Origin of the sequence: Rubritalea spongiae, assembly GCF_042652385.1 — a bacterium.
GTDB classification, from domain to species: domain Bacteria; phylum Verrucomicrobiota; class Verrucomicrobiia; order Verrucomicrobiales; family Akkermansiaceae; genus Rubritalea; species Rubritalea spongiae.
In genome coordinates this window covers 3,336,013-3,393,683 of record NZ_JBHSJM010000001.1, presented here as the reverse complement: position 1 = coordinate 3,393,683, position 57,671 = coordinate 3,336,013, and the positions used below count along the sequence as shown (strand labels likewise).

Here is a 57,671-nt window from a genome sequence, read left to right as displayed (position 1 = left end):
GCTCCATCACAAACCTCCATGATGTTCTTCAGTATCGACTCCATCGCAGCAATATCTTCGATTCCCTTCTGTGGTCCATACACAGCAGTCGCCCCATTTCCCCCTAAGAGAAGGTTACGCACATCCGATGCTACAAGAATGTCAGGCATCTCTATAATCCCCGACCCATCGAATTTTACCGCGCGTGCAAGTTCAGCAGGCACTGGCATCAACACATTACCGGCTGCATCATAGAAATTCGCTCCCAGCTCTACTGCCATCCCAGCACCAGCATCATTGGTGGCACTACCACCGATCCCCATCACGATTCGCTTCACCTTGTGTTGCTCAATAGCGTGACGCATCATAATTCCCGTACCCGCTGTATTCGAACAAAAGGCATCGCGTTCTTCCTTTTCGATCATTTCCAGACCATTCGCTTCAGCCATCTCCATGATCGCTGTGTCTCCAACGACTAGATAACGTGATTCACATGAACGTCCAATCGCATCCAGCGTACTACAAGTAACCCACTCTCCACCAAGCGCATCGCGCACAGCTTGAGTAAAGCCCTCACCACCATCAGCGATAGGAGCCTGATCTACTTCTGTTCCAGGCGCAGCTTCCCACACCCCATTTGCAATCGCCTCACAAGCTTCCGCCGCAGTAAGCGACCCTTTAAATTTATCACATGCAACCAGTACTTTCATTCCTAGACAGTTAGAAAGAAAATGAAAAAAAATGCGACTGTTTACTTGCAAAAAGTCCGACTCTACGCTTTTTTCCCTGCACAGCCAAATTGCACACGGAGGGGTGGCAGAGCGGTTGAATGCACCGGTCTTGAAAACCGGCAAGGTGTTAAAGCCTTCGTGGGTTCGAATCCCACCCCCTCTGCCATTTGGCTATGAAAGAAGCGGACCACAAGGTTCGCTTTTTTTGATCATAGTGACAGCCGCCAACCTTCAATCTAATAAATCGAAAAATGGCCCCTAACTAACTCCCCCAACATAAACCCAAACTCACACATGTCCCCCACCATAGCGGCTCTTTACGAAGTTCACCGTCATCAAATCCTCCTCGATGCGCTACGCCATCCAGATCAGCAGGTTTTACCATCAGCCTATCTCTACGCTCTGGACCGCAGGATCTCTCCTATTTTTCACACAGAATGGACCGACCATGTCGATCCTTTTGAAGAAGCCTATCGACCTAACACCGAACAAGCTCAGTATATCTATCAGTTTATTCGAAACGTCTTTTCACTTCCACCTGAACAACACCAAAGCTTTAACCAACTAGTAAAAAACTTAGGAGGTCAAAGGTATAGCTACCACTTACGCGTCATTCTTCGGTATTGTTTTCAATCGAATAAATTCGATCAGCCATTCTACGACAGAATCCTTACTAAAGGTGAATACCCTGAAGAAGTTTTATCCATTATTCGTCCTTACACAGCAAAAGATATTCAACTCGTCTAAAGACTTCTCAACACTCGCTATTTCCATACACTCTAGCCAGTGACAACATTGAATATCATCGGCTGTGGCAAGCTCGGACAGAGCCTTGGCCGACTATGGAGTGACTCAAAAGAATTTAGAATTGGCTCCATTCTAAATACTTCACTCGACAGCGCTAACCAAGCCGTGAGCCACATCGGTTCAGGAAGCGCCTGTGAAGAAATGGATCAGATGAAAGCCGCGGATGTCTGGCTCATCGCCAGTAATGACGCTTCCATTGCTACCATTTCCTCAAAGCTCTCAAAGTTTAAACATCTCCGCGCGCAAGACATTGTTTTTCACTGCAGCGGTAGCCTTTCTTCGTCCGCACTAATTACATGTAAAGAGAAAGGAGTAGACATCGCCAGCATCCATCCAGTCATGAGTTTTACCGGAACTACCCTCTCTGCTGAAGATTTCATAAATGTCCATTGTAGCTGCGAGGGTGATACCGCGGCTCTCCATCTCCTCACTCAAAAATTCAGCGCCATCGGCGGCAAATGCTTCCAGATTTCTTCCGAGTCTAAAAACATCTACCACACCGCAACTGTCATGTGCTGTAACTATCTCACAGCCCTCACTGAAGCAAGTATTCAGCTCTATCAACAAGCTGGAATTGAACGAGATCAGTCGCTAGCGCTAATGCACCCAATCATGACGGCCACCCTCGCTAACATTTTCCAACATGGAACTACCAAGGCTCTAACTGGCCCTATTGCCCGAGGCGATACCGAAACGGTACAAAACCATCTCAACGCACTGACCGACGACAAGCTGCAATCTATCTACCGCAGCCTCGGAGAAGTCGCCCTCACTTTGTCCGAGCAGCAAGGTCAAGCGAACCAAAGACAACTCGCTGAAATGTCTAAACTGCTATCAAACAGCACCAACTAATACAACTTCGCGATTCAAATGAGACAAATGACAGTGCAATTTGTTTAGAAATCAAGGCTCGAGGAAGAAGCGATGCTAGCATCGTGACTGAAGAGGAACGTAGATTTATCAACAAAGAGCCCACACCTCTTTCCTTCCGCGTAGCTCAATTCTTCAAGCCACCCAAAAAATCATTTATCTCTCTTAGTATGCGATTTGGTATCCGCTAGCGCATTGCTTTTCCCTCAGCTTTTTTCGCTTTTTGGAATTCCACATAGGTAATTCCTGTCTGCTTATTCGATGCTGGGTCGACAGAAGAAACACGCATTGTACGCAAGGTATATTCCTTCCCTAGGCGCATAAGGTCAGTGACCAAAAATTGCTTCAATGGCTTGCCCTGAGCATTGTAACCCACCAGCTTCATCATCGCCCCATACTTTTTATGTACCCACACGTAAACGATGCGATACGCGCCCTCAGTCTTTGACGGATTTTCTAAGCGGATCTTATCACAGAGCTGACCATTAACTTTCTCCTCACCTACCACCGTCGCATTTTTCCAGTATAGAAAACGCATCGAAATGTCTTCGTAGGTCACATCAGTGCCGTTAATTCCCTGCGCGAGCTTCGAGTCCTCAAATTGAGTCGTCTTTCCATCTACAATCTCAAACAAGTCGTAGTGATCCTGCGCTAGACGCATGTGAAACCGTTCTTCTTCCTTCCCGGTTTTATAAAAAAACTGGATATCCTCTTTACGTAAAAACAAACTCAATGGCGTCTTTTCTCCATTTTTAGACATGTAACCGTGAAGATCTTGTTGAGTTTGCAGAGTCACCGAATAGCGAGTATTTGCTAAGATGCGCTCAGCCGCTTCATCGGCCATCGCCTGATAACTACAAAATACCGCAAGACAGAGTGTGACAAAAAATGGTGCTTTCATGCTTTGCTTAGAACAATCCATATCTCCTATGACGGCAAGACCAATCCACTTATTCAAATAATTTTGAGCATCATTGTTAGAACCTGTACTACTTTTTAAAAACTTCATCACTCTAGGCTTGAAGATTTTACATTTTTCACCGCATCTTTCGTATACGGAATCGCCCGAACCCATCACCTATGAGCCTGCGCAATCAATTAAACGACGTTCTACCTGACATCCTCCCAGCTAACCCGAAAGAGGCAATCAAAGGAACTGAATTAATCAGACTAGTACGCATGCGTCTCGATGGTAATTACTCCGACGCGTCACTGCGTTACCACTTTTCGATCATGTCCTGTGATCCAGGCTCCTCGATTGCTAAAGTAGAAAAAGGCCAAGGCTACTATCGCCGCACAGCAGAAGTTCCAGCCCTAGCAAGTGCGCAAGAACTGATCTCCATGACCCAAGGCCGTTTGGATGATTTCGGCTCAGACCAAGAAGCCATGGACCTCGTCCTGCTACGCGTAAAAAAGTTTCGCGCCATCGTCAAACGCTGGAGTGAGGTCAATGGCCGCTATCCATTTGTTTTCCGCGATCCATTTCAAGCTAGCTCCCCGATGGGCAATCTCTGGAAATTCCCAGAACTCATGCTCGTCGACTGGGAAGGCGCCGGTGAAGAAGGCAACAGCGTGCTCCAGCTAAAGCAGACTCTGAATCTTCCACCCTTCCGACTCTACGCAGCACGACTACGCATTCACCCCACTATTCACACCTTCCGAGAAGACTTCTTCCAAGCACTAAGCTCCTCAGTATGGGCAAATGGTGGAGAGCTTTTCTATGCATGCGCTATCGAAGACGAAGCTCTAACTGACGCATTTAGGAAACTCAACGAGGTTTTCGGCGTCGGAGTCACCTCATTCGGTCTCTCACTCGAACAACTCGATGACCTTCCTCGCCCAGCACACATCCTCAATGCTCATCCGCGAGAAACTGAAGCGCTCATGGAACGCCTCGAAATCAACCGAGTCGCAGCAGCGCACACCCGGCCACACCTCGACTGGGCAGCACTCGATGCGATACGCAACGATACAGAGGAAATCAATCAACTCTTTGACTGGCTTACCACATCTCTCAAACAAGGAGAGCCAAGTCCCCACATCGAGAATTAATAAGGATAGAGCAGTCAGACTACTCCAAAGGCGCACCGACTATCTCAACTCTTTCCATCTTCAATAGAACTGGAATGGCTTAAGCTCTACGCCAATGCCTCTCTAAAGCTGTCTATCAGTGTCACCGTATCTTCAATACCTACCGAAACTCGAATAAGATTTCTCGGAACACCACAACCTTCAGCCCACTCGAGTTCATCATAGTGTGCTAACAAGGTATACGGACAAACTAGACTAAACTCTGTCCCCAGACTAGGCCCTTTTGAAATCTGCAAGGCATCGTACACTTTTGCTGACTTTTTCTCATTTTTAAGGGTGAAGGATATTAAGCCACCGTAACCGCCATTCTCACGTTTAATTGCCTCGTAATTCTCCTTTGCACAAAGTGATGGATACCAAATTTTATCCACAGCTGGATGCTCCAACAACATTTCAACAAGGGCTAATGCATTTGTATTGACTGGCTTCATACGCTCAAGAAAGCCCATCGAGTTCTCATCGAGAACAGCAGCATCTGCAGCATACAAACGAGATCCTCCCTCGCAATCGTCATCGAAAAATCCACGCAAATCATCGTAGAATGGAGAACGCTCAACCAGCTGCACACATCCCGCTAGCACATCACCTTTGCCTGAAACCCATTTCGACAATGAACTCGTAACCACATCAGCGTACTCAGTCACACCGACATTGTATACCGACGCCACTGTGTCATCGACAATCAACGGCACGCCTCCTTCACGACAAGCTAGGTGCACTTTTTTAAGGTCGAGCGTGCGCAACAAAGGATTGCTTGGAACTTCACAGAACACAGCTGCAAATTCGCCCTGGCGTATACGCTTCAGCGCCTCGTCAAGTGACTCACCAAAACTATCATTGAGCATCACAGCTCCAGAGCCAAAATGATTCTGAATCTTTAGCGCATCAACGTAGGGAAAATCGATCTGTAGAGTCTTCTTGCCCGAGAACATTCCTGTCACCGCACGGTGCACAGCATAGATTCCAGACATGCCACTTTCATAAAGAAACACATCCTCAGTCTTGTAATCGCCAAATCCTGCGATGCGTTCACGCAAGGCACTCACATCAAATTTCCACAGCCCGTCTCCCTCGATAACATCATGCGCCTGACGGCTCGAAACGATCTCTCCTGTGTAGCGCCAGTATTCCATCGCCACCGCAAACACAGCCTCAGGAACGATCAATGCCTGAAGACCATCGTAACTCACAATCCGAGCCGCTGCACCTGTGCGCTTCTCTACAAAACGTAGTGCCCTCTGGGCAGCTGCACGATGCGGAAACACTACCACGCGTTCAGATTCTACTGCTAGTTGCTGCGCTGCCTCGGTAAATAATCGCTCCACCAACGGGTGCTTAAAGAAACGCGGATAACCACAGCGCAAACGCCGCATCACCTTGTCGCGGTTCTCTTCATAGCCAATCACAGAATCCCACGTCGGCAGGCACATAGAAATAGCATGTCGTGTGTCAGGAAGTGGAGCTCCGAGATCGTCGTCAGTCCAAGCTGGGTCTGTAATGAGGTTTCTCAACGCGGATGATGTCTACTGAAATGCACAAGATTTGCAAGCTAGTTATCAACACGTGACAATAGCTTTTACTTGGCATCTACCTCACTATACTCATACTCAACTGGCCATGACAAAATCCGCAGTCATCATCACCAGCTTGCTCACAAGCTGCTACACTCTATTTGCTCAACCATCACAACCGTACGATCAACAGACGCAAAAATCCCGACAAATCGCGCTCTTTAAAAAGTTCGACACGAACCAAAACGGCCAACTCACCGAGCAAGAATTTGTCAATGCCATTGCCTCTGACCTCTTTAAAAAATTTGATCAAGATCAAGATGGCAAGGTTAGTGAAACTGAATACCACAAATTCGCCAGAGATAAACAACGCGCAAAACAGGAATACCCCAAAATTGATACGACTCAAAAAGGTTACATCCAACTCAGCGATGTGATGCACTACACCCCTCTAATCAACGAACTGCGCCAAGCATTTCGCAAAGTAGACACCAAAAACAAAGGCTCCGTTTCCTTACAAGAGCTCAGCGAACTCAACCCAAACTCCTAGTTTACCTTTAATTTCCAACCATGAAGTTCCACTCATATAGCTCTGTCCTCGCCCTCGCGATCATTCTCTCAAATTCCTGCTCCACCCCCGAACAAACTAGCCGCGCCGTGACTGGTGGAGTGGTCGGCGCTGGTGTTGGAGGCCTCATGGGAGGCTGGTCAGGAGCCGCTGCTGGAGCTGCCGTCACCGGTCTACTCGGTGCAGCCACAGCCACTGGCGATCCACGCTACGGCTCCTATAATGGAGTCACTCCCGCTAGAGCTACCAGTGGAAATACCAAGTCACTATCTACAGGTTCCATGGGCTACCAGTTCTAGCGAACAAACAGCAACAGCGCATGAGGCTCGACCGCTTTCTTTCTCACCAGACCCGTCTCGGCAAAAAAACGGTGCGTCAAAAAATCGATGCCGGTATCGTCAAAGTCGACGGCTCAGTCGAAACTTTTCACCGCACCGAAATCTCTCAGTTTACCACTGTCGAACTCGAAGGCGAAATCCTGCAACAACGTGAAGCCATTTACCTCATGCTCCACAAGCCAGCAGGCTACCTCAGCGCCACGACTGATCCGCAACACCCGACCGTCATTGACTTAATTAAGGAACCTTACGCCTCTGAACTCCACATTGCTGGTCGACTCGATCGCGCCTCTACCGGACTCCTTCTACTCACAAATGATGGCCGCTGGTCCCGCGCTTTAACCGAGCCAGAAAAAAAGATCCCAAAAGTCTACTCAGTCACACTCCGCGACCCAGTCAGAGAAGACGCATCTGAGTTTTTCGCACAAGGCATTTACTTTGCCTTCGAAGACCTCACCACCGCACCAGTTGAATTAGAAATCGTCGGTGAAAAACAGGTCAATATCACCCTCTTCGAAGGACGCTATCATCAGATCAAGCGAATGTTCCACGCGATTGGCAACAAGGTCACCAGCCTTCACCGAGAGCGCATTGGCGAGCTTACATTAAACCAGCTACCTGAAGGGCAATACACCCGCATCAGCAAAGACTTCAAAGTACTCTGCTAAGCCTGACGCTGCATTCTGAGTCCGACGAAGTCAGTATCTGGAAGGATAAACTTCTCTAGCTCTAACACGACCTCTGTCACAGCAAACTCAGCTAAAACCATCGAACAAATCTCTTCGCCCAAGGTTTCGATCAACTTCCGCGGTCTCACAGCAGCCAACTGCTTTACCCGTTCTCCAACCTCATAGTAATTGACAGTGTTCTCAATAGAGTCCTCGAGACCTGAAAACCCCTTCCTAGGAACTAACTCGAGATGAAGCTTCAAAATTTGAGTATTCGCTCTCTCTTCATCCGGCACCCCGATGTGAAGCGGCACTTCAAGCCCTCTAATGATAATAGTGTCTTTCATCTATTGCTATCCTATTACGTCATGCCAATCTTCAGCCTCATCGAGCATTGCTTTAAATTCAGCCAAATCTTCTAGCAGAAGTGTTGGCTTCACCGACTCAAGAACTTCTCGATGGTTATAACCAGTCAATACGCCTGCTGAATAAATACCTCCGTGGTGCGCAGTTTCAACATCATGCGTCATATCACCCACAAAAATGGTTCTCGCAGGATCCAGCCCATGCTTTGAAATAATCTCCCCAATGCGTTCGCGTTTGTCTAACACACCAGCATAAGTTTCTTCAAAATAGTGACCCAGCTCGAGCTCCTTAACCTGCTCACCAAAAGCCTTTTCACACATGCTGCTCAGCACAAACATTCGGCTCTTCTGGCTGTCTAAAAATGCAAGAAAATCCGCCGCGTGCGGTAAAACCGGTACCGTTTCTTTCGAGATAGCAAAGCCATGACGAAAATGCCCTTCAAGCTCGTCTAAATCCACTTCTGGTAAATGCTCTCTATAAAAATCATCGTAGGGAAGCCGAAAGCTACGACGGAAGCTCTCGCGCTCCCACTCCGACCGTTCATAAATGCGCATCACATGATTCGTTGCACAAATCACCAAGGCCAAATCATCCACTAGCGTACCCGACCAATCAAAAATCCAATTCCAATCCTTCCCTCGCATGCTTATTATATTCCTAAAAATTCTCTTATCAAATCAGCGCTTATCCCACTTTGAAACGCACTTGTTTCACCACACCTTCACCAAGTTCATCGCGCAAATTTTTGAGCAACTTCCCCTTCATCTGTTCCAAGTGAAAGCGCATGGACGGCTGAACTACTACTAACACAAGCACCCCTTTTTTTAGAGACTCTGGCTCAGCATGCTTTGCGACAAAGTCACCAGCCACCTTGCTCCAGGCCTTGCGCAGCCTTTCCTCATCCATCCCCCCTTGGATGCCTAGATCTTTCAGCAGACCTTCAAGATGCTCAGAGGCATCGTGAATATTCCGGTTCGGATCCGGGACAGGATCCCCGTAGCGCCATTGACGCAATGTCAACTCCCGCATCCACTTCATCGTGTGCGGGAGCTTCCTTTGAGATGGATTATTCTTTGCCATCTTCACCGATTGCCTCTACCGGGCAACCTTCCATAGCCTCGACGCATTGCTCACGCTCTTCCTCATTCTCAGGCTGCTTGTAAACAAAGGAATAGCCTTCGTCTTCTTCGCGTGTGAAGTTATTTGGAGCAGTTTCACGACAAAGGTCGCAATCGATGCACTGGCTATCGACATAAAATTCACCGCCTACGTTTTCTGGATTCTTATCTTCCTTGTCTGCCATAATAAAAGTTTCTGTGTTGACCCACTGCTAATTGCACTAGGGCGAATAGGCAACTATTTTTGCGAAGTTTCGAAAATGGTACATTGAGCACAGCCATTTACAAATGAATACTAGCGAGTCCTTGTTCTATTTCCCCCACATTCAATAGCGTGATTTCAGTATAATCAGAGTTTAGCTTTACAGGGTTTTCCTCATCCTGCACCACTAGAACTACCAGTGAAATTCCAAAAGAACTCAAGCTCTGGAGAAAGTTCTCTCGCTCATCATCCCAATCTCCAAATACCAAAAAGCACGTTGTCAGATCATCCGCATGCTTGAGCACTGCATTTTTTAGCGCAGCCCAGTCAGCCACTGGGTCAATCTCCACACTCGCTAATAACTCAAGCATCGCCTCCACTCGCTCCACATTTTTCCCCACAGTCTGAACCTTCGCTCCTTGCTGGATAAACATCACATCAATCAGACTTTGGTCAGTATCCATCTCACTCGTTAAGGTCGCAGCCACTGAAACAAGCTCTTCAAACACCTCTTCTTGCTCCGCCCTAACCGCCGTATCTAATACCAAGCCATAACGCGGAAAGAACATCTCCTCGTACTCCTTCAAAATCGGTTTCCCAGTCCTTCCCCAGCTCGGCCAGTGAATGTGCTTAGGCGGATCACCCGGTCGATATTCCCGCAACGACACAAACTCTCCACTCTGCCCCTGAGTCGATGTACTGCTATCTCCCCCCACCTGACTCCTTGCTTGACCAGCAAAATCGAAACTATCCATCCGGTAGCGCTTCGGCAGTACAATCAGAATGTCCTCCTCTTGATCCACCCTTTTAACTCGTTGAAATAAACCTAAAGCATCAGGCAGCACGACTCGCATGTTTTGCAAATGAATCACACCACGTCTCAAGGGTAACAGCTCCACCCTCACTTTTCCACACTTCTCACCGCCCACAGAATTCGCCAAAAACAACTTCGACTTCATCAGTAAAAAACGCGATTTCAGCCAATTCCATCGGTACGCCAAAAAGAATCGGTCAAATGCATTCCTTTTCTCCTCACCCGGCTCAGTAGCATGCAAAAACACATCCATCGATGGTGTTGGATCCGGAGCCAAATCCAACATATAAAAATTATTAAGTCCCCTCTTCGCTAAATTCGTATACTCAACAGTGTACTCCAGCGGCCTCCCCACTGAAGCGTGTCTTGGCAACAACCTCCGAACTTTGAGCTGAGCTTTTCGCAATAACACCGAAACAAACGCCGCAATACATACCGCACTGACCACCCCTAACAATTGAAAGAAAGTGTCCCGAGGATACATCGACGCCATAAAAGCACACAATGGCAAGCCGCAAACCACAATCCACCCAAGCGATGAAATACGATTCCGCAGCCCAAAACTAGAGCGCGAACTCGAACTATACAACTTATAGAGTCGTCGCTGGATAGTTTGATTCATCCCTGCATTTAAACTGGAACAGCAACTTCAGCTAAAATCGACTCGACCACACTCCGCCCGGTTTTCCCTGAGTATTTTGCCTCGTTGCTCAAAACCAATCGGTGAGCAATCACATCAGTTGCTACATCTTGAATAATTTCAGGTGTCACAAACTCAAACCCAGCCATAACACTGCGCGCCTGAGACACCTTCATCAAAGCCAAAGAAGCTCGCGGACTCGCTGGCAATTTAATATCCGAATGCTGGCGTGTCATTGCACAAAGCTGCACCATGTAATGCTTCAACTCGTCACTCACCCGAACCTGAGAAATTAAGCGCTGCCACGCTAACACATCGTCTCTAGTGACCACCGCTTCCACCCGCTCCACTGGATGCTTTACCCCTTGTTGATCAGTCAGTATTTGCACCTCTTCCTCCATTCCCACATACCCCAGCGAACACTGCATCATGAATCGATCCATCTGAGCTTCCGGCAAAGGATAGGTCCCTCTAAACTCCACAGGGTTTTGAGTCGCTATCACAAAAAATAAGCCATCGAGACTATGTCTCACACCCTCAATCGTCGCTTGTTTCTCAGCCATCACCTCTAACAAAGCACTCTGAGTTCTCGGCGATGCTCGGTTAATTTCATCTCCTAACAAAATATTAGAAAATATTGGCCCCTTGTGAAATTTGAACTCAGCCGTTTGTGGATTAATCACAGAAACGCCTAAGATATCGGAAGGTAACAGGTCTGGCGTGAACTGAATCCGCTGAAATTGAGAGCCACTAATTGTTCCAGCTAAAGCCTTAGATAGAGTTGTTTTCCCAGTCCCTGGAAAATCTTCTAACAACACATGACCACCAGCCCCTAGGCAGCAAACTAGTCGTTCTACGAGTTCTTCCTGCCCTCGTATGATTTCTCCGACCGCCTTAACGATTTTATTTCCGACCTCAGCTATTTCACTCATTTGACTTCTCTTTTAAAAGCATACGCTCGACCTCAGTATTAGCGAGTTCAATAGCTTTAAAATATTCTTTTTCCAAACCCTCGAGCTTCGCTTTCTCGAATAACCTCATGGTCTTCTTATTTTCAAGAGCCTGACCACGACCATGCTCATAATAATACAATAACGAAGGAAGCAGCCGCACCCGATCTTCAACACAGACAAATGGATAAAATAAATACTCCGTCGAAGAGTCTTCTCCATAATCTAAGCTCACGATACCTAGAGCGATCTCGCCACTACAGACAGCCTTCACCCATCTGAAACTACTATCATCACGCTGACGTCCACGCGCATCCGCTCCGATCGCACGTAGAGCTGACAACTCACCATCTTCAGTGATTGCTACATATTTGGAAAGTTGCTCCACAGCTCCACTGCCCAAACCGCGTCCGTAGTCTCTAAACAACTCACGCAGAACTCCAATCTCCTTCACTGCTTGCAGAGCATCTTGATCAAGTACCACAGCATCAGGCAGCAACGACTTCAAAACGTGTTGATCACTAGCCTCAGTAAAAGCACTATACCGCTCTAACCGTTCCTTCTCTAGCAATTTCTCAAGATCCTTTTCCGTATATTTCTCCGGGTCTATGCTCCAGAACTCATTCTCTTTTTTAAACCTCACAGGCACTAATGAAAATCTCTCGGGCCTAGGCCAGTTCTCAACAAGGTAAATCACATAGGTATCCCGCTCACCAATATCTTCATACACGCGGCTAACCTTCTGATTATTTTCGTCAGTGAACTTCGTCCACAGTGAAAGCTCAAAATGCTCTCCTCGAGCTTGTTCATCGATAAGCTTCAAATACCCTTTTACATCTTGCTGCCTCACTGCGAGTTCGAACTTATCGATAAGCTCATTCGCATGTTTGATCTGGTCCATGGGTATCTCTTCAATAATACGCTGTTTGACTTCTAATAAGCGTACTTGATTCGCACTATGTAAATTGGAGGCTCTGAATACATTCAATGAAAAACTACCTGTGTCACTCATTTCCAATAAATGGGGCAGTTTCAAATACCAAGCACCACCTTCCTGCTTGAACTCAAATTCTAGAATCTGCTGCGGATGCCTTTTCTCATATGGTAAATAAAGCCCTAGACTCACTATTGGACTCTCCTCAATCTGCGGAAGAACCGTATACAAAAATTGCTCATCTAACAAAGTTTTCCACATCCCTGACTGCTCAGCACTATTAAATGCGCTCACTAGTGTCCGCCGAACAATGTCGTCAGCTCCCCCATAGTCAACACACGCTAAAGCTCTAATAATATCTCTCGATTTACATGCCTCTATAAAATACCGCAGAACATCATCTCTATCAGCTTCTAACAAGCCGTCAGCGTCTTCACGCATCTCAGAAAGTTGGGACTCATACTGATCAAAACGACGCTTTTGGCGGTCTCTTAGATACGCATCCCTCACCACTACAGCCCTCTTTTCTAGATCAGCAAGATTCTCAATCAAATCACTTTGATAGCCACCGTAACCGGTAAATGTAAACACTCCAGGAATAGGCGCCGCTTTCCACTCATCATTAACACAGCAAAATGCGATCAGAAAAACGTCTTCATAAAATGGATCGAATGGACGAGTCTTCGCAACCACCGCCACCCTAGCACCATCGTTACCTATTGACTCTAACAACTCATATTCAGCATCTTTAGAATAATAGAGTGACCTTTTTCTCTCTAAACGCTTTATTAACCATTCCTTGCGACTTTTTTGCAAATTCGCAGCGATCAAATATTCATCAATTTCCACCTCCTGCTCAGCGGCTCTCTCTTCAATGAAATCTAACACTATGTCATCATCCCAATGACCAATCACCACTTCTGCGATCACGCGGCTAGCCAACACACTCAAGATAGTCACTATTCTCAGAAGCTTCATCAGTCTTCTATCAACTCATTAAACACTTCGTCTGCTGACTTCTTTTGCTCAAGCTGCTGCTCGTCTATAGTTTCTTGCTGGTTTTCCTCCATTAACTCAGCCCTAGAATACACCTTAGAAGCGAAGTCATCAGACAATTCTCCAACTTTTCCAGATAAGCTGACTTTTTCCCATAGATAACCATCTTTGCGTCTACTAAACACACCCGTTCTCACTGACTCCTCAACAATCTGCTTATGCTCAATGGGAACTCCCACATCGAGTTCACCAGTAACGACACCCTCAGCCGACACCTTAATCCCGCCCATGAAAAGCAACCGATCTTGTTGTACCAGCCGAATATTAGTAAACTCCATCCCACTGGTATTTTTGACCAAATGAAAACTTGCTTCATCCGCAAACAAAGGGCGTCGATACCATTGCTTTCTTAGTATCGTTGAAAGCTCTGCTAAAAATGGAAACCCGTAAAACTGAAGCTCATCGAAACTCAACTCAGCATCGAGACTCTCAACACTTTGTTGTTCTACATGATACACAAGCTCAGAAGATTCACAACTAGCCTCGCCACCTAAAATCTCTGCCAGATTTTCGCCAATAAGCAATTGCGACGGAACTCCCTCTATGCCTAAATTGAAAACCAGTAACGGCTCTGAACTATAACTAATATCACCCTTGATCGATAAAGCTGATCGAAGCTCTTTGTTATCAAAACGAACAGCGCATTCCAACCTATCATCTAACACGCGAACCAGACCTTGATCCACTTCAAAGCTTTCAAGCAGCGGTTCATGAATAACTCCTCCATCTATCAAGAAGTCTAATGAGCTTTTGCGCTTTCGCATTGTCACCCCTACTCCCTCAGCCCACTTTCCGTCATCATTAGCCAATTGAACATCGAGCGAATGACAACGTAAGGAATCTATCCCAAACCTTTCATTTTCAGAATTTTGAATCAACGGAGAGTTCTCTCCGTCTGAGTGGATAACTAACAGCCCTCTGGAAGCATTCACCCGATCAATCTTCCAAGTCGAACTAAGTAGCCCTCCTAACATGTATTTCGACTTAAGCTCATACAGCTTCAACGATTGAAGGAACTTTGTCCCCTCAGGCCACTCCACCTCAAGTGATTGAGCCCTCGCTTGGGTATAGTCTGCTTTGAAATGATTTAACTCAATCTCGCTTCCTGATTGCTTCTCAATCACCTCAACCAGTTGATTCTGGAATTTGCTGCTATTGTGAAACGCAATCGAGAATGAAAAGCCTAATACAACGATGAAGCAGAGAATAAACACGCTGATCAAAAAGATCAGATTGCGCTTCCTCCGCTTCAGCTGAGCCTCCTTATGCGCTTGATGACTACGGCGCTTCTTAGAACGCTTACGGATAACGACCGAGCCATCCTCACGAACTACTTTTTCCCCCTCACTGCTAGACCTACGCTTGCGTACTCGTCTCCGCCTGGTCTCACCATGTTGCGTCTTATCCAAATCAAAAAGTCACTACACTCAGAATAACGGATAGTCTTATCTATCGCGCCATGGCTTACCTGTAGGATCTTGAATCTCTACATTTACAAAGATCAAGAGAGCTCTATCCACGCGACGCGTCCCAGAACTCTGGAAAAACCTTCCCACTAAAGGAATATCGCCTAACAAAGGAACTTTGTCTTCTACATCTTCAATATCACTCTGCTGAAGTGAGCCGATCACCACGTTAGCACCATCTTGAACCGTCACTGCTGTTCCTGGATAAATCTTTCTAAACACAGGCATCAAGATCGCATTGTCACTCAGCGTTACTGTCGACGGAAAACCAGTGATCGGATCCGACAACGAAGTCTGAATCGGCGAACCATAATTCACAAACCCATCAAAATCGACCTTCTCCACATCCATCTGCACATCGACATAATTCCTGTCCTCATGCACAGCGAGTTCCACTTCCATATTTAAACCTACCAGTCGGGTTTCAAATGCTGTCGGATGCGACGGAGTCACAGGGTAAGCTCCTTCTGAACTATTGCGGCTTAGCGTATTTGGAAGTTCCGGTGGTTCATATTCCGTTGGGTAAATAAATTCCTTACCACTGAAGAGTGTGGCTCGCTCTCCTGGTCGGGCAATCACCGAAGGAGCGTCTAACATCTCAATGCTCTTCTTCTGCGCAAGACCACGCATGATCATTTGCACATCTTGGGTCGAAAGCACAAGAGCCGATGGCGCACTGTCTTGACTATCAGTAGCTCCACTACTGACCAATGGCCCATTACCAAAGGCTGATGAGTTATTAAACATGTATTCACCTGAGCGATTCCCCGATGTCACAGGAGATAAAGCTGATGAAACAGCTCCTACACTATCTATCGGGCGACCACTCCCAGTCGTACCTCCTCCTAGGCCAAAGCCACTATCCCCGTCATTGGTATTCCCTACCAACCAGTCAAATCCAAGTTCTTCTAAGTCGCCCATCGCCACATCCATGAAAGTCATTTTCATAACCACTTGAATGCTTTCGGTACGCGAAAACTTATGAATATATTCCTCAATCATGTTGAGGTTTGATAAGGTGTTCGCAACCATCAAAGAGCCTGAACCTGGAATATACTTAGCCGATGCTCCATCGGGAAATGTCACACCGAGCTGTGATAGGAACTCTTGCGCCGACACTCTTGGACTGAGTACGGAGTTTGATTCCGGAGTATCTGCAAATGGATCATCGTTCTGTGCTGTACTACTTGGGCTAGCCTGACGCATAAACCCAGGAGGTACTCGAAAAGTTCTTCGGCGGATCTCTCCATCAGCGGACCCCAGCGGAGTGATAATCACTGCGTGATCATCCATCATCCACTGCGTTCCTGTCGCATGACTCACGTAATCTAACACCTTCTCAAGTGGCACATTGCGCACATTCAGAGTCACAAGTTTATTGGAGATTTGCTGGTAAGTCTCGGAATCTTGGTCACCTAGATTGAGCACAAAGTTCACCCCTTTCTGCTCAGCACTCATCGCCTGATGATCAAACTCTCGTGACCATTCGCGGATGACATCATACACCTCTCGGATCGATGCATTTTGAAAATCAACGACAGGTATCATTATCTGACGTAATTTCGCACCACGCACCTGTTGAATACGGTCGTGCTTCTCATTGAGCAATACTGACTCGTGCACAAAGTTGAGCTCACGCGGCACGGGCATCTCCCACGCTCCATCCACTCGGCTTAACAATTCCGCACGGCTTTGATCATAAGCACTTTTCTGATAATTTCTAACATACTGAGTCACTCGTTCCATGCCGCGGCGAGCCGCTACATTGTACCGATCAATTCGTAAAACCTCCTCGTATGCCAATAGAGCTTCATCAAATTGACCTAAATTAGTGTAGCCTTCAGCCTTATAAAGCCACTTCTTCACTTCCTCAGTATCTCTACTATGCTCGGCAGTTAAGGCTGGATTGTAGCGAATCGGGTCATCGAGCTTCGCTAACATCGTTTTTGCTCCCAAGTGATCTGGAGCCACACCCTTCTGCAAGACTGTCTCCATTAAATCTTTCGCCTCATCGTATTGACCAAAACGGGCGAGCTGCTTGGCATACTCGACAGAAGATTGCGCATAACGCTCAGCGGTCACAATGTACTGTTCCTCCGCTAAACCTGCTTTCGGCACCATTGACAATGCCTGCTTATACTGCTTTACCGCCTCTTCATAGTCACCCTGCTCATACGCCTTGTCTCCAAGACTGAGCATTTCTCTAGCTAACAACACATTCTCAGATCGACGCGCAGCTTCCTTGCTCGCTATGCTTTGCGAATAACCATCCGCAATAGCATAAGGCACAGAAGTTAGCACAAAACCGCATAGAAAGCTCCCTTTTAATAAAGCGCTCCCAAGCCGAGGCCCTACACCACGGTGTTTTATAGATGATCTGATCATAGGTTGAGGGGGCTTATACACAGAGATCCTACAGACAGTAAGCTCAAAATTAGGAAAATTTTAGCTTTCCTTAGAATACTGCAGCCCTCTGACAATTTCGACCTACGCAATAGCCACTCACAACACTCAGCTAGCTTCCAATAATTGAACCCTCATCTTTTCGTAAACTTCCGATGCACATTGGCATCAACCTCAAATTCTCGTACCATTCCAAAAGTAAACTCTAACTGTTCGAAACGAGAACTCGATTTACTCTCTTTTTTCAGATCAGAAAGAATCTGCATTGCCTGTTCGATTGTTGATTCTAACGCACTTTTTAATATGTTCATAAACACATGTATTCAAAATAACATACCAGTAGTCAATTGATATATTTCAAAAAAATAGGATGGAATGCATTTTTTTCGTGCCATCTCACATGAGACTGTTTCTTTAGGGGCTCCAAAAATACCTAAACCTACATTCCTAATGTCAGATTACCATGTTTACCCACACGTCGATACCTACCTAAGTCTCGGTGTAGAGTATGATTGTTCAGATATTCACCTCGCTACCGCAAGCCCACCATGTTGGAGACGCTTTGGAAAACTCCAAGCTATCTGGGACGAAGCTCCACCACTAACATCAGAAGACACCGAAACCTTAGTTAAATCATTCCTCACAGAAGAAATGTGGGAATTGCTCAATACCAGAGGTGATGCGGACTTTGCGTACCAAAACGAATTTGGCCGTTTCAGGGCATCCGTAGTCAGGCAGCGCCTAGGTTACGATATGGTCTTCCGTGTCATCAATACCCACATTCGTACCATTGATGAACTCAAGCTCCCTAAGGAACACATCGTCCCTCTCACACGCTACCACAACGGCCTCATACTAGTCACCGGCTCAGTCGGCTCTGGTAAGTCTACCACCATGGCCGCCTTGATCGATTTCATTAACCAAGACCGTGAAGACCACATCCTCACTCTCGAAGACCCTATCGAGTACGTTTTTGAATCAAAAGGATGTCACGTCAACCAGCGCGAAGTCCACTCGCACACCGAGTCATTTCCTCGAGCTCTTCGCGGTGCCCTCCGTGAAGACCCCGACATCATCGTCGTTGGTGAAATGAGAAACCTCGAGACCATCTCTCTCGCTCTCACAGCCGCTGAAACTGGTCACTTGGTGATCGCCACTCTCCACACAGGAAATGCGCCACGTACCCTCGACCGTATTCTCGATGTTTTCCCAACAGACCAACGCGATCAAATCCGTATTATGGTTGCCGAATCCCTCCGAGGTGTCATTTCACAGCAGCTCATCCCCAACGCCAATGGCGACGGACGTGAACTAGCACTCGAGCTCTTGGTCAATACCGCTGCCGTCGCAGCCTGTATTCGCGATGGCAAAACCTTCATGCTCCCAGGTATTATGCAGACAGGTAAAAATGTCGGCATGATCACCATGGATGAATCCATCAGAGACCTCTACACCAAAGGTAGAATCACCCAAGAAGAAGCCTACTTCAGATCTGAAGATAAAGCTCTAATGCAATCCTATTTCCAATCCTAACAAGCCACTAAAAAGAACCAACCTGTCCCATGGCTATTATTGATAAATATTTTAAACTCCTCGTCGAATCTGGCGGCTCTGACTTACACCTCAGCGAAGGCCAACCACCAAAACTCCGAGTTCACGGTGGTGTCCGCCCGATCGAAGGTGAACCAATCCTCGAAGGTGAAAGCTTCAAGCAAATGCTCGCTGAAATCTGTAACCCCAATTCCTTCGAAAACTACCTTAAAGAAGGCGACCTCGACTTCGCCTACGAAATGGATGAACAATCCCGCTTCCGTTGCAACTACCTCAAACAACGTCAAGGACTCGGCGCAGTTTTCCGTCTCATTCCAACAAAAATTGCTACTCTCGAACAACTCGGCATCCCAGAAGTAGTCAAGCGATTCGCAGATATCCGCTCAGGCCTAATCCTCGTCACTGGCCCCACCGGCTCAGGTAAATCAACCACCCTTGCGGCATTGTTAGACTTCATCAATACCAATCACCGCAAGCACATCATCACCGTTGAGGAACCTATCGAGTTCGTCCATGCTAACAAACAGTGCATTATCACCCAGCGTGAAGTACCGCACCAGTGCCCAACATTCGCCGACGGACTCCGAGCCTCCCTACGTGAAGATGCTGAAATCGTTCTCGTGGGTGAAATGCGAGACCTCGAAACGATCTCCCTAGCACTCACCGCTGCAGAAACCGGTATGCTCGTCTTCGGCACCTTGCACACTAACAACGCGCGTAAGACCGTCGACCGTATTATCGATGTATTCCCAGCTGACCAGCAATCGCAGGTTCGTACCATGCTCGCGGCGTCACTGCGCGGCGTACTGGCTCAGCTTCTGATGAAACGTTGTGACAATGGCGGTCGAGTCGCAGTAAACGAAATCATGTTCACCACCCCAGCGGTAGCCTCCATCATTCGTGAAGGTAAGACCCAGAAACTCTACGACGTCATCACCCAAGGTAAAGCCGAAGGGATGCAGTTCATGGATGAAGCTATCTGGGACAAGCTCCGCGAAGGCATCGTTACCCCTGAGGAAGCCTACATGAAAGCCATCGATAAAACGCGCTTCAAAAACTTTCTTCCACCAGAGAGCCAAGGCCTTGCTGAAGCTTCAGGTGAAAGCCCAATGGAACATTAATCTGACTCCATTCACAACTCACTAAGAAGGCCTAACGCATCAAAGTGTTAGGCCTTTTTCATTGCTACCATATTTCCCTAATCGTAATCAGAAGCTCTGGCTTCGCTTTAGTCACTCTCTTTACTTTAACCTTTTCCTCCTCCTTACGTTCTTCTTCTCTAGCTACCTGCATATTCTCCAAATGCATCGCCGCCACATGCTTTTGCACAGTCTCATCCTTCCACTCACCGAGCATTCCTCCTTTATAAACCACCCAGCGTTTGTCTTTCGCCCTCCCCACCTTAAATGGTGAATAAGCGACCATCCTATACCTATTTCCCCCCCTAATCTCCGCAGGCCCAGCCCCCACATAGATCCACGCTACTTTGGCTCCCGTTTCAGGATCGACTGCGAAACACGTTGCCCGCTCCGCAGCACAGAATTCGATCTTCCCTGGATCCTTCTTATGCTCTCTCACATACGCCGTATATCCTTTTCCGATCAATCGTAACCTTTCCTTCGAACGCTCCTCACGCTCTTCTAATACTACCTTCAGTCTCTCATCTAACAGAACCCCCAACACGTAAAATTCCTCTGCACTCAAGCTCCTCTCAGACGCTTTCATGAACAAGTACCGAGATAGATCATCATCCAAGTTTGCCAGCTCAAAACGCTTGATCAAATCCTGCCACACATAACCATCATAATCACGTGTCCTCCGCTTTAGCTCATTGAGTTCCTGCAAATCTATTTCACCAGCATCAGTACTTTGCCAGCGCTTCACCAGCTCCGCTCTGTATTCCGACTGAGCTTGATTCCCTCTCAACTTAGGGAAACCTCTAACAGCTTCACCTGCTAACTTATCTAAGGTCTCCTCTAAGCTCACCGGAGCTCCAGCAGCTATCCCTCCATACAAAAAGAAAGCACCTAGCAATAGCCAAACACAAAAACACGACATAGGTCATGTCATACCCTAACATCTTGCTCGATGGCAAGCAGATCTCGCCAACTCCTTAGCGAGTCGCCTCAGGTAATTTCAAAAACTCTTTGCGACCTGGTGACGACATATAGCCACCGTGGCGCCAGACTTCATACTGCTTCCACCCTTGGCCGATCAATGCCTTACTAAACCCTTCAGCGTTTGAACTACCTAACACAACGACTACCAACTGCACCGGAGTCACCCTTTGAGTACCATCCGGCAACGTCTCAATATAAGAATCATGATTCGCCATCACACTAGAACACTGACCAGCGATCTGACTGAGACCAACTTTCAATCCCTCCACCTTCAACGAAGAATTTAAAAGCTTATTAGTATTAAGAACCGTCACTTGAGACTCCCTACCATCTGTACGTATAACTTTCAGAGTCCGCTGCTTCTGCTTTGCATAAAATGTATAAGCACTATGCGTCGTTAAAGTCACAGAAAGCTTGGCTATATCAGACGCTGTCGAAAATGTATTATTCTTCCAAACATCCGCACCAGATGGCGAATAATAACGTGTTCTGTCCATCCCCAATGATCGAGACAAGTGATTCATCTCAGCAATGAACACATCCATTGGACTCCCAGACTGCGGACGACGACGTAATAAATCCATGCCAACATGTTGCGCTAAAGTCAATGGTGAGACCGCGTCCTCTGTAAGGATCGTCGCATAAAGTGCATCGCGTAAACTAATCCTATCTCCCGCCTGTAAACCGAGTGGATTCAGATCATTTGAGTAAAAAGTATGCGCCGGCACCGTCAAAAGAGTCGAATTACTCACACCAGCCATTCCCGCCCAGTCCAGCACCACCTTCGCAGTCGCCATATGCGCCAAGCCTGCCACCGGTCGCTTCGTCTCCGTTCCAGACGCTAAAAGCACCCTTTTCGAATAACGCTCAACCACAATATAGCTCTCTTGCGCATTGCACATCGCAGCCAAGCTTAAAAAGATACCAAACAGGAAAACTAAAATACGCATAATGAAATAATTCGGAGTGCTGAAGGATAATCCCCTTCCACTCAGAAGCAACCCCGAATCTTCTTAGCAAAGATGAAACCACTTGCCTTTTACACCAACCCGTGCTCATCGTTTCCCAGCTCGACCTACCTGTGCTCCTTCCATAGAGACTCGTAGAATGCCAAATGCAGCGCTGAGCGGGTTCTAGATAACGCTACGCTATCGAGCCATTCCCACACTGCCGATGAAGAAAAGCACTCTGTGCCAGCATCGGGTGAGAACAGAACCAACCATGCATTTGGCATCCACACGCCAGCGCTAGGACCAAGAAATAGATCCGACAACATGTCTGAAACACAGAAACCAAACCAAGGTAATCGCGAAGGTGGCAACCGCCGCCCGCGTCGTAACAACAACAATAATAACAACCGCAATCGCAACCGTAACAGGAACCGCAATCGCGACAACCGTCCCCCGAAACCACTCGAACTCACCTTCTGGCAAAAAGTCCTTAAAGCTATCGGCCTTTTCGATGAAGAAAAAGCACGCAAGCAGCAGCGCGAGCAACAACGCTCGAAAAAGCCTCAGCAAGATAAAAACAACGCTGCAGCTCCTAAAAGCAACGTCCGCAACGCCAAATCTGGTGATGGCAAAAAGCAACGCCGCAAGCCACAACCAGTACCAGTCGAATCCGCTCGTCTCTACGTAGGAAATCTCTCCTACGATGCGACCGAGTACGACCTTGAAGAACTCTTCAAAGGCGTTGGTACTGTCAAAAAAGTCGAAATCATCTACAACCGCAACACCCACAAATCAAAGGGTTACGGATTCATCCAAATGCTCAATACTGATGAAGCCAAACGCGCTGTAGAAGTACTCCACGACCAACCATTCATGGGACGTCAACTCGTCGTCAACGGCTCCAAGTCACGTAAAGAAGGCGACAAAACTGGCGAAGAAAGCCAAACTGAAGAGTAACTTCATCCATCACTTCCTAAAAAACCTCAGGTGCTCACCAGAGCCCTGAGGTTTTTTTATTTCCCTCAAAACATCTAAATCCTAGATTTTAAACACCCCGCACCTTCTCACTTCTCACTTCTCACTTCTCACTTCTCACTTCTCACTTCTCACTTCTCACTTCTCACTTCTCACTTCTCACTTCTCACTTCTCACTTCTCACTTCTCACTTCTCACTTCTCACTTCTCACTTCTCACTTCTCACTTCTCACTTCTCACTTCTCACTTCTCACTTCTCACTTCTAATGCATCGCCCCATCTACATCTGCGGCCCCACCGCCTCTGGAAAATCCTCACTCGCCATAGAACTCGCACAGCAGATCAACGGTGAAATCATCAATGGCGATGCCTACCAAGTATACCGCGGCATCGAAACCCTCTCCGCCGCACCCTCCGCAGCAGAACTCTCCCAAGCCCCCCACCACCTCTTCTCCGTCCTCGACACCACTGAAGAATTCGATGCTCAGCGCTACCGCGAACTCGCCTTGCCCGTCATCGCAGATATCCAATCACGCGGCAAAACTCCCATCATCGTCGGAGGCTCTGGTATGTACCTCAAATTCCTCACCCACGGCCCCTCCCCAGTACCATCCAGCGATCCCAAACTGCGCGCCGAACTAGAAACCCGGGACGACACCTCACTCGTCGCCGAGCTCACCTCACTCGACCCCGATGGAGCCGCTATGACCAATCTCCAAAACCGCCGCTACGTCATCCGCGCCCTCGAAATCTGCCTCCTATCAGGACAAAAAATGTCCGTTATAAAAAACGACTGGAAGCAAACCTCAGACGCCATCGACAAAAACCTCCGCGGCGCCCTCATCCAGTGGGAAGCTGAGCCCCTCAGAAAGCGCATCAGCCAGCGCACCAAGCTCATGCTCGAAAGCGGAGCCATCGAGGAAATCAAAAACGCATCAAGCCTTTCCATCACCTGCGAAAAAGCCATCGGCGTCCCTCAAATCCGCGCCTACCTCGCCGGCGAAATCGACCTCGCCACCTGCCAAGAAAAAATCTTCTTCGCCACCTGCCAATACGCCAAACGCCAACGCACCTGGTTCAAAAAAGAAACCTGGCTCACCCCCATCCCCTACACCTCCCAAACCACCACAAAATCCGCAGTGAAATTCCTCATCCCGACTTCCTAATTCACTCGCCCCCCTCCAAAAGTGAAAACCTAGATAACATAGGACAACTCCTTAGAAAAACAACACTCCCTAAAACAAGCCCTAAAAGAGCGAACCAATACCCCCTGCCTCAACCACTCACCACCAACTAGATCCAGCACCAAAAACCGTGCCCTCCCTAATTACCGACGAAATCCGCCCCCCTCCACGCCTACATAGCCACCATTCTTAACAACCTCAAATCTCCGCCCCTCATCATCAATTCTATCGAAGACCACATCCACATCCTCTTCAAACTCGCCAAAACTGTCCCCCTATCCAAAGCCAACGAAGACATGAAACACAACTCTCGGAATTTTCAGATGTCGGACATGAGAAAATAAGCAGCATCGAATCATTGGATGAATTCGATCAATTCATCTTAGGCTACTTTTATGATGGAATACAATCATCCTAATCACCATCAGCACCGGAGCATCAATAGAGTATTTTGAGCAATCAGATCAGGTTTGTAACTTTGATTTTTTACCCAGCATTTCCTATCTACGAATCTTTGAGTAATCTGAGTTTATCCCCCCTTCAATGACCCCATCTCTCGCCTAATACGCAAAACTCTGCTTTGCCCCCCACACTGGGGTAACCGACAACTATGAGCAACCGCACAAACCTCGGGGCTCATAAAAAAATTCTCACCCTCAACTGGTAGAATAGTATCAAATCGCACCTTCATTCTCAACAATGACTGGTGGATCTGGCGGTGTACCAGAAGAAGCCTCTTCTTGCATATAGGCCAAAGCACACACAATTGCAGAAGTTGCTACTAGTACACCACCAATCAAGCTTTTTAATGGGAGTTTTGCCTTCATTACGATGCTAAGAGATCTAAGCAGAGAAACACATCAACATCCCTGATACAACTGAAAGCACCAGATCCTCTATAGCTCTCCCTAACAGCCGAAACAAAACTGACTAACAAATACCCAACATCGCCCACAAAACAAAGAGATGCACTCCCTCTTCTATCAGCTCTCACCCATCATGCTCTCACTAATTTCTAGCAATCGATAAATTACAGCATTGTGAACAACTTTGTAATCCACTCAATATCAGAAAAATAAACAACCTACCCCTCAAAACAGTACTTCCCTCTCTCCCACTCCCAAGCATCTCTATCAAAGAAACTGAAATGCTCTCTCGGCATCTAAGCAATGCTATGCTTCTACAGACACAAGATCTCTGCATTAGACTTGAAAGTTGCGGGCGGCTCATTATTACTCCGGTCATGTCCGCTATCCCTAATGTCTTAGCCGAGCGTTACGCCTCACAAGCTATCCGTAATATCTGGTCTGCAGAAGGCCGAATCGTACTAGAACGCGAATTCTGGATCGCCGTCATGAAGGCGCAAAAAGAACTTGGTCTCGACATACCTCAGGAAGCCATCGATGCCTACGAATCCGTAAAAGATCAAGTCAACCTCCAGTCCATCATGGACCGCGAACGCGTCACTCGTCACGACGTCAAAGCGCGTATCGAAGAATTCTGTGACCTCGCCGGCCATCAGCACATTCATAAAGGAATGACCTCGCGTGACCTCACTGAAAACGTTGAGCAACTTCAAGTCTATCGTTCCCTTCTCATTCTCCGTGACAAAACCATCGCAACCCTAGCCAAGCTCGATGCTCGCGCTCAGCAATGGCAAGGTCTTCTAATCACCGCACGCACCCACAACGTCGCAGCTCAGCCAACCACATTTGGCAAACGCATCGCGATGTTCGGCGAGGAACTCCTCGGCGCTCTCGGTTCGCTCAACTACCTCACTGAATCATACACCGTCCGCGGCCTCAAAGGCGCAGTCGGCACTCAGATGGATCAAATTTCGCTGTTCGAAGGTGACCTTGATAAAGTCAACGCACTCGAAAACAGTATCTGCAAGCACCTCGGCATCCCAGAAGTCTACGACAACGTCGGCCAAGTTTACCCACGTTCACTCGATCTCCGCACCGTGTCTGTCCTTACGGACCTCGCGTCTGGACCATCTTCCTTCTCACGCACTCTACGCCTCATGGCTGGTCACGAGACAGCAAGCGAAGGCTTCGCCAAAGGTCAAACCGGCTCATCCGCAATGCCGCACAAAATGAACTCGCGTTCCTGCGAGCGCGTCAATGGCTTCCAAACCATCCTCAAAGGCTACCTCACCATGGCAACTGGCCTCGCTGGTGATCAATGGAACGAAGGTGACGTATCCTGCTCTGTAGTCCGCCGCGTGATGCTGCCTGACGCATTCTACGCCTGCGACGGAATGTTCGAAACCTTCCTCACCATTCTCAACCAAATGGACGCCTACCCAGCCGTCATCGAAGCTGAAAACGAACACTACCTTCCATTCCTCATGACTACCACCATTATGATGGAAGCTGTCAAAGCTGGCGTCGGCCGTGAAGCAGCGCATAAAGTCATCAAGGAGCACGCAGTCGCTACCGTCAACGACCTCCGCGCTCGCGAAATCAACAAAAACGACCTCCTAGGCCGCCTCGCTGAAGATGATCGCATTCCGCTCAACCTCGAGCAACTCAACGCGCTATTAGAAGAAGGTCGCGAAAATGCCGGATCTGCCCGATCCCAAGTAGACGCCTTTAGCAAGAAGGTTGCCGACTGGACAAGCCGCTTCCCAGATGCTCAGAATTACGAGCCAGGCTCTATTCTTTAAGTAATCTACTGACATAGTAAACTCACTGCATGGCCTAGCAACTGCTAGGCCATTTCTACAATAGGGCGGAATCCCTCATTCAATATTCTAAACCATTCTCTGATGCACCCAATTTCTGAATCCATCACCCAATACGCGGAAGAAACTCTCATTCCAGGACTGAGAAATGCGAATGAACAAAGCGCCCGAGCTGATCTCATTAAAGACTACATAAAGGTCCAAGACGCACGGATTCGTGAAATCCACGACTTGGGAGCAGGCGGTCTAGAAGTAGCTGGCGCACGCGCATTGATGGTAGACAACTTAATCAGCGCGGCATTCCTCACCGCTCAAGAGCGCCTGTCACCTAAATCCCCTATCAGTATCGCGGTCACCGCTGTTGGTGGATATGGCAGGAGCACACTTAATCCAGGCTCAGACATCGACATCCTTTTCCTCCTTCCCGTCAATTCGACAAAGATCTCAAAGCTCACTTCCCAGCTCGTTCAAGAAGTCCTCTACCTCCTCTGGGACACTGGATTCAAAGTCGGTCACGCATCGCGCTCGATTACCGAATGCCTCACCGAAGCGAAACAAGAACAGCAATCCAAAACCGCCCTAATGGACACCCGCCTCGTCGCCGGTGACCAAACCCTTGTCGACGACTTCATCCGTCGCTTCCAGCGCGATTGTATCCAGAAAAATTCCGAAGCCTTCTTTGAGCTCCGCCGCCAAGACCTGCGTTCGCGTCACAATAAATACTCACACACCGTCTTCCTCCAAGAACCCCATGTAAAAGAAAGCTGCGGAGGCCTCAGAGACTTCCATAATATCATCTGGGTCGAACAAGTAGAACGCGGCACCAACGACCTCGAAGCCCTAGTCCGTGAACGCATTCTCACCAAAAGAGCCTACAAAGAAATCATCGAGGCATACGACTTCGTACACCGCGTTCGAAACGAACTCCACTACCACACTGGACGCTCCACAGATATTCTCACATTGAGGCTACAGGGCATTGTCGCTACTAATTTCCAATACCCAGAAAAAAGCATTCTACGTCGCTGTGAATCCTTCATGCGCGACTACTATCGCCATACCCGCCACCTCTATAACCACACCACCTCATTGATGGAGATTTTCCAGATCGAAATCAATGAAAACGATGAAGCCAAAGGTTGGTTAAAATTCCTCCCCAAACCTAAAAAGAAACGCATCGAGCTAGACGGTTTCATCGTACGCGATGGCCGTATTTACCCGAAAAACTCAGAAATTTTCCGAGATGAACCACATCGGCTAATGCGCGTGTTCCAAGAATGCCAACGTCGCAATCTTACCCTCGGTCCCCAAATGCGCAAGCTGATCAAAGAAAACTGGGACCTCATCGATGACACCTTCCGCTACAACAAGGCTAACCGAGAAACATTCCGAGCCATGCTTGAGCGAAAGGGCCAAGTAGCCGACACCCTGCGCCGCATGCACCGTGTTGGTGTCCTCGGTAGATGGATGCCTGAGTTCGGCCAGCTCGATTGCCTCGTCCAACACGAATTCTTCCACCGCTACACCGCAGACGAACATACACTGCGCTGTATCGAGCAATTAGACGCACTGATCGAGGACGACCGACGTGAACGTGAAGTCTATCGTAAAATCCTCACCGACCTCGAAGATCCCTACGCCATCTACCTAGCCCTCATCCTCCACGACACTGGCCGTGCTGAAAATGTCCGTGAGCACACGGATGGCTCAGCGATGCTAGCGGCGAAAGTCTGCTCTCGCCTCAAGATACGCGGCGAACGTCGTTCACTTCTCACTTTCCTCGTCGACCATCACCTCACTTTTTGGCGCTACGCTACCAATAAGAATCTCGACGACCCTGAAGTCATCGAAGAATTCGCAGCAGTCATGCGCGAACCAGAACGCCTCAAGGCACTCCTCGTATTCACCTACGCCGACTCTAACGGAACAAACGAAGATGCTTGGTCTCCTTGGAAAGAGACTCTCATGCTCCAGCTCTACCACGCCACACTCGCATTCCTCAAATCGGGAAAAGAGCGCTACCGCGATGATCTCGACGCCAAAATTCAAAAACTCAAAAAGCGCACGCAAAACTGCCTCAAAGATAAATACCATGAGCAATTAGAAATGCACTTTGAGCGCATGCCAAAAGGCTACTTCCGCTACCGCGCACCAGAATCCATCGCCATCCACGTACGAGCTGTTCGCCGCTTCCTCATCAAAGAAGAAAAAGCAGAAGAAAACTCCATCGCCTCTGACCTACGCTGGATCGCTCATGAAGACCGAGGTTACACCGAACTCGTCGTGACGGTAAGAAACTGCTCATTACTCATTGAAAAAGTTGCCTGCGCCCTCGCTGCTTCACAAATCAACATCATCGCCGCTGACATATACACCCGTACTGATGGCGTCACCTGCGATGTTTTCCACGTCTGTACAGAAGACCAAGAAGCTGTGACAAATGCGACCACCAAGAAAAAAGTCGAAACCACCTTCTCTGAACTCATCCAACAAGAAGCTTACGACTCTAGCAAATACCTCAAAAAGACCCGTAACTTCCTCCAAAAAGATCCCAACGAAGGTGGCCTGCCATTCCCTGTGAGAGCATTCGTTAACAACCACGCCAGCCAGCAATACACCGCGATCGAAGTTCAAGCTCTCGACCGTATCGGACTCCTCCACGACCTCTTCCTCGAAATTGGTAAATGCGGACTCGCCACCGTCCACGCCCGCATCTGTACCGAAAAAGGTGCCGCCATGGACACCATTTACGTCAGTCAGTTAGATGGCACCAAAGTCACCGACTCCGCCAAACTCGAAGAACTCGAAAGCTCTATCCAGAAGCTCGTAGGCTTCGAACACGCTGATAAATAATTATCAAAAAAATCCCTAGAGCATCTCACTCTGGGGATTTTAAATTTTCTCTAATACCATTTGAGTGGATAGATTGTCGGAATGGCGGTGTTAATTTGGCCTTCATCTCAAGGCATGACGAAGGATTGTAGCAGGCTACATGACTGAGGAAAAACGCAGAAATGAAGCCGAAGTAATGCCGCTCTTTATTGTAATCAGCTCCGCTGACTAGCGTTCATATCAAAATCATCCATTCCGACAATATAGCCGGGAGAATGGTATAAGATCTCTTGAAATTACTTAAGAGCGTTTCGCGAGCCCAAACTTCTGCGGTTCAAGAATCGGCGGTGCCACTGGTTTGAGCAGGCCATCATTGAGATCGTAAACCATCGCGTAAACATGCAGTTCTTGGCCTCTTTCCCATGCGTCTAACACTGGTGGAGATTGAGAGACATTAACAGCTTGCTCGATCGCGTTCAGCTCACAGAGACGCTTAAACTTAGCATCTTCATCGAGTTCAGCCAGCTCTTCCTCATAGACACTCATCACATCATCCACGTGGCGAATCCAGTTGTCGACGAGACCAAAGCGATTTCCTGACATCGCAGCCTGAACCCCACCACAGCCGTAGTGGCCACAAACGATAATGTACTTCACTTTCAAATACTCCACCGCGTAGTGAATCACAGCAAGGCTATTAAAGTCAGCGTGCAGCACGAGATTAGCCACATTGCGGTGCACAAACACTTCACCTGGCTTCAAGCCTAACAATTCATTCGCAGGAACACGCGAATCCGCGCAACCAATCCACAAATATTCTGGTGACTGCCCCTTGGCTAATTCCTCAAAATACTGAGCATCTTTCTCGGTGATTCCCTCAGCCCACTGCTTGTTATTTCTTAAGATTTTTTCAATGCCTTCCATAGCACTGACTTTTATGATTTTTGCCATTTCTGCAAGCATTTCTGAAAAGATTCGAACTCGCCGACTTCCTCCATTGCCAGCCCATAGAATTTCGTTTCAACTACCTCCCACATGGATTCACTTTTCCCAGATGATCCGCGCCCACAGGACGCCGCAGATCAAGAGCACCCTATGCACGACCAGCCTCTTGCTGCACGGATGCGCCCGCGCACTCTCGAAGAAGTCGCAGGCCAACAGCATATCCTTGGAAAAGGGAACTTACTCAGGCGCGCGATTGAAGCAGACCTCTTCAGCTCACTCATTTTTTACGGCCCTCCGGGAACTGGAAAGACTAGCCTCGCTACCGTCATTGCCAAGACCACCAATTCCCGTTTTGAAATGCTCAACGGCGTGGAAAGTAATGTCTCCGAAATTCGCGACAAAATAGCCCAAGCACGCACCTGGAAAAAACTGCGCGGTGAAACAACCATTCTATTCATCGACGAAATCCACCGCTTCAATAAAGCCCAACAAGACGTGCTCCTCCCTCACATCGAACGCGGCACAGTACGCTTCATCGGTGCCACCACCCATAACCCTTATTACTACGTCAACTCCCCCCTAACCTCTCGTTCACAGATCTTCCAGTTAGAATCACTCGCAACTGATGAAGTCATCGAGGTTCTCAATCGAGCACTTAGCGATGCAGAACGTGGACTCGGCAAACTTAAGATTAAAGCTCACAAAGAAGCGCTCCATCACATCGCTGAAAAATCTGACGGCGATGTCCGCAAGGCTCTCACCGCCCTCGACCTCGCAGCTCTCACCACTCCAGCTTGTGAAAATAACACGGTCGAAATCACTCTCGAAATCGCCGAAGAATCAATCCAGCAAAAAGCGATTGTATACGATGCCTCTGGAGATGCGCATTATGATACCATTTCTGCGTTCATAAAATCAATCCGTGGATCAGATCCAGATGCCGCACTTTATTGGCTCGCCAAGATGCTCCACGCAGGAGAAGACCCTCGTTTCATCGCTCGGCGATTAGTCATTTCAGCAAGCGAAGACATCGGTCTAGCAGACTCTAACGCCCTCCGTGTCGCGATGGATGCACAGCAAGCATTTGAGTTCATTGGTATGCCTGAAGGCCGTATCCCGCTTGCTCACGCCACCGTCTACCTCGCTACAGCACCTAAATCTAACAGCGCGTATGCAGCTCTCGGAGAAGCCATGGCTGATGTCCAAACTGGCCGCACGCTCTCAGTCCCAGCACACCTCCGCACACCGACCAGAAAGAAACTCGCATCCAGTTCCGGCACGAGCGATGACGCTCTCGAATATTTTTATTCTCATTCTTTTGAAGGGAATTATGTTCCGCAGTCGTATCTCCCAGAAGGCAGACACTATTATACGCCTACTGAAAATGGTCTTGAGAAGCGCATCAAGGAGCGCCTCGACTATTGGAAATCAATTCATCAACAATCTCACAAATGATCCGCTGGTTCGCAAAAAATCACGTAGCAGCTAACATTCTCATGTTAGCTATTCTTTTATTTGGAGGCTACACAGCCTACTTCAACCTCCCAGTAGAAATTGAACCATCTATCGAGTACCCTCAGGTGCACGTACGCGTTCCTCTGCGCGGAGGCAGCCCAAAAGACGTAGAGCAGAAAATCGTCCTGCCTGTCGAGAGTGCCATGGCTGATATCTCTGAAATCGATGAAATTTTCTCAGAGGCCGACCGCAATAATGCGAGCTTCCGAATGCAAATCGATCGCTCCGCCGACATCGATAAAGTCAAAAACGAAATTAGTGCACGCATCGAACGGATCAGCACTTTTCCCTCAGAATCTGAAAAACCAACTATCTTCGTTCCCAATTCCGCCAATTGGCTCGAGGTCATTTCAGTAGCTGTCTATGGAGATCTCTCCAATTCCGATCTGCTCTCTGCCGCAAAAAAAGTCCGTGACGATCTCACCTCCATCGACGGAATTTCAAAAGTAGAAATCAAGGGACAACGCAGTAAGAAAATACTAATCGAAGCCAAACCTGAAATCCTCAATTCATACAACCTTTCCCTGACCACGCTCACCCAAAAAATCCGCGAAGCCTCCATTGACCTCTCTGCAGGTTCAGTGAACAACAACGGGGAACGCATTCTCATTCGCTCCAGCTCACAAGCATATGAAGCGGAACAATTCAGCGAGCTCGTTATCTCTCGTGAAAATGGTTCCGAGCTTCGTCTGAAAGACGTCGCCACTGTCCGCGACTCCTTGGCTGAGGACGAAAAAGTCCTTCGCTACAATGGTCAAAATGCCATTCTGATAGAAATCCTCCGACTCGATGGCGAGAACTCGCTAAAAATTGCCAACTCTGTGCACGACTATGTAGCACAAGCCAAAGAACGTTTCCCAGAAGGTGTAAATCTCGCCACATGGGATGATGACTCGATCAGTCTGAAAGGTCGCCTCAACACCCTCATGGTCAACTTGCTCCAAGGCGGTATTCTGGTGCTCATTTTCCTAGGCCTTTTCCTTCGCCCACAGATTGCATTCTGGGTCGTCGCCGGCATTCCTATCAGTTTTGCTGGCGGCATCATAGCCATGCACTACCTCGGAGTCTCCGCGAATAACATGAGCCTCTTCGGCTTCATTCTCGTACTAGGTATTGTGGTCGATGATGCCATTGTCACAGGTGAAAATATCTATTCACGGATTCGAGACGGCAAGCTCTCCTCACTAGATGCTGCCGTGATTGGCACTCAAGAAGTAGCCACTCCCGTCACCTTTGGCATGATCACCACCATTGCCGCTTTTGTTCCACTGATGTTCATCGAAGGCCACCTCGGTGAAATGGCTCGCCAGATCCCACTCGTTGTCATCCCCGTCCTGCTCTTCTCACTAGTAGAATCCAAGTTCATTCTCCCAGCCCACCTCAAACACCTCAAAACCAACCGTAAAAATGCCGGCTGGTTGGTTCGCACCCAGCGCTACATTGCCGACGGTCTAGAGAAATTCATCCAGCGAGTCTACAAACCCATTCTTGATTTCTCTCTCCGTCATCGCTACTCCACAATTTCACTCTTTGTAGCCTCTCTCCTCCTCACCATAGGATGGTATGTAAAAACGGATAACTTCAACCCCGCTCCATCCACTGATCGCTACTTTATCTTTGCAACGCTAGACACTGTCGCTGGCACCTCATTTGAAGAAACCGACAGACGCGTGCAGCAAGTAGTCGATGGTTTAGACTCGATTCGCAATGACTTTACCGACAGCGGCACCGGCGAGTCTCTCATCGGAAATGTCGTCACCTCGTCAGGAGGAAAGCCTTGGCACGACCGCGCAGACCCGACAGAAGGATATGTGCTCGCAGAAATTGTCCCTCCAGGACAGCGCACCACCCCTGGTCCCAAAAATGCTGAGATCGCCGAAGCCTGGCAGGACGCAGTCGGGGAAATGCCTGGCGTGCGCAACTTCTACATTCGCGGTGAACAAAATAATTCCCGAGGCCAGCAATCTGACCCAATCAGAGTCACTGTACGTTCCAACAATGACGAAGAACGCGTCGGCTTCGAAACTGAACTGAAAGAATGGCTTAGAAGCCAAGAAAACATTCGCAGTGCTTGGTCAGACCGCCAGCGAGAACAACGCGAACTCGACATTCAGCTCAACGGAGCAGGACGTGAAGCGGGCCTCACTCAAGGCGACCTCGCCCAGCAAGTACGCAATGCCTTCTATGGCACCCAAGTTCAGAAATTCCAAACTGCTGACGAAGAACTCGAAGTCATGCTGACATTACCGGAGGAACAACGCGAATCCCTCCACACTCTTGATACTTTACGCGTCTCCCTACCGAACGGGCAACTTGCTAGCATCTCGCAGCTTGCAACTGTCAGTGAAGGAGTCTCTCCACGCCGCATCAAACGCAAGGAAGGTGCACGCTTCACCGAAGTCGCAGCCGTTGCTAAAACTGATTACAAGATTACTAAGTTAGAACCTGAACTCACCGCCTACCTCAACAAGCTCGCTCTCGACTACCCGAGTGTCCACTGGAATTACGAAGGTGAGCTCGCCGAATATAAAAAGGGTAACAAGCGCATCATTGCTCTCGCGGTAATTCTCACTTTCACCCTCTATTCACTACTCGCCATCCCATTCAAATCCTTCCTCCAGCCCTTCTTCGTCATGCTCGCTGTTCCTTTCGGTGTGATTGGCGCATACTGGGGACATATCATACTAGACATCGATGTTTCTTATCTTTCCTTCTTCGGCATGCTTGCCCTCGCTGGAGTTGTTGTGAACGACTCCCTCGTAATCGTAGATTTCATCAACAAGAAAGTAGAAGAAGGCATGCCACTCAAACAAGCGATCGCTGAATCTGGCATCCGCCGCTTCCGCCCGATCATGCTCACCTCACTCACAACCTTCGCCGGTCTTATGCCAATCATCTTTGAAAGCTCGATCCAAGCGCAGTTCCTCATCCCCATGGCTGTCTCGCTTGGCTTTGGTATTTTATTTGCCACCGTGATTACCCTCTTCCTTATCCCCTGTGCTTATGCTGTTAGCTCTGACTTCTCCTCGGTCTTCAAACGGAAAAGCACAAAAACAGACTCGTGACCTCCACTTCCATCCGCAAACTGGGTTTCTACACCCTGCTAGCTCTCATCGCCTTTGCTGGCAACTCGGTGCTCGGTAGAATTGCGCTCAGTGAAAATGCGGTAGACCCCACTAGCTTCACTGTGATCCGCCTCTATGCTGGAGCTCTTGTTCTCTGGATACTCCACAAATGCACACTGAAGGGCAACCCTCCCCGAAGTAAAGGAAGCTGGCGTGCTGCCTGCATGCTATTTCTCTATGCTGTAACTTTCTCTTACGCTTATAGATCTTTAGAAACAGGAACTGGTGCCCTCGTGCTTTTTGGAGCTGTCCAAATAACCACACTGGTCGACAGCTTACTCAAAGGAAACTCTATCAAACCCGCTGTCTTCCTCGGTATGGCCGTCGCCTTGCTCGGTTTTATCTACCTTGTAAAACCGAGTCTATCCACACCCTCACTCACTGGGTTTCTGCTGATGCTTGTCGCTGGCATCGCTTGGACCTATTACACCCTCTTCGGTTCAGGCTCTCTCAATCCCCTCAGAGACACAGCACATAATTTCGTACGCACCATCCCACTCACTATCCCACTGATTCTCTTCAGTTTTCCACACATCGCTATCACTCCGAAAGGCTCTCTACTAGCACTCAGCTCCGGGGCACTCACTTCAGGTCTAGGTTACGCCATTTGGTACCGAGTCCTCAAAGACCTCAAACCGATCTCTGCCGCAGTAATCCAACTCACCGCACCCGTCCTCGCTACCGCTGGAGGGATCTTCTTCGCTGCAGAACCTCTCACCACACATTTCATCATTGCCTCATTCGCTATCCTCACTGGAGCTCTCATCGTCATCCTCTCTAACAGAGGATACAAAAAAGCCTGTGAGCAATCTTAACTCACAGGCTTCCCTCTAGATAGAGGTCGTAAATAAAAATGTTTGCTGCCGCGCGCTTACGCAATTCCATTGGCAAACTTCGCAGCCTGCACAGTATTCTGCATCAACATCGCAATCGTCATCGGCCCAACGCCACCAGGCACAGGCGTAATCGCTTTACACTTCGGTGCGACTTCATCGTAAGCTACATCGCCCACTAGTCTATAACCACTCTTCTTCGAAGCATCTTCTACACGATTGATCCCAACATCGATCACTGTCGCCCCTTCTTTGACCATGTTTGCAGTCACGAATTCAGGTTTACCAATCGCAGCAACAATAATGTCAGCCCGACCACAAACTTCAGCCAAATCTTTAGTCCGCGAATGCGCAACAGTCACAGTGGCATTCCCTTCACGTCCCATCAAAAGTAAAGCCATCGGCTTACCTACGATCATCGAACGCCCAATCACCACTGCTTCTGCCCCAGAAGTTTCCACCCCCGCATCTTTCAGCAAGCGCATGCAACCAGCCGGAGTACACGGAACGTAACCACTAGGGTCTTCCAAAGCGAGCTTCGCAACATTCTCCGGATGGAAACCATCAACATCTTTCGCTGGATTAATAGCTCGAACGATCGCCTCTTCATCAATGTGTGCCGGAGGTGGCGATTGCACAAGAATACCATGAATAGCTGGGTCGTTGTTCAACTCCTCTACTACAGCCATTACTTCCTCTTGCGTCGAATCCGCAGCCATCTCGATCTTTCGCGAATAAATTCCAAGCTCTTCACATTTGCGAGCTTTCGAACCGACGTAAACTTTGGAAGCGGGATCTTCTCCAATCAACACTACTGCTAGTCCAGGTGTAATTCCCTTATCTTGGAGCTCTGCAATCTGCTCTTTGCACTCAGAGAGAACCCTCTCCGCAACTAGTTTTCCGTCGATTTTTTGCATGGATCAGAACTAGCCAGAGAGGCTCGTCTGCGCAATAAAAAACAACTTCAACAAGAAGTGTAACCTTCTAATAGCAACACAGACTTGACTTCCCAAGTCTACATCAATACGTCATTGGGTGTCGAGATAGTCACTTCAAATCTCATCTCCCCAACAATATGAACACACACACATTCCTCCCCGTAATAGTTGCCGTTGCATTTGTAAGCAATGTTTCTGCAACTACCCTCCTCGATTTCGGCTCTAATAAACTCGATTTCGGTAACAGCACCTTCTCCAGCACAGGCATGGCGAACGGTAATACAGCATCTGATGGTGGCCAGTTCCGCTGGGCCAATATTATTTCTGTTGACGGCCGCACACTCGACCTCATTGCTGAAGTCTCTGGTGGTCAATACAAATTTGCCAACGCTAATAACAACGGTCTCAATGGTGAATTTGGTCAAATTAACGTAAATCACAGCACCAACGTAGAGTTCACTTTTACCATCGTAGACACCGGCACTAACAATGCAGTCGCTGCTAGTGCCTGGGATTTTGCTCTCTTTGACCTCGACACTGGTAACAAAGGTTCCAACATTGAGTCTCTCTCTCTTGTCAACAATGGGGCTTTCCAGAGTTATACTGTTACAAATGATTCAGAACTTCTCATTGGAGGCACTTATAGCGAACCAAACTTCACAGCTACAACTCAAGGTTATGGATCTGATAATCCATCCGATCCTGCTACGTTAACAGCGCTACAAGAAAACCGCGCTGTTCTCTTCAGCCTTACTGATACCGCTTCCTTCACAATGGTGTACAACACTACAAGTGGACGTTCTGGAAGAAACTTTCTCTTCGCAGGCGAAGCTGAATTCAATGGTAGCACAATAACCTTACCAATTCCTCCAACACCACCAGTAGCAGTTCCTGAACCATCCAGTTCCATGCTCCTTCTCGGTGCTGGGCTCGGATTCATCATCCGTCGTAAGCGCAAGCAAGAAGCTTAATAAGAGATCACAACTTACCTCACACGGGCAAGTAGAGTTACTCTACTTGCCCTTTTTCGTACGGTACATCATCAAGCCCTTGCTGCATACATCTCTCCACAGCCAAGCGCTTCTCTTCGAAAAGCTCCACAGAAAGCCCCTGCTCAATTTCCATTGGTTTTTCTAAAATCACTTCCACCTGCGAGAAAGGCTTGGGAATGCGAAAACTATCCCAAGTTTTCAAGCGCCAACAACTAGAGTAGTTCACTCGGATTGGAACCAATGGCGCCCCCGTAGCTTCTGCCATTTTGATAATCCCAGCCTGAAGTCGGTACTTAGGTCCCCTTGGTCCATCTGGGGTAATACACACGTCTAGTCCTTCTTTAATCGCTTTTCTTAAAGCTATAAGAGCCGCCACCGCACGCCGCGAGCTGGAACCGCGCACCGCACCGATGTCACAGACTTTAACAGCACTCTCTAACACCGCGCCATCCTTACTCGCACTGGTCAGCACCACCACCTTGCGATGCCTAAAAAATTTCAAGCGCACATACGGCATCACAAACACCGTATTATGCCAAAACGCCCAGAGCACAGGTTTTGCATAATCCCCACTCAAACCAGAGTTATCTGTGACCTTGATCCGTAAAGTCGAGCCGACTAGTCGCAAGCCCCATCCTGCAACACTACCAATAATACGTTGCTTCCCAGTCCCTCGAATTTCAGTCGTCTTAGCCATTTCCTGTACACACCATCATAGAACACCCTTCATCTTACAAGTGCCAGCTAGCAAAAATCAACAATCTTCACTTGCCAGAACCCCAAACTAAAGGGATGTTCCCTGCATGAGCGACTTCGAGGACAAGGTACGTGAAACACTAGCCAATCCACAAAACCAAGGGGAAATGCAAGACGCTGACTCCGTCGGCACTGTCGGCTCACCAGATTGCGGTGACATGCTCCGTATGTGGCTCAAATTTACCGAAAAAGATGGCAAAAAGGTGATCGATAAAGCGTCCTTCCAGTCATTCGGCTGCCAGACAGCCATTGCCGTCGCCTCTATGGCAACTGAAATGCTCAAAGGCAAAACTCTCGACGAAGCCTCCAAACTCAATGCACAAGAGCTCAGCGGTGACCTCGGAGCTCTCCCTCCGATGAAAATTCACTGCGGCCAACTAGTTGAAGGAGCTCTCAAAAATGCTCTCGATTCAAATCCTTCAAACAGCGCGAACGACTCAGCTAGTACCACTAACACCCTCGCTAACAACATTAATGACAAGCCAAAAGGCTCCATTCGAATCGTCCCCCTCGAAGACTAATTTCTAAATAGGAAATCTCTATCGAATGAAGCGCAAATATCTCAGAATGGTTCGTCGAACCTATCGATACTTGCGCCACCCACGCATTCGTAAAATCAAATGGCTCACGCCATTTACCCAGGCAGTTTTCCACAAGCGCTACTGGAGCCCCTGCCGCTCAACTGTTGCAAATGGTCTCTCTATCGGACTTTTCTGCGCCATGCTCCCCATTCCCATGCAGATGCTTGTGGCGGCACTTGGCTGTCTCCGAGCACGAGGAAATGTGCCTGTAGCAATCGCCGCTTGCTGGGTAACCAACCCCATCACCCAAGCTCCGATTATGATGACTCAGCATAAATACGGATGCTGGCTCCACAACACTCTCAACCTTCCTCGCCCCCCTTTCATTTCAAAAGTTGAGAAAACTTTTTCGCATCCAGATATCGATTTCTTAGGCTTCCAACTCTTAGCCGAAGGTTCAAACACGATCAATATGGGTGACTTCGTACTCGGATTTCTCGCTTCTGGCATCACGCTCAGTCTCATCGCCTACCCCCTCGTCTGGATAGTCAGCATGTTCCTCCCTAATCGCGGCAAAGCTGAAGACCCTTGGGATCCACCTGTATAAGTTTCTGATTATAAGGTGTAACTTTGCGAAACAATTTTCGTATACTAGGTAGAAGTCATCTTCTATCTTATGATCACTGCACGCCCGATTCTTATCCTTCTAGCGATAACTTCTACTTCTATCGCAAAGAAGCAACCCCTTGCCGTTATCACCAATGCGGCGGCAGAAATTGACTACCTCATTGAGGAAGCGAATACCCAAAATAACATCGCTCCCAACTCCATCCTAGAAGATTCTATCTTCCTGCGTCGCGCCTATCTCAACATCACCGGCCGCATTCCCACTTACGAGGAATCCAAAAACTTTCTCGATAGTTCTGCCAAAGACAAGCGAGCAAAACTCATCGAACAACTCACCTACTCACCCGGATTCAATTCCCATCTGTTCAATTTTTACGCCAACCTCCTACGCCTCAAAACCAACCAAGAACAATTCGGTCTAGGCTGGCACGTCTGGTTGCGCGACGCCGTCAAAACCAACCAAGGCTACGACACCATCGTCAATAAAATGCTGTCCGCCACCGGCCACTGCTCCACTAATCCAGCAGTTGGTTACTACCTCAGAGATCGCGGCATGTTGCTCGACAACATCTCTAACACTTCAAAAGTCTTCCTCGGCACCCAAATCGGCTGCGCCCAGTGCCACGATGACCCGTTCGAAGATTGGACCCAAAAACAATACTATCAACTCGCAGCCTTTGGTTCAGAAATTTCCTACAACAGTGAGATCGTCCGTAAAAAGGTCAAAGAAGTCGTCGAATATAAAGTAAGAAAAGACGGAGGTAAACCAACTCGACAACTTACAAAAAACGAACTCAAGGAGCGTATCAAGCTAAGTAAAAATGAAGCACGAGACCTCAACTCGATCTTTCGCAACTTCAACAGGAACTCTATCAATCTCCAATCTGGCAAAAAACTCACCCTACCTGCCGATTACAAATACAACGATGCCAAACCCAAAGACGTCGTCACCCCAAATGTGCTATTTGGCTCCATGCCAACTTCCGCCGCCGACTCCGACAAACACCAACAAATGGCAGATTGGATCACTTCCCCCTCCAACCCAATGTTTAGCAAAGTCATCGTTAATCGTCTCTGGAAACATGCCCTTGGCTACGGCTTAGTTGAACCTGTAGACAACTGGACAGACCGCTCCAACATCGCCCACGAAGAAGTCATCGATATCCTCGTCCAAATCCTCCACACCTCAGACTTCGATGTTCGTGAAACCCTCCGCGTCATCTATCACACCAAGCTCTTCCAGCGCGAAGCTTGCGATTTTGAAATCACCGACGGTCGCATCCACGACTTCCGCGGCCCACTACTCCGCCGCATGAGTTCCGAAGAACTCTACGACTCACTCATCACTCTCGCCAAAGGCAACATCGATAATCTCATCAATGAAGACCAACTCAAAAAATGGGCAAACTTCCAAAGCAGCATCCAGCAGCTCGTCAGCGCCTCACCTCAGGAAATTATCAAACTCGATAACCAAGCAGACATCGTAGAAGACGCCCTGCGCGAGCCTCAGAATGAAGCAAAAAAACTGCGCGCAGAAAAGGATAAAGCCATTCAAGAAGGCGACACCCAACGCGAAAAGCAACTATCCTCCAAGCTCAAGCGCCTCTACGAGAAAATGAACGACATCAAAAAAGCAAAGCAGTCTGAGCAAATGGAAGAGATGAGCATGGTCATGCAGTACAACCTGCGCACCAAAGACAACATCCTCCTACGCGCCTCAGAAATGCCCCAACCCTTCAAACCTGGTTCGCTCCCTCGCGATTTTGGCGGATCCGACCGCGAAACAACCAATGCTCAGCACACTCACGCCTCCATCCCCCAGGCCCTCACCATGCTCAACGGCAAACAGATTGATAACCTCATCACCCAACAAAGCCGCATCGGCAAAATGCTCAAAAGCTTCCATCGCGAAAACGACCGCCTCAACGTCCTTTTCCTCTCGATCTACAATAGCTACCCGACTTCTGAAGAAGAAATCATGCTGAAGCAATACAGTCGCAGCAAACAGGAAATCTACATCCTCGCCAAAGCCATGCTGAACTCAAAACGCTTCCTCTTCGTCCAATAATCCAGCCATCCTCTCCAACCTCAACTCTCAGAAAAATGTCTGAACTCAATCGCCGCACCTTTCTCGCCAGAACCGCTCAAACCTGTTTCGGTGTCTCCGTGGGATCCTCCATGGCCACCCTATTTAACTCCCAAGCATTCGCTGCCTCACCTTCCGTCAAAAAAGCTGGTGGCGGCAAAGCTAAACACGTCATTTACCTCTTCATGTCTGGCGGCATGACCCACATCGACACCTTCGATCCCAAGACCTCTGCTGGCTCTTCAATCATGGGCGACACCAAAGCCATTGGAACCAATGTCGATGGCATCCAACTCGGGCATTGGCTCCCAGAACTCTCTAAACAAGCCGACAAAATCGCCATCATTCGCTCGATGAACTCGACCCAGGGCGCTCACGGCCCCGGCCGCTACTTCATGCGTACCGGCTACACCCAGCGTGCCTCCATCGTCCACCCAACTGCTGGTGGTTGGGTCAATAAACTCAGCACACCTCTCAATGAAACTCTACCCTCGTTCGTCACCGTCTCCTGCGGCAATGACCACCCAGGAGCTGGCTTCATGGAACCCAACCTTCAACCACTACCCATCGGCAACCCGAATGAAGGATTAAAAAATTCCTCACGCCCAAAACGCGCCACCGAACAAGACTTCCAGCGCCAACTCGAAGTCCGCAAAATGCTCGACGCCCAATTCGATGCCAAATACCACAAAGGCCACAAGTCCGTGCGCGCTTACAATGAAGTCTACAACTCCGCTGTCAAATTGATGAAAAGCGAGGACCTCACCGCTTTCGATCTATCTAACGAATCAGAAGCCACCCACAAGCTCTACGGAGCCGCCAACTTTTCCAAAGGCTGCCTACTCGCGCGCCGACTCGTTGAACGCGGTGTCCGCTCAGTCGAAGTAGAACTCGGTGGTTTCGATTGGCACAACGACAACTTCCAACAAGCCGCAAATAAACTCCCCATCGTTGACCAAGCTGTCTCAGCACTACTCATCGATCTCAAAGCTAAAGGCCTACTCGATTCCACCTTAGTGGTCCTCGCTACCGAATTCGGTCGCACTCCAAAAGTCACACCAGAAGGTGGCCGCGACCATTTTCCGAAAGCCTTTTCCACCATGATGGCTGGCGGCGGCATCAAAGGCGGCTTCGTCTACGGTGAAACCGATGAAACCGGCATGAACGTCACCAGCGAAAAAGTCACCGCTTCCGACTTCAATGCAACCATCGGCCACGCCATGGGCATCAACTACGATCAGACAATTTACAGCGCCTCCAAGCGTCCATTCAAAATGGCTGGCCGCAAAGGGCAAGTCATCACCGAACTCTTCGGATAGTTGGTCGCTAGCGCCTGCCTTGCAACGCACGCATCAAAGTTAACTCGTCAGCATGCTCCAGCCCACCACCGGCGGGCAACCCCTGCGCGATGCGTGTCACCCTGCAGTTTTTCTCAGCGAGCACCTCAGAAAGGTAATTCGCTGTCGCCTCTCCCTCTACATCCGAACTGAGAGCCAAAATCACTTCCACACCATCGAGAGCTTCCACCCGATTCACTAATTGGCCAATTTTTAAATCTGTAGGCGTCACATTATCGAGCGGAGAAAGTTTCCCGCCCAAACAATGATAGTAACCACGAAACGCTCCACTACGCTCCATCGGTAACACATCGGTTGGCTGTTCTACAACACAGACCAACTTCTCATCCCGCGTGTGATCATCACACACTGAACAGCCATCTTGAGTCGAAAAAAAGCCACAAGCGGGACACAGCGTCACATTCCTTTCCGCATTCGCCAGCGCCTGTGCCAGCTCTAATGGGTTGCGCTTCTTATGCTGAATCATCCATACAGCCATGCGCTCCGCGCTCCGCGGCCCCACGCCAGGTAACTTTTTCAGCTCAGCAATCAGTTCTCTGACTGGTTCTGGATAATCCGCTCTCGCCATAACTAGTTCACCCTCTCTTTGGCAGGAAATGGAATGGTCTCCACCTTAAGCTCCACACTCTTTGTTCTAACCTCAGCAAGCTTGTCACAGGGCATGCGATGCTGAGAGGCATACACTAGCGCACAACACCAAGTCCACATCAAGGCCAGTAAAGGAACCATCGCCATCCACTCCACATCCCACAAAACCAAACAAGGAACCGCCCCAATCAATAGCACCAAAGAGATCGCCCCAATCAATAAACGTCGCCATAAATTGGCCGAGTCTAACACTACTAAGGCAACTAACCAACTCACCACAAAAGCAATCCCCCAGTTCACATAGTTCATCACCACAACCGGCTCAGAAATTAAAAAGGGCTCTCCTAACCAAATCTTATGCAACAATGTCTCGATCGGTCTAAAAAAGCCCATCAACTCCATGCCCACAGCAAGCACGCTCCCAGTAAGGGCGCATAGCGTAGCTGGTACAACCACAGTACCATTTGGTTTCGGAGCATCAGAGTGCATAGGCGTGCGGGGACTATAGAACTAGCCTATTTGATCCTTCAAGTACCAAAGCCAGAAAGCCTGCGATCATACCCAAAGATTCCTCTTTATGCTATCCATCTCGTCCACAACACATTGCGTATGAAAAGAAAAAGCGCAAGGACCCGAGCCCTTGCGCTTTTTGTAAATTGGATAATCTCGGTGAGATTAACGTGAGTAAAGTTCAACAACGAGCTGAACGTTTACGCCGTGATCGAAATCATCAGGCTCAGGAAGACGAGCGATTGTGCCGGCCATCTTCTCACGATCAATTGTGAGCCAGTCCTTAAGTGGAACTGCCTGTGTAAGGTCTAAAGCGCGGAGACCGAGCTGCTGAGAAGAAGCCTTCTCAGATACTGCGATAACGTCACCTGGCTTACACTGATATGAAGCGATGTCTGTCTTCACACCGTTCACTGTTACGTGACCGTGGTTAACGAATTGACGTGCTGCTGAACGTGTGTTGCCGAAACCAAGACGGTAGCAAACATTGTCGAGACGTGTTTCAAGAAGACGAACGAGAGTGTCACCTGTAATACCACGTTGGCGTGATGCCTCTGCGTAGTATGCGCGGAATTGCTTCTCAAGAACACCAAACTGGAAACGAAGCTTCTGTTTCTCACCAAGAGCTACTGAGTAGTCAGACTTCTTACGACGACCTGCACGAAGACCGTGCTGACCTGGTGGGAAGTTACGACGCTCAAGTGCCTTAGAAGGTCCGAAGAGAGCTACACCGAAACGGCGGCTGATTTTATCTTTAGGGCCAATATAACGTGCCATAATAAAAAAGTAGTTAAAAAGTTAGGTTAAATTATACGCGACGTGCTTTCTTAGGACGGCAGCCGTTGTGTGGAACTGGTGTCACATCTTTGATTGCAGAGATTTCAAGACCAAGGCCTTGAGCAGCACGTACAGCGGATTCACGACCAGCACCTGGGCCTTTAACGCGAACTTCTACAGTCTTGAGACCGTGGGACATTGCCTGACGGCATGCGTCCTGAGAAACAACCTGTGCAGCATATGCAGTAGACTTACGGGAACCCTTGAAGCCCATCTTACCAGCGGATGACCAGCCGATAGCGTTACCATTGGCATCAGTAACGTTAACAAGAGTGTTGTTGAAAGTAGCAGTCACGTGAACGATACCAGTAGTAATGTTCTTAGACTTCTTCGCCTTGTGAATCTTGAGCTCTTCTTCACCGCCAGCGAGTTCAGCGAAAATGTCACGCTTCTTCTCTTCTTTTTTCGGTGCTTCTTCAGCAGCCGGAGTTTCGGTTGCAGCTGGCGTTTCAGTTGCTGGAGCTTCAGCTGTAGGAGTCTCTACAGGAGCTTCTGATGTTGGAGCCACTTCCTCAGTAGCTTCAGTTTCTTTAATTTCTTCAGACATTGTATTTACAGGTCAAAGTTTACTTAGCTACACCCATTGTGCGCTTCTTACCCTTACGAGTACGTGCATTTGTCTTCGTACGCTGACCGCGAACAGGAAGACCACGCTTGTGGCACTGGCCACGGTGACAGTTGATAGAAGTCAAGCGCTTGAGTGCTGCTTGCTTCTCACGACGAAGGTCACCTTCAATAAGAATCGCCTCGGAAGTGATTACCGTGGCAATCTTTACGAGTTGTTCTTCAGTGAGTTGACCTGTGCGGATATCGGCGTCTACTCCAGCCTGCTCAAGAATCTTCTTAGCAGTAGTAGGGCCAACACCATAGATGTATGGGAGAGAAGCTTCGATGCGCTTCTCATTTGGAATTTCGGTTCCGAAAATTCTTGCCATGGTAATCGGTATTTTAGTGTTAGTATTGTTGCTCCGCAGAATATTTATGCGCGTTGATGCGCAAAGCGGGACGGCTCGTTTACCAGAGATATCCTATCTGGCAAGCGGGAAATGACCATTTCGACACCTTTTCCTCTTATTTTACCCAACTCCATGGATTCTGAACTTAAACTTAAAAAAAATGCCCTCCGCCAACAAATGCGCGAAAAACTTCTCCAGCTCTCACACTCTGAAAAAATAAAGCAATCTCAAACCATTAATAAAAAGATTGTGCAATACACAGAAGACAATCCGCAACTCACCACAGTCGCTAGCTTTGCTGCACTCCCAACCGAACCGAACCTACAAAGTCTACATTCCCAAAATCTCGCACTCGTCTATCCTCTTTCTCACCAAGACGGCCTGATGCAGTTTTACCGCGTGGACGAAACCAGCAGCCTAGTCAAAGGCCGCTTCGCAATACCCGAACCCAACCCATCGATTCATCCAGCTGTAGCAATCGAACAAATCGACCTCTTCCTAGTACCAGCCTTCGCCTATACTCCCGATGGTAAAAGATTAGGAAAAGGCGGTGGCTACTACGATCGCTTATTAGTCAACCGCTCACCTCAGAGTAAACTCATCGGAGTCTGTTTCTCTTGCCAAGTACTCAAGACATTACCAACGGAACCACACGACATCTCTGTCGACCATCTCATTTCAGGTTCATAAACACTACATTTTCCAAAAAAACCATGAGCCAATCTTATATTTTTCTATCGTAAAAAACACAGGCCTCGACGTAAGATTTTCTCCCGTTCCCTTGTATAGCTTTGATATATCACCAGTGTGTCTGGAGTAAATACTCCGCACTACACTAAATACACGACATATGAACCACTTCAAAAAAGTAATCCTCTCTGTCTGCGCGGCTGTTCCAGCTTTCGCACAAGCAGCTTCTGAGAAAGCGCCTAACATTGTCTACATTCTCGCCGATGATCTCGGTTACGGTGATGTCCAATGCCTCAACCCAGAGCGCGGTAAGATTCCGACTCCACACATGGACAAAGTCGCGGCCGAAGGAATGACTTTCACAGACGCACACACAAGCTCATCCGTTTGCACGCCCACACGTTACAGCATCATGACAGGTCGCTATAACTGGCGCAGCAAACTTCAGCGCAGCGTGCTCGATGGCTATGGTGAGCCTCTCATTCCTACCGACCGCCTGACAGTCCCGAGCTTCTTAAGAGAAAATGGCTACACTACTGCTATGATCGGAAAGTGGCACATCGGTCTCGACATCGCTACCACTGATGGCAAAAAAGCCAGACCTAAGAGTGGTTTAAGACAGAAAAGAGGCAAAGGATCATTCTCACCAGCTGAACTCTCCAACATCGATTGGAAGGGCGAAATCAAAGGCGGCCCAGTCGATCTAGGCTTTGATACTTGGTACGGCATCTCCGCTTCTCTCGATTTTCCACCCTACGTCTGGATCCGTAACCGCAACTGGGTGGGCGAAGGCACCCACGCGAAAGCCTTCCACCGTGACGGCCCAGCCAGCGAAGACTTCGAAGCTATCGACGTGCTTGATAAACTCGCTGCCGAATCTGTAAAATTCATCTCAGAATACGATAGCGACAAGCCATTCTTTACTTATATTCCACTGCCCTCACCTCACACCCCCATCGTCCCTTCTAAAAAGTGGCAGGGAAAAAGTGGTCTCGGAGACTACGGAGATTTCGTGATGCAGACCGATGACTTTGTTGGCCAAATCGTCAAAGCTCTCGATGACAAAGGCATCTCAGAAAACACCCTTCTCATCGTCACCAGTGACAATGGCACATCGAAGCGTGCCGACTTCAAACACCTTGAAAGCCAAGGCCACTTCGCCAGTGCACAGTTCCGCGGCTCAAAGGCTGACATTTGGGAAGGTGGCCACCGTGTACCATTTCTCGTAAAATGGCCAAAAGTCATCCCCGCTGGTAGCAAATCAGATATTCTCACCTGCCAAATCGATCTACTCGGCACTTGTGCTGAGCTCCTCGGTAAAGAACTCCCAACGAACGCAGGCGAAGACAGCGAAAGCATTCTCCCCGTACTCAAAGGAGAAAAACCCGAGTTCACCCGCGAAGGCATCATCCACCACAGCGTAAGCGGCCACTTCGCCTACCGCCAGGGTCAACACAAACTTATCCTCGCCTACGGCTCAGGTGGCTGGACCGCCCCCAATGAACCAACTGCAAAAAAACAAGGAGCGCCAAAAGCACAACTCTACGACCTCTCTGCTGATCCGGGCGAGCAAAACAACCTCTATGAGTCAAAGCCCGAACTCGCAGAGAAACTCCTCTCTCAGCTCACCGAATATGTTGGGTCTGGTTCCTCCGTCAAAGGCAAGAAATCCCATAACGATGTCGAAAGCATCAGACTTTGGAAGAGTATCGGCAATTAACCAATCCATCCCTATACCCGCAGCTGACGACGCAGGTCTAGCGTGTACTTAAACTCAGGTGCCAACTTCGCCTTGATCACTTCGGGTTGATTGCCGATCAAATCCTCAGCCACGATCCAGCGTTCCTCCCTGCGCTTCGCCGCCTGTTTCACTGTGCGTGGTCGTCCATCGTAAACCGTCGATTTTGGATTCCAAAAATGGTAACGCGCGGCCTGCGTAGTCTTACCTGACTTGCGATCAACCCACTCAATCCACAATGGTGATTGAATCGGCACATGAGGATGCAGCGCTGGATACGCACTCGCACTTTTATAGCGTAGTCCACATATCATCTCGCCATCTACCTCACTAAACGGCACTTCCACACCATTCACTAACAGCATGTTCTCTTCTAACAATTTAGATTGAGACAAAGTGAGCTGTAAACGGTCGCTCGAATTATCCACCACCCGCACCGTAGAACTACCTTGAGCTTCCTCAGCCATCAACGGCCAAGACTCGAACGCCTGCCGCACATCGATCGAGCCACCAGGTACTTCTAAGCTACCAACTCTAGGACAGCGAAATTCGAATACTGGACGGAGCCATTCTGGGTCAAAATCAAAGCCATGCTTTTGTAAGTCAGCACAGATCATTTGTACATCTTCCCACAAAAATGCAGGTAAGAAGTAGCGATCGTGTAACTGCGGACCGAAGCGTTTTAGTCTGCGCTTAAACGGAGCCTTAAACAAACGCGCTAAAATCGTACGCACAAACAACGCCACCACCGACATGGTATCAGCATCTTGGTACGTTTCAAATGCACGGAACTCAACAATTCCCAAACAACCATTCGGCGCAGCTAGGTTATGGAATTTATCAAAACACAGCTCCGCACGGTGTGTATTACCAGATGAATCTGTCAGTAGATTTTTGAAAAACTGATCGATCAATGGACCATCTACCAGCCCCTGCATGTTTTCCAACCCTTCACACGCCACCTCGAGCTCGTATAAGCCGTGCTTTGGCCCTTCGTCGACTCGCGGAGCCTGACTCCCAGGTCCCACATGTTGGCCAGTAAAGAAATACGATAAGGCTGGATGATGTTCCCAATAGCGCAACAAGGAAGCAATACGCTTGGGCTCTACCAAAAATGGATTGCGCTCGGAGTCTGGCCCGCCAAAGGCCAAATGTGAACCGCCACCCGTACCATACACAGCTCCATTCAACTGAAATTTGGTCAATTGTAATTTCACTTTCGCGGCCGCTTTTGCACATTGCTTCAGCACATTGTCATACTCGGTCCACGTCGCTGAAGGTGGTAAATTTACTTCTAACACACCTGGATCAGCAGCTAAACCAAGACTCGTAAGAGCCCCATCAGTATCACTCGGCCCATAGCCGCAGATCACTAGATCATGCAGATCCATTTCACTCACAACTGAGCGCAGGATGCATACAAATTCACGGAAACTTCCCCATTCCATAGGTGGGATAAATACTTCAACAGCGCCTTCGCGCACCTCAACCGTCAACGCACTTCGACAACACCCAACAGGCAAATTGTCTAAGGGTAAACGCAGCCCCACGGGGCTATCACCACCAAAAATTTCAATAGGCTGATCCTTTCCATAAGGCCACTCCACAGCACCCCACTGACCTCCGCTACAGTCCACAGGAAGAACCCACCCCGCTTTTGAACCATCGATTTCCACCGCTGGGAGAATAAATTTCTTAAGCCCTAACTTCTTCGCCAATGCCCGAATCAAAGCCTTTGCCGTCTTCCTGCTATTCTCTCCTTGAACGTCATCCAACAATAAGCGCTCCGTCTCTGGCCACAATGGTTCCTGTGGGTGGTGCAGAGTCATGAAATTCCATCTCGGCAAAGGCTCACCAGGATACCATTTGCCAAAGACCTGCATCGCCAGCGCTCCAGGATACACCTTGGATAGTAACTGAGCTGTCATTCGCCGGGCATACCCTAACTTTTCAGGACCCATCGCCGCCACATTCCACTCAAGACTATCCGGCTGCGCGACAATAAAAGTAGGCTCTCCTCCCATTGTGAGAACAATGTCGTTCGACTCCAGATAAGCTTCCACGCTTTCTGCACACTCTTCGATTTCCTTACGCATCTCTGACTTCATTGATTTCTTCCATTTCTAACTCCACCTCCATAGTCGAGCTTACTGATTGCTGTGCAAAATATTTCCCTTGAATCGGGTCTACCGCTGAAGGTTCATGCGACACAGCCGAAGGTATAAAATACGCATTCGCTAAAATCCCATTCGTCGGATCAAAGCCCTTCCAACCAGCTCCAGGTAAGTACACCTCCGCCCAAGCATGCATCGATCCCACAGCACGGTTAAAAGCATGTTCACCAGCATCTCCCACTTCAGGATCAAACAAATACCCACTCACAAAACGCGCTGCAAAACCTAACTTCCGCACTGCGGAAATGTATAGAACCGCCATATCCCGACACGAACCACTTCTCAATGTCAACGTAGTATCAGGAGTTTGAATCCCCTCTTCATCTCTCCTAACATACGCGATATCTCTGCGCACATATCCATTGAGGTCCGACAAAAACTGCACCACATTTTCGTGCACCGAAGGAATCTTAAGCTCATAGTTCAACCAATCGAGCACTCGGAGCGCACCACGTGTCGCTCCGCTTCCCCCCATATACGGCAACAATGCCCGTGCATCAGGTTCCTGATAACTAAAAGGATACGACGTCGCGTAAGATTCTAGAATAAAGTCGAATGGATTATCATCTAATAAACTCACCTCGATGTGCGTCACAAATTCTAACAGGCGAGACTCGGTTAGCCCAAAATTACAAACTAACTCGACATTTCCATAAGCATCTCTCACCCAGCGCTGAGTCGATGCTGGTACAGTTTCGACCTCAAAGTGATCCACATGTCTGCGATGGTTATCTAATGGTCGCAGTAACAGAACGTGCTCACCGAAATTTACTTCTCCAGCATACTGATAGCTCGTCCGGTGCTTGATTTTAACTTTCATTCCTGTGCCCCCGCTAGTGGATTGCGTTTGAGGGAAACCATCACATTAAGCTTTTGGTCATTTGCCCCCATGTACGTCCCTCGCATTGGAGCCACGTCATTGTAATCGCGCCCTACAGCGACCACCACATGCCTTTCACCCGCCGATTGATTGTTCGTAGGGTCCAGTCCCCACCAAGTACCACCAGGCAAACAAACTTCTACCCATGCATGACTGGCAGCAGCTCCTACCATCTCAGGCTCACCCAGCGTAGGGTCATAGGCTTCGATGTAACCGCTGACATAGCGAGCCGGAATACCATTGCTTCGTAAAATAGCTAACATCAAATGCGCGAAATCCTGGCAAACACCACGTCGCTCTTTTACAATGGTTGAAATCGGCGTGCTCACATCAGTAACTCCCGATTTGTACTCAAACTTCTTATAAATCCAGCTATTCAATGCGAGTATAGCCTTCCCGATCTCTTCTCCTTGCTGAAAGAATTTTTTACGAATCGAATAATGCTGATTCAGCGGAACTAAACCACAGGGCTTCAAAAATTCATAATGCTGATAGAGCGAGCTGTTATAAATTTGTCGCGCTTCACCAATCGTCACTTCTAAGACCCTCTCAGAGGGCTCCACCACAAAAGTCTCTACCTCAGCCACAGAAGTCACCGTCAGTTTCGTATGCCGATGAGGAATAGAAAAAAATTCCACCATATTGCCGAAATAATCGACATAACTATCAATCAACGTTTCAGGGTCGGTAATCAAACAACGCTCAATCACCTTCTGAGATTCATTCGATTGTGGCCACACGCGCAACTCTGCAAACGACTCCGATGCCGGCTGTTTGTATAAGTACTCGGTGGTATGAGATACCCGAAAACGCATAATCCTAAATAGAGATAGCAACTCTCACGCCAATGTCCCGTTTATTTCCATCGAAAGATGTGACGGTCTTGCCCCGCTTACTCCAAATCAAACAACATCGGGTCTTGGGCAAAGACATTTTGGTGATTAAAGAAAACATCCTCAATTTGTTTATGAAATCCCTCTATCTCTTTAGTCAGCTCAGCCATCTCCACAGCAATCTTCTGCGCGTCGACTTCTAACGGCTCCAAACCACTTTCCTCAATATCTAAGAAATCAGCATGTGTCCGTTCCACTTTGATCAGCGTGAATCCTTTCAGCTCCTCCATCAACTGATCCAATGATTTCTGCAGCTGATGCCCTAACTCACGATCACCGTTGATCGATAAAGTTCCAATTGCATAATGTAGATTGTGCAAACAAAACATCACCGAGCTCGGATTGGTATCTCCTAAAACAATCAAACGCGATACCCTATCGAGATACGCTCTAGAACGAAACTCCCTACGGTACGCATCCAGTGAACCTAACAAGCGCAGTAAGGCGGTGAGCTCCGCACTCTCCGAGTCGTGCTCCCGATACGTTTTCATAATCCGTGGCAAGGCCACTTCGAGTACAGACATCGTTCCTACCGCACGTTCATAAAAGCGACCAATCCGTAAAAAATGCCAAGCATCATCATGTGATAGCGTCCGCTCAGCGGTCCCATTAAAACGTGCGACCTCACTCACTATTCGCTCGCTGATCTGGCGCAAGCGCGCACGCGTCACAGGCTTCTTCGCCTCTTGCCGTAAGTAAACCATCATCTCCTCGATCACCTCTAACACCTCGGGACTAATCGATTCCCTAACATTTTCTAAGCCATTGCGAGCAGAACCTAAACAGGCCGTCACAGAAGCCCCTTTACTAGAATCTAACAACAGCGTACTCGAGAGCTCCAAGGTATCACTCGGAGGTTTCTTTAACTTCGCCACCGCTTGTTGACCAGTCGCCGCTGCCACAGCTTGTAGCAAAGGCCAGTAAGACCGCTGTTCGGTGTGCGCCAGCTGATCCCAACGCAGCTTTTCCAAAATATTAAACTGCCGAGCCGTATTCTCAGCACGCTCAATATAGCGACCCACCCAGTATAAAGATTCAGCTACACGACTACCGATCGAAAACCTTGAACCACTCGCTGTCGCCCGTCTCTTTGGAGCCAATTTCTCCACCAAGTCGTCTTTCACCAAGACATCTTTCAAGCCACTGGAAACTATCGACAAACGCCGAGTTCGATGCGTTGCCGATGTCTGCCTTGCCATTCCACCAGGTAGAACAATCGGCTCAGCACCTAAGATATAATACGCGCGAAGCTGCATTCCGCGATTCACGAAATGTCCGTTCTTTAAATAAGGAACCTCTGACGACTTTTGAAACTTCTGTGCGACAAAATACTCAGGATATTTACGAGCAAACTGTCTCATCGACGCACTTGTTCCCGAAGGTCGCTTGCCGCCTAACTGTTGCCACAAGATATCGTGATCCTGCACTGGCTTTATCACCATCTCCTCAGAATGTTCCCAGACATGCGTACGTTGGTCGACATCATCCAAGTGATACGTCTCGACCGTTTCTAAGATCGGCTTTTCCTTGAGGTAATGTTTGATCAAGCGATCTGAGTAACGCAACAAAGCGCGATTATCCGCAACTCCCACCCCTGGAGCATTCACGATTGCCACGTTCCCTTTCCGAACCACGTTGATAAGCCCAGGCACCCCTCGCGCCCAACGATTCGGCATGGCGATCGGATCCAACGCTGAACTCTCAATCCTCCGATAAATCACATCCACCGGTTCGAGACCTCGAATAGTTCTCAAGAACACACGGCTCTCGCGGACTAGTAAATCCTTCGGTTGCGCAATCGAAATACCCATGTGACGTGCAATAAAAGACTCTTCGAAATACGCCTGACCGGTATTTTCATTCGTCAATAACAACACATGCGGATTCTTACGCGGCGATTGCGCCCGCAGCATTTCTAGCAGATGCGTGCTGAAACTAGCCACAGGAGCCACGTCAATTTCTTCATACAGCTCAGGAAAGACAGCAGAGAGTACTCGCCGATTCTGCAGAACGTGAGAAATACCAAACGGCGTCCCCATGTGGTTCTCACTCACCTTCCAATTCCCACCACCCACGTCCACCAAGTCAAACGCACCAAACTGAGAATATTCGCCATGCGGCACTTCGATACCATTTAGCTGTCGCAGCAATGCAGGATCTCGCAAGGCCAACTCGTGGGGAATCACTCGCTGGCGCAATACTTGCTGATCGCCATACATATCTGCCACATAGGCATTAAACGCCAATGCCCTCTGCACAATCCCAGCCGAGATGCGCTTCCATTCATCCTTCGGCAACACCACAGGAAATAGATCCAAACGCCAAGGATTGGTCGACTTTTTCAACTTCGACGCATCAGAAAATTGTAAACTTAACTCATCCACCTCGTGGTTCAGCCTCTTCTGACGTTGACCCAGCTGTTTCCGAGAAAAGCTCTGAAACACATCAACCACAGGCTGATAATGCGCTCGTGGAGCCCCCTCCCCACTAATCACAGCATTGCCTTCACCTCCTGGACATCCCGAGAAATGATTCACAGACGCATCGTTGGATGGAGTCAGCATACAGATAGGATCAATGCCTTTCTTCGCTCAGCAAGCAAAGCATTTTTCAAAGAAACTCATTCATCTTAAAAATAATGGAATGACAAAAGAGCAACAATCTCGCCCATCTGTAAATGCAGACTTGCCGACACACTAACACGCGGTATCACTATAGGCAGAACATTCTGTTCTATCCTCATCCAATAATTTCCTGTCATGTGGCTCCACGCAACTAGCTCTCTCGAATTCTCTATTTCTCAAGAAACTCCCTTTCTTCTGATGCTTCGCCCACGCAGTCGTCGGCAGCAATGGATCAGTCGTGAACAATACCTTCTCACACCCAGTGTACCGGTAATGGAATTTACCGACACATTCGGCAACCTCTGCCAGCGAGTCGTCGTGCCAGCTGGTCCACTGACTATCCAGACCGCTGTCGATGCAGAAGTTCCAGATGGTAGCGACACTGCCCCTGGTGCGCCATTCGTCGAAGTCCAAAACCTTCCAAACGAGACCCTCCCCTTTTTGCATCCCAGCCGTTATTGCGAGTCTGATCGCTTCATGACACTCGCTTATCAAGTTACCGCCTCCGCCGCGCACGGCTATGACCAATGCGCAGCCATTGTTAACTATATCCGCGACTCTAAAGTATACGCGCCAGGTCTCGGCACCGAGATAATCAGTGCTTACGAAGCTGATCAACGCACCCACATTGTCTGCCGCGATATGGCCCACATCGGAATCGCCTGTTGCCGCGCGCTCTCGATCCCCGCTCGCATGGTTGTCGGGTATTTAGAATCATTAGATCCGATGGATCTTCACGCCTGGTTCGAAGCCTACGTGGGTGGCCGATGGTACACCTTCGACCCAACTCAAGCTGACAAATCTGGTGGTCGCATAGCCATCGCCTATGGCCGCGACGCCGCCGATGTCGCCATCTACACCCAGTTCGGCCCACCAGTCGAACTCCTCAACATGGCCGTATCTGTCACAAGAAAAAACAACCCACCTAGCATCGAAGCTGTTAATTGATTGTCTTTACTTCAATTGGCACAGCGCCTGCTAAACTAAAACACAAATGTTCAACGACTACCAAAAGGGAGCGTTTTTCGACGAGATGTTCAGCAATGAACAGCTTGACCATTTCGATCACTACAGCCCACTTCACGAACGCTTCTCCCGCCTCAGCCCCCAAGAACTCAGTGACAAACAACTCCTCGTCAATGATGGTTTTCTAGAGCAAGGCATCACCTTCACAGTCTACGGTGACGACCAAGGAACCGAACGTATTTTCCCCTTTGACTTGATCCCACGTATCATTCCCAACTCGGAATGGCAAACTATCGAGCAAGGACTCACCCAGCGCATCCTCGCACTCAACCTCTTTTTACACGACATCTACCACGATGCCGAAATCGTCAAAGACGGGATTATCCCTGAGTCTGTCGTCAAAGGCGCTGCTCACTATCGCCCAGAAATGGTCGGAGTCGACGTCCCACAAGACATTTACCTTCAGATTTGCGGCACCGACTTGATTCGCGATGACCAAGGAAACTACCTCGTTCTCGAAGACAACGGTCGTTGCCCTTCAGGGGTTTCTTATCTATTGGAAAACCGCGAGGCGATGAAGCGCGCCTTCCCGAAACTTTACCGTCAATCTGGAGTGCGCCCGGTCGATAACTACCCAGAAATTCTCCACAAAACTCTAGAGCACCTTACTCCCCGCCCCGGCCAAAAACCAGTCTGTGTCCTACTCACTCCTGGAGTCTACAACAGTGCCTATTTCGAACATTCTTTCCTTGCCCTTAAAATGGGTATCGAAATCGTCGAGGGACGCGACCTTATTGTTCTCAATGGTTACGTCTTCATGCGTACCACCAAAGGGCTCGTACAAGTCGATGTCATCTACCGTCGCCTTGACGATGATTTCCTAGACCCTCGCGTCTTCCGAAAAGATTCCATGCTTGGAGTCCCTGGACTCATGGAAGCTTATCTCAATGGCAATGTTGCCCTCGCCAACGCAGTCGGCACTGGAGTGGCTGACGATAAAGTCACCTACGCTTACGTACCTGACATGATCAAGTACTACCTAGATCAAGACCCGATCCTCGACAGCGTGCCAACCTACCTCGCTTGGCGCGATGACGATCGGAAATTTATTCTAGAGAACCTCGAATCTCTTGTAGTCAAAGCGGCGAATGAATCTGGTGGATATGGTATGCTCATGGGCCCCAGCTCCACCGCCAAGGAACGTGCCGAGTTCAGCGATCGCATTAAAGAAAACCCGCGGAATTACATCGCGCAGCCAGTGGTTTCGCTCTCACGTCACCCCACTTTCTGCCAAGGGGAAGCGATAGAA

The 57,671-nt window shown here is 48.6% G+C and carries 51 protein-coding genes and 1 tRNA gene (2 of these 52 only partly in view); 25 read left to right on the top strand and 27 right to left on the bottom strand.

What is annotated here, in order from left to right; genetic code table 11:
• Nucleotides 1–689: the 5' portion of a glycerate kinase gene (locus ACFPK9_RS15020; protein WP_377096136.1), read on the bottom strand. Its footprint begins 394 nt before the window's first position; 689 of the gene's 1,083 nt are visible here — the first part of the coding sequence; it begins with the start codon at nt 687–689; its stop codon lies beyond the left edge, outside the window.
• A 97-nt stretch (nt 690–786) separates the two neighbouring features.
• Here ACFPK9_RS15020 and ACFPK9_RS15015 point away from each other — a divergent pair.
• The 3 genes from ACFPK9_RS15015 (at nt 787) to ACFPK9_RS15005 (ending at nt 2,369) form a co-directional block, all read left to right on the top strand.
• Nucleotides 787–876, top strand: a tRNA-Ser gene (locus ACFPK9_RS15015).
• A gap of 128 nt (nt 877–1,004) precedes the next feature.
• Nucleotides 1,005–1,457 carry a hypothetical protein gene (locus ACFPK9_RS15010; RefSeq protein WP_377096133.1) on the top strand — a complete coding sequence of 151 codons (453 nt, stop codon included), beginning with the start codon at nt 1,005–1,007 and terminating at the stop codon, nt 1,455–1,457.
• Between the two features lie 39 nt (nt 1,458–1,496).
• Nucleotides 1,497–2,369, top strand: coding sequence for a Rossmann-like and DUF2520 domain-containing protein (locus tag ACFPK9_RS15005; RefSeq protein ID WP_377096130.1), 873 nt, complete (start codon nt 1,497–1,499; stop codon nt 2,367–2,369).
• A 205-nt stretch (nt 2,370–2,574) separates the two neighbouring features.
• Here the strand turns inward: ACFPK9_RS15005 and ACFPK9_RS15000 are convergent, their stop codons facing one another.
• Nucleotides 2,575–3,396: an outer membrane lipoprotein-sorting protein gene (locus ACFPK9_RS15000; protein WP_377096127.1), complete on the bottom strand. Its 822-nt coding sequence runs from the start codon at nt 3,394–3,396 to the stop codon at nt 2,575–2,577.
• A 71-nt stretch (nt 3,397–3,467) separates the two neighbouring features.
• Between ACFPK9_RS15000 and ACFPK9_RS14995 the strand changes: the two genes are divergently transcribed.
• Complete coding sequence (locus ACFPK9_RS14995; protein ID WP_377096124.1) at nt 3,468–4,439, top strand: hypothetical protein; 972 nt, start codon at nt 3,468–3,470, stop codon at nt 4,437–4,439.
• 86 nt (nt 4,440–4,525) lie between these two features.
• Here ACFPK9_RS14995 and ACFPK9_RS14990 read toward each other — a convergent pair whose 3' ends face one another.
• A complete protein-coding gene (locus ACFPK9_RS14990) occupies nt 4,526–5,989 on the bottom strand; it encodes a PLP-dependent transferase (protein ID WP_377096121.1) in 1,464 nt (487 codons plus the stop codon).
• A 106-nt stretch (nt 5,990–6,095) separates the two neighbouring features.
• Between ACFPK9_RS14990 and ACFPK9_RS14985 the strand changes: the two genes are divergently transcribed.
• Genes ACFPK9_RS14985 through ACFPK9_RS14975 form a run of 3 tightly spaced genes read left to right on the top strand, consistent with a single transcriptional unit; the run spans nt 6,096 to nt 7,563 of the window.
• Nucleotides 6,096–6,539 (top strand): EF-hand domain-containing protein, encoded by a 444-nt coding sequence (locus tag ACFPK9_RS14985; RefSeq protein ID WP_377096118.1) that lies wholly within the window; start codon nt 6,096–6,098, stop codon nt 6,537–6,539.
• A 20-nt stretch (nt 6,540–6,559) separates the two neighbouring features.
• On the top strand, nt 6,560–6,856 hold the full coding sequence (locus tag ACFPK9_RS14980) for a hypothetical protein (RefSeq protein WP_377096116.1): 297 nt from the start codon (nt 6,560–6,562) through the stop codon (nt 6,854–6,856).
• 20 nt (nt 6,857–6,876) lie between these two features.
• The gene (locus tag ACFPK9_RS14975; protein WP_377096113.1) at nt 6,877–7,563 is read left to right on the top strand and encodes a pseudouridine synthase; all 687 of its coding nucleotides are present in this window, start codon (nt 6,877–6,879) and stop codon (nt 7,561–7,563) included.
• Here ACFPK9_RS14975 and ACFPK9_RS14970 read toward each other — a convergent pair.
• From ACFPK9_RS14970 to ACFPK9_RS14930, 9 genes are all read right to left on the bottom strand, one after another.
• Nucleotides 7,560–7,910, bottom strand: coding sequence for a dihydroneopterin aldolase (locus ACFPK9_RS14970; RefSeq protein WP_377096111.1), 351 nt, complete (start codon nt 7,908–7,910; stop codon nt 7,560–7,562). The genes ACFPK9_RS14975 and ACFPK9_RS14970 overlap by 4 nt on opposite strands.
• Nucleotides 7,911–7,916: 6 nt before the next feature.
• Nucleotides 7,917–8,573 (bottom strand): HAD family hydrolase, encoded by a 657-nt coding sequence (locus tag ACFPK9_RS14965; RefSeq protein ID WP_377096108.1) that lies wholly within the window; start codon nt 8,571–8,573, stop codon nt 7,917–7,919.
• Nucleotides 8,574–8,613: 40 nt separating this feature from the next.
• Nucleotides 8,614–9,009: a DciA family protein gene (locus ACFPK9_RS14960; protein WP_377096105.1), complete on the bottom strand. Its 396-nt coding sequence runs from the start codon at nt 9,007–9,009 to the stop codon at nt 8,614–8,616.
• Nucleotides 8,996–9,232 carry a ferredoxin gene (locus ACFPK9_RS14955; RefSeq protein WP_377096102.1) on the bottom strand — a complete coding sequence of 79 codons (237 nt, stop codon included), beginning with the start codon at nt 9,230–9,232 and terminating at the stop codon, nt 8,996–8,998. The genes ACFPK9_RS14960 and ACFPK9_RS14955 overlap by 14 nt, the downstream gene beginning before the upstream one ends.
• A gap of 97 nt (nt 9,233–9,329) precedes the next feature.
• On the bottom strand, nt 9,330–10,685 hold the full coding sequence (locus tag ACFPK9_RS14950; protein WP_377096099.1) for a DUF58 domain-containing protein: 1,356 nt from the start codon (nt 10,683–10,685) through the stop codon (nt 9,330–9,332).
• Nucleotides 10,686–10,693: 8 nt separating this feature from the next.
• A complete protein-coding gene (locus ACFPK9_RS14945) occupies nt 10,694–11,635 on the bottom strand; it encodes an AAA family ATPase (RefSeq protein WP_377096096.1) in 942 nt (313 codons plus the stop codon).
• Complete coding sequence (locus ACFPK9_RS14940) at nt 11,628–13,565, bottom strand: hypothetical protein (protein WP_377096093.1); 1,938 nt, start codon at nt 13,563–13,565, stop codon at nt 11,628–11,630. The genes ACFPK9_RS14945 and ACFPK9_RS14940 overlap by 8 nt, the downstream gene beginning before the upstream one ends.
• A complete protein-coding gene (locus tag ACFPK9_RS14935) occupies nt 13,565–15,052 on the bottom strand; it encodes a hypothetical protein (RefSeq protein ID WP_377096090.1) in 1,488 nt (495 codons plus the stop codon). Before ACFPK9_RS14935 ends, ACFPK9_RS14940 begins: the two co-directional genes overlap by 1 nt.
• A gap of 36 nt (nt 15,053–15,088) precedes the next feature.
• The gene (locus ACFPK9_RS14930) at nt 15,089–17,398 is read right to left on the bottom strand and encodes an Amuc_1098 family type IV pilus outer membrane protein (RefSeq protein ID WP_377096087.1); all 2,310 of its coding nucleotides are present in this window, start codon (nt 17,396–17,398) and stop codon (nt 15,089–15,091) included.
• 564 nt (nt 17,399–17,962) lie between these two features.
• Between ACFPK9_RS14930 and ACFPK9_RS14925 the strand changes: the two genes are divergently transcribed.
• Nucleotides 17,963–19,045 (top strand): type IV pilus twitching motility protein PilT, encoded by a 1,083-nt coding sequence (locus ACFPK9_RS14925; protein WP_377096084.1) that lies wholly within the window; start codon nt 17,963–17,965, stop codon nt 19,043–19,045.
• Between the two features lie 29 nt (nt 19,046–19,074).
• The gene (locus tag ACFPK9_RS14920) at nt 19,075–20,184 is read left to right on the top strand and encodes a type IV pilus twitching motility protein PilT (RefSeq protein ID WP_377096082.1); all 1,110 of its coding nucleotides are present in this window, start codon (nt 19,075–19,077) and stop codon (nt 20,182–20,184) included.
• Nucleotides 20,185–20,248: 64 nt separating this feature from the next.
• On the opposite strand, the gene ACFPK9_RS14915 is transcribed toward ACFPK9_RS14920, so the two are convergent.
• On the bottom strand, nt 20,249–21,121 hold the full coding sequence (locus tag ACFPK9_RS14915; RefSeq protein WP_377096079.1) for a hypothetical protein: 873 nt from the start codon (nt 21,119–21,121) through the stop codon (nt 20,249–20,251).
• A 55-nt stretch (nt 21,122–21,176) separates the two neighbouring features.
• Nucleotides 21,177–22,133 carry a D-alanyl-D-alanine carboxypeptidase family protein gene (locus ACFPK9_RS14910; protein WP_377096076.1) on the bottom strand — a complete coding sequence of 319 codons (957 nt, stop codon included), beginning with the start codon at nt 22,131–22,133 and terminating at the stop codon, nt 21,177–21,179.
• A 324-nt stretch (nt 22,134–22,457) separates the two neighbouring features.
• On the opposite strand from ACFPK9_RS14910, the gene ACFPK9_RS14905 reads away from it, so the two are divergent.
• Both ACFPK9_RS14905 and miaA read left to right on the top strand, forming a co-directional pair.
• Nucleotides 22,458–23,090: an RNA recognition motif domain-containing protein gene (locus tag ACFPK9_RS14905; RefSeq protein WP_377096073.1), complete on the top strand. Its 633-nt coding sequence runs from the start codon at nt 22,458–22,460 to the stop codon at nt 23,088–23,090.
• 284 nt (nt 23,091–23,374) lie between these two features.
• Entirely contained in the window at nt 23,375–24,274 is a 900-nt protein-coding gene (gene miaA / locus ACFPK9_RS14900; RefSeq protein ID WP_377096071.1) for a tRNA (adenosine(37)-N6)-dimethylallyltransferase MiaA, read from the top strand.
• A 692-nt stretch (nt 24,275–24,966) separates the two neighbouring features.
• Here miaA and ACFPK9_RS14895 read toward each other — a convergent pair.
• On the bottom strand, nt 24,967–25,119 hold the full coding sequence (locus ACFPK9_RS14895; protein ID WP_377096068.1) for a hypothetical protein: 153 nt from the start codon (nt 25,117–25,119) through the stop codon (nt 24,967–24,969).
• A gap of 416 nt (nt 25,120–25,535) precedes the next feature.
• Between ACFPK9_RS14895 and purB the strand changes: the two genes are divergently transcribed.
• Entirely contained in the window at nt 25,536–26,960 is a 1,425-nt protein-coding gene (gene purB, locus ACFPK9_RS14890) for an adenylosuccinate lyase (protein ID WP_377096065.1), read from the top strand.
• 102 nt (nt 26,961–27,062) lie between these two features.
• Entirely contained in the window at nt 27,063–29,831 is a 2,769-nt protein-coding gene (gene glnD / locus ACFPK9_RS14885) for a [protein-PII] uridylyltransferase (RefSeq protein ID WP_377096062.1), read from the top strand.
• Between the two features lie 279 nt (nt 29,832–30,110).
• On the opposite strand, the gene ACFPK9_RS14880 is transcribed toward glnD, so the two are convergent.
• Nucleotides 30,111–30,761 (bottom strand): carbonic anhydrase, encoded by a 651-nt coding sequence (locus tag ACFPK9_RS14880; protein ID WP_377096059.1) that lies wholly within the window; start codon nt 30,759–30,761, stop codon nt 30,111–30,113.
• An 84-nt stretch (nt 30,762–30,845) separates the two neighbouring features.
• On the opposite strand from ACFPK9_RS14880, the gene ACFPK9_RS14875 reads away from it, so the two are divergent.
• Genes ACFPK9_RS14875 through ACFPK9_RS14865 form a run of 3 tightly spaced genes read left to right on the top strand, consistent with a single transcriptional unit; the run spans nt 30,846 to nt 36,210 of the window.
• Nucleotides 30,846–32,210, top strand: coding sequence for a replication-associated recombination protein A (locus ACFPK9_RS14875; RefSeq protein ID WP_377096056.1), 1,365 nt, complete (start codon nt 30,846–30,848; stop codon nt 32,208–32,210).
• Nucleotides 32,207–35,335, top strand: coding sequence for an efflux RND transporter permease subunit (locus tag ACFPK9_RS14870; protein WP_377096053.1), 3,129 nt, complete (start codon nt 32,207–32,209; stop codon nt 35,333–35,335). The genes ACFPK9_RS14875 and ACFPK9_RS14870 overlap by 4 nt, the downstream gene beginning before the upstream one ends.
• Nucleotides 35,332–36,210: a DMT family transporter gene (locus ACFPK9_RS14865; RefSeq protein ID WP_377096050.1), complete on the top strand. Its 879-nt coding sequence runs from the start codon at nt 35,332–35,334 to the stop codon at nt 36,208–36,210. The genes ACFPK9_RS14870 and ACFPK9_RS14865 overlap by 4 nt, the downstream gene beginning before the upstream one ends.
• Nucleotides 36,211–36,266: 56 nt before the next feature.
• Here ACFPK9_RS14865 and folD read toward each other — a convergent pair whose 3' ends face one another.
• Nucleotides 36,267–37,145: a bifunctional methylenetetrahydrofolate dehydrogenase/methenyltetrahydrofolate cyclohydrolase FolD gene (gene folD, locus ACFPK9_RS14860; protein ID WP_377096047.1), complete on the bottom strand. Its 879-nt coding sequence runs from the start codon at nt 37,143–37,145 to the stop codon at nt 36,267–36,269.
• Nucleotides 37,146–37,303: 158 nt separating this feature from the next.
• Between folD and ACFPK9_RS14855 the strand changes: the two genes are divergently transcribed.
• Nucleotides 37,304–38,137 (top strand): PEP-CTERM sorting domain-containing protein, encoded by an 834-nt coding sequence (locus ACFPK9_RS14855; protein WP_377096045.1) that lies wholly within the window; start codon nt 37,304–37,306, stop codon nt 38,135–38,137.
• 37 nt (nt 38,138–38,174) lie between these two features.
• On the opposite strand, the gene ACFPK9_RS14850 is transcribed toward ACFPK9_RS14855, so the two are convergent.
• Entirely contained in the window at nt 38,175–38,855 is a 681-nt protein-coding gene (locus tag ACFPK9_RS14850; protein WP_377096042.1) for a lysophospholipid acyltransferase family protein, read from the bottom strand.
• Nucleotides 38,856–38,961: 106 nt separating this feature from the next.
• On the opposite strand from ACFPK9_RS14850, the gene ACFPK9_RS14845 reads away from it, so the two are divergent.
• The 4 genes from ACFPK9_RS14845 (at nt 38,962) to ACFPK9_RS14830 (ending at nt 43,467) form a co-directional block, all read left to right on the top strand.
• Entirely contained in the window at nt 38,962–39,435 is a 474-nt protein-coding gene (locus ACFPK9_RS14845) for an iron-sulfur cluster assembly scaffold protein (RefSeq protein WP_377096040.1), read from the top strand.
• A 25-nt stretch (nt 39,436–39,460) separates the two neighbouring features.
• A complete protein-coding gene (locus ACFPK9_RS14840) occupies nt 39,461–40,042 on the top strand; it encodes a DUF2062 domain-containing protein (protein ID WP_377096037.1) in 582 nt (193 codons plus the stop codon).
• Between the two features lie 69 nt (nt 40,043–40,111).
• Entirely contained in the window at nt 40,112–42,130 is a 2,019-nt protein-coding gene (locus tag ACFPK9_RS14835; RefSeq protein WP_377096034.1) for a DUF1549 domain-containing protein, read from the top strand.
• 35 nt (nt 42,131–42,165) lie between these two features.
• Entirely contained in the window at nt 42,166–43,467 is a 1,302-nt protein-coding gene (locus ACFPK9_RS14830; RefSeq protein ID WP_377096031.1) for a DUF1501 domain-containing protein, read from the top strand.
• 7 nt (nt 43,468–43,474) lie between these two features.
• Here ACFPK9_RS14830 and recR read toward each other — a convergent pair whose 3' ends face one another.
• From recR to rpsM, 5 genes are all read right to left on the bottom strand, one after another.
• Nucleotides 43,475–44,074, bottom strand: a complete 600-nt coding sequence (recR, locus tag ACFPK9_RS14825; protein WP_377096028.1) for a recombination mediator RecR — start codon at nt 44,072–44,074, stop codon at nt 43,475–43,477.
• Between the two features lie 2 nt (nt 44,075–44,076).
• Complete coding sequence (locus tag ACFPK9_RS14820) at nt 44,077–44,583, bottom strand: hypothetical protein (protein ID WP_377096025.1); 507 nt, start codon at nt 44,581–44,583, stop codon at nt 44,077–44,079.
• A gap of 186 nt (nt 44,584–44,769) precedes the next feature.
• Nucleotides 44,770–45,381, bottom strand: coding sequence for a 30S ribosomal protein S4 (gene rpsD, locus ACFPK9_RS14815; protein ID WP_377096022.1), 612 nt, complete (start codon nt 45,379–45,381; stop codon nt 44,770–44,772).
• Nucleotides 45,382–45,412: 31 nt separating this feature from the next.
• Nucleotides 45,413–45,988 (bottom strand): 30S ribosomal protein S11, encoded by a 576-nt coding sequence (gene rpsK, locus ACFPK9_RS14810; protein WP_377096018.1) that lies wholly within the window; start codon nt 45,986–45,988, stop codon nt 45,413–45,415.
• Between the two features lie 19 nt (nt 45,989–46,007).
• Complete coding sequence (gene rpsM, locus ACFPK9_RS14805) at nt 46,008–46,376, bottom strand: 30S ribosomal protein S13 (RefSeq protein ID WP_377096015.1); 369 nt, start codon at nt 46,374–46,376, stop codon at nt 46,008–46,010.
• A 153-nt stretch (nt 46,377–46,529) separates the two neighbouring features.
• Here rpsM and ACFPK9_RS14800 point away from each other — a divergent pair, with 153 nt between their 5' ends.
• Both ACFPK9_RS14800 and ACFPK9_RS14795 read left to right on the top strand, forming a co-directional pair.
• Nucleotides 46,530–47,087, top strand: coding sequence for a 5-formyltetrahydrofolate cyclo-ligase (locus tag ACFPK9_RS14800; protein WP_377096013.1), 558 nt, complete (start codon nt 46,530–46,532; stop codon nt 47,085–47,087).
• A gap of 160 nt (nt 47,088–47,247) precedes the next feature.
• Nucleotides 47,248–48,807 (top strand): sulfatase family protein, encoded by a 1,560-nt coding sequence (locus tag ACFPK9_RS14795; protein ID WP_377096010.1) that lies wholly within the window; start codon nt 47,248–47,250, stop codon nt 48,805–48,807.
• An 11-nt stretch (nt 48,808–48,818) separates the two neighbouring features.
• Here ACFPK9_RS14795 and ACFPK9_RS14790 read toward each other — a convergent pair whose 3' ends face one another.
• From ACFPK9_RS14790 to ACFPK9_RS14775, 4 genes are all read right to left on the bottom strand, one after another.
• Entirely contained in the window at nt 48,819–50,933 is a 2,115-nt protein-coding gene (locus tag ACFPK9_RS14790) for a transglutaminase family protein (RefSeq protein WP_377096007.1), read from the bottom strand.
• Nucleotides 50,914–51,819 (bottom strand): transglutaminase family protein, encoded by a 906-nt coding sequence (locus ACFPK9_RS14785; RefSeq protein WP_377096004.1) that lies wholly within the window; start codon nt 51,817–51,819, stop codon nt 50,914–50,916. The genes ACFPK9_RS14790 and ACFPK9_RS14785 overlap by 20 nt, the downstream gene beginning before the upstream one ends.
• Nucleotides 51,816–52,694, bottom strand: coding sequence for a transglutaminase family protein (locus ACFPK9_RS14780; RefSeq protein ID WP_377096001.1), 879 nt, complete (start codon nt 52,692–52,694; stop codon nt 51,816–51,818). The genes ACFPK9_RS14785 and ACFPK9_RS14780 overlap by 4 nt, the downstream gene beginning before the upstream one ends.
• A gap of 77 nt (nt 52,695–52,771) precedes the next feature.
• Entirely contained in the window at nt 52,772–55,336 is a 2,565-nt protein-coding gene (locus ACFPK9_RS14775) for a circularly permuted type 2 ATP-grasp protein (protein WP_377095998.1), read from the bottom strand.
• 195 nt (nt 55,337–55,531) lie between these two features.
• Here ACFPK9_RS14775 and ACFPK9_RS14770 point away from each other — a divergent pair, with 195 nt between their 5' ends.
• Both ACFPK9_RS14770 and ACFPK9_RS14765 read left to right on the top strand, forming a co-directional pair.
• Nucleotides 55,532–56,344 carry a transglutaminase-like domain-containing protein gene (locus tag ACFPK9_RS14770; RefSeq protein ID WP_377095996.1) on the top strand — a complete coding sequence of 271 codons (813 nt, stop codon included), beginning with the start codon at nt 55,532–55,534 and terminating at the stop codon, nt 56,342–56,344.
• A gap of 46 nt (nt 56,345–56,390) precedes the next feature.
• Nucleotides 56,391–57,671, top strand: the 5' portion of a protein-coding gene (locus tag ACFPK9_RS14765) for a circularly permuted type 2 ATP-grasp protein (RefSeq protein WP_377095993.1). 156 nt of this gene lie beyond the right edge of the window; 1,281 of the gene's 1,437 nt are visible here — the first part of the coding sequence; it begins with the start codon at nt 56,391–56,393; its stop codon lies off the right edge, out of view.

Excerpts from the sequence above, each read along its gene's own strand:
- ACFPK9_RS15010 (WP_377096133.1), top strand. The coding sequence starts at position 1,005 with ATGTCCCCCACCATAGCGGCTCTTTACGAAGTTCACCGTCATCAAATC.
- ACFPK9_RS15000 (WP_377096127.1), bottom strand. The coding sequence starts at position 3,396 with ATGAAGTTTTTAAAAAGTAGTACAGGTTCTAACAATGATGCTCAAAAT.
- ACFPK9_RS14995 (WP_377096124.1), top strand. The coding sequence starts at position 3,468 with ATGAGCCTGCGCAATCAATTAAACGACGTTCTACCTGACATCCTCCCA.
- ACFPK9_RS14985 (WP_377096118.1), top strand. The coding sequence starts at position 6,096 with ATGACAAAATCCGCAGTCATCATCACCAGCTTGCTCACAAGCTGCTAC.
- ACFPK9_RS14980 (WP_377096116.1), top strand. The coding sequence starts at position 6,560 with ATGAAGTTCCACTCATATAGCTCTGTCCTCGCCCTCGCGATCATTCTC.
- ACFPK9_RS14975 (WP_377096113.1), top strand. The coding sequence starts at position 6,877 with ATGAGGCTCGACCGCTTTCTTTCTCACCAGACCCGTCTCGGCAAAAAA.
- ACFPK9_RS14970 (WP_377096111.1), bottom strand. The coding sequence starts at position 7,910 with ATGAAAGACACTATTATCATTAGAGGGCTTGAAGTGCCGCTTCACATC.
- ACFPK9_RS14965 (WP_377096108.1), bottom strand. The coding sequence starts at position 8,573 with ATGCGAGGGAAGGATTGGAATTGGATTTTTGATTGGTCGGGTACGCTA.
- ACFPK9_RS14960 (WP_377096105.1), bottom strand. The coding sequence starts at position 9,009 with ATGGCAAAGAATAATCCATCTCAAAGGAAGCTCCCGCACACGATGAAG.
- ACFPK9_RS14955 (WP_377096102.1), bottom strand. The coding sequence starts at position 9,232 with ATGGCAGACAAGGAAGATAAGAATCCAGAAAACGTAGGCGGTGAATTT.
- ACFPK9_RS14950 (WP_377096099.1), bottom strand. The coding sequence starts at position 10,685 with ATGAATCAAACTATCCAGCGACGACTCTATAAGTTGTATAGTTCGAGT.
- ACFPK9_RS14945 (WP_377096096.1), bottom strand. The coding sequence starts at position 11,635 with ATGAGTGAAATAGCTGAGGTCGGAAATAAAATCGTTAAGGCGGTCGGA.
- ACFPK9_RS14940 (WP_377096093.1), bottom strand. The coding sequence starts at position 13,565 with ATGAAGCTTCTGAGAATAGTGACTATCTTGAGTGTGTTGGCTAGCCGC.
- ACFPK9_RS14925 (WP_377096084.1), top strand. The coding sequence starts at position 17,963 with ATGTCAGATTACCATGTTTACCCACACGTCGATACCTACCTAAGTCTC.
- ACFPK9_RS14920 (WP_377096082.1), top strand. The coding sequence starts at position 19,075 with ATGGCTATTATTGATAAATATTTTAAACTCCTCGTCGAATCTGGCGGC.
- ACFPK9_RS14915 (WP_377096079.1), bottom strand. The coding sequence starts at position 21,121 with ATGTCGTGTTTTTGTGTTTGGCTATTGCTAGGTGCTTTCTTTTTGTAT.
- ACFPK9_RS14910 (WP_377096076.1), bottom strand. The coding sequence starts at position 22,133 with ATGCGTATTTTAGTTTTCCTGTTTGGTATCTTTTTAAGCTTGGCTGCG.
- ACFPK9_RS14905 (WP_377096073.1), top strand. The coding sequence starts at position 22,458 with ATGTCTGAAACACAGAAACCAAACCAAGGTAATCGCGAAGGTGGCAAC.
- miaA (WP_377096071.1), top strand. The coding sequence starts at position 23,375 with ATGCATCGCCCCATCTACATCTGCGGCCCCACCGCCTCTGGAAAATCC.
- ACFPK9_RS14895 (WP_377096068.1), bottom strand. The coding sequence starts at position 25,119 with ATGAAGGCAAAACTCCCATTAAAAAGCTTGATTGGTGGTGTACTAGTA.
- purB (WP_377096065.1), top strand. The coding sequence starts at position 25,536 with ATGTCCGCTATCCCTAATGTCTTAGCCGAGCGTTACGCCTCACAAGCT.
- glnD (WP_377096062.1), top strand. The coding sequence starts at position 27,063 with ATGCACCCAATTTCTGAATCCATCACCCAATACGCGGAAGAAACTCTC.
- ACFPK9_RS14880 (WP_377096059.1), bottom strand. The coding sequence starts at position 30,761 with ATGGCAAAAATCATAAAAGTCAGTGCTATGGAAGGCATTGAAAAAATC.
- ACFPK9_RS14875 (WP_377096056.1), top strand. The coding sequence starts at position 30,846 with ATGGATTCACTTTTCCCAGATGATCCGCGCCCACAGGACGCCGCAGAT.
- ACFPK9_RS14870 (WP_377096053.1), top strand. The coding sequence starts at position 32,207 with ATGATCCGCTGGTTCGCAAAAAATCACGTAGCAGCTAACATTCTCATG.
- folD (WP_377096047.1), bottom strand. The coding sequence starts at position 37,145 with ATGCAAAAAATCGACGGAAAACTAGTTGCGGAGAGGGTTCTCTCTGAG.
- ACFPK9_RS14855 (WP_377096045.1), top strand. The coding sequence starts at position 37,304 with ATGAACACACACACATTCCTCCCCGTAATAGTTGCCGTTGCATTTGTA.
- ACFPK9_RS14850 (WP_377096042.1), bottom strand. The coding sequence starts at position 38,855 with ATGGCTAAGACGACTGAAATTCGAGGGACTGGGAAGCAACGTATTATT.
- ACFPK9_RS14845 (WP_377096040.1), top strand. The coding sequence starts at position 38,962 with ATGAGCGACTTCGAGGACAAGGTACGTGAAACACTAGCCAATCCACAA.
- ACFPK9_RS14840 (WP_377096037.1), top strand. The coding sequence starts at position 39,461 with ATGAAGCGCAAATATCTCAGAATGGTTCGTCGAACCTATCGATACTTG.
- ACFPK9_RS14835 (WP_377096034.1), top strand. The coding sequence starts at position 40,112 with ATGATCACTGCACGCCCGATTCTTATCCTTCTAGCGATAACTTCTACT.
- ACFPK9_RS14830 (WP_377096031.1), top strand. The coding sequence starts at position 42,166 with ATGTCTGAACTCAATCGCCGCACCTTTCTCGCCAGAACCGCTCAAACC.
- recR (WP_377096028.1), bottom strand. The coding sequence starts at position 44,074 with ATGGCGAGAGCGGATTATCCAGAACCAGTCAGAGAACTGATTGCTGAG.
- ACFPK9_RS14820 (WP_377096025.1), bottom strand. The coding sequence starts at position 44,583 with ATGCACTCTGATGCTCCGAAACCAAATGGTACTGTGGTTGTACCAGCT.
- rpsD (WP_377096022.1), bottom strand. The coding sequence starts at position 45,381 with ATGGCACGTTATATTGGCCCTAAAGATAAAATCAGCCGCCGTTTCGGT.
- rpsK (WP_377096018.1), bottom strand. The coding sequence starts at position 45,988 with ATGTCTGAAGAAATTAAAGAAACTGAAGCTACTGAGGAAGTGGCTCCA.
- rpsM (WP_377096015.1), bottom strand. The coding sequence starts at position 46,376 with ATGGCAAGAATTTTCGGAACCGAAATTCCAAATGAGAAGCGCATCGAA.
- ACFPK9_RS14800 (WP_377096013.1), top strand. The coding sequence starts at position 46,530 with ATGGATTCTGAACTTAAACTTAAAAAAAATGCCCTCCGCCAACAAATG.
- ACFPK9_RS14795 (WP_377096010.1), top strand. The coding sequence starts at position 47,248 with ATGAACCACTTCAAAAAAGTAATCCTCTCTGTCTGCGCGGCTGTTCCA.
- ACFPK9_RS14790 (WP_377096007.1), bottom strand. The coding sequence starts at position 50,933 with ATGAAGTCAGAGATGCGTAAGGAAATCGAAGAGTGTGCAGAAAGCGTG.
- ACFPK9_RS14785 (WP_377096004.1), bottom strand. The coding sequence starts at position 51,819 with ATGAAAGTTAAAATCAAGCACCGGACGAGCTATCAGTATGCTGGAGAA.
- ACFPK9_RS14780 (WP_377096001.1), bottom strand. The coding sequence starts at position 52,694 with ATGCGTTTTCGGGTATCTCATACCACCGAGTACTTATACAAACAGCCG.
- ACFPK9_RS14775 (WP_377095998.1), bottom strand. The coding sequence starts at position 55,336 with ATGCTGACTCCATCCAACGATGCGTCTGTGAATCATTTCTCGGGATGT.
- ACFPK9_RS14770 (WP_377095996.1), top strand. The coding sequence starts at position 55,532 with ATGTGGCTCCACGCAACTAGCTCTCTCGAATTCTCTATTTCTCAAGAA.